The organism is Streptomyces sp. NRRL F-525 (assembly GCF_000716605.1).
Classification (GTDB): Bacteria; Actinomycetota; Actinomycetes; order Streptomycetales; family Streptomycetaceae; genus Streptomyces.
This window is the reverse complement of record NZ_JNXE01000032.1, coordinates 57,672-111,533: the sequence shown is the minus strand read 5'-3', so window position 1 is coordinate 111,533 and position 53,862 is coordinate 57,672. Positions and strand designations below refer to the sequence as shown.

The following is a 53,862-nucleotide window of genomic DNA, read 5'->3' as shown; positions in this document are numbered from 1 at the left end:
GACTCTATCAGACCGTTTCCGGTTCCGATTTCCTCGGTGCTTTCCAGGTTTCCGCTTCCGCGTTTCCCTTTCCGGCGGTTCCGACTTTATCAGAAGTTCTGAGTCGGATTTTCCGGCCCTTCGGGAGTGGCTCCCGTACACGCGAAGTGTCCGGGTTCCCCCTCAGGCGGAGCCGTAAACGTACTGGAGCGGGCCGCCTCGATGCAAATCGAGGCGGCCCGCTCCAGGTTCACGCGTACGAGGGGGTCGTACGACGGTCAGACCTCCACGACGACCGGGAGGATCATCGGCCTGCGCCGATAGTTGTCGGAGACCCACTTGCCCAGCGTGCGGCGGATCAGTTGTTGCAGCTGGTGGGGCTCCACGACGCCGTCCTGGGCCGAGCGTTCCAGGACCTCCGTGATCCTCGGGACGACGTCCACGAAGGCGGAGTCCTCGATGCCGGAGCCGCGGGCCTGGATGTGCGGGCCGCCCGTGATCTTGCCGGTGGACGAGTCCACGACGACGAAGACCGAGATGATGCCCTCGTCGCCCAGGATCCTGCGGTCCTTCAGCGCGGGTTCGCCGACATCGCCGACCGAGAGGCCGTCGACGTAGACATAGCCCGCCTGGACCTTGCCCGAGATCTTGGCCTTGCCCTCGATGAGGTCGACGACCACGCCGTCCTCGGCGATGACGATGCGGTCGTGCGGGACGCCGGTCATGGCGCCCAGCTCGGCGTTGGCCCGTAGGTGGCGCCATTCGCCGTGGACCGGCATCAGGTTCTTCGGGCGGCAGATGTTGTAGAAGTACAGCAGCTCGCCGGCCGAGGCGTGTCCGGAGACGTGGACCTTGGCGTTGCCCTTGTGGACGACGTTGGCGCCCCAGCGGGTGAGGCCGTTGATGACCCGGTAGACCGCGTTCTCGTTGCCCGGGATGAGCGACGAGGCCAGGATCACCGTGTCGCCCGCGACGATGCGGATCTGGTGGTCCCGGTTGGCCATGCGGGACAGGGCGGCCATCGGTTCGCCCTGCGAGCCCGTGCAGACCAGGACGACCTGGCTGTCCGGGAGGTCGTCGAGCGTCTTGACGTCGACCACCAGGCCCGGCGGGACCTTGAGATAGCCGAGGTCACGGGCGATGCCCATGTTGCGGACCATCGAGCGGCCGACGAAGGCGACCCTGCGGCCGTACTCGTGGGCCGTGTCCAGGATCTGCTGGATGCGGTGGACGTGGCTGGCGAAGCTGGCCACGATGATCCGCTTGCGGGCGTTGCCGAAGACCTGGCGCAGGACGTTCGAGATGTCGCGCTCGGGCGGGACGAAGCCCGGGACTTCGGCGTTCGTCGAGTCGGCGAGGAGCAGGTCGATGCCCTCCTCGCTGAGCCGGGCGAACGCGTGTAGATCCGTGAGACGGCCGTCCAGCGGGAGCTGGTCCATCTTGAAGTCGCCCGTGTGGACGACCATGCCCGCGGGGGTGCGGATGGCGACCGCGAGCGCGTCCGGGATCGAGTGGTTGACCGCGACGAACTCGCAGTCGAAGGGACCGATGCGCTCGCGGTGCCCCTCGGCAACCTCGAGCGTGTACGGCCGGATGCGGTGCTCCTGGAGCTTCGCCTCGATGAGGGCGAGGGTCAGCTTGGAGCCGATCAGCGGAATGTCCGCCTTCTCCCGGAGGAGATAAGGGACACCGCCGATGTGGTCCTCGTGGCCGTGCGTGAGGACGATGCCGTCGATGTCGTCGAGGCGGTCCCTGATGGACGTGAAGTCCGGCAGGATCAGGTCGATTCCGGGCTGCTCCTCCTCGGGGAAGAGCACACCGCAGTCGACGATGAGCAGACGGCCGCCGTATTCGAAGACCGTCATGTTCCGGCCGATTTCCCCGAGGCCGCCGAGTGGGGTGACCCTCAGGCCGCCTTCGGGGAGCTTGGGCGGCGGGGCGAGTTCAGGATGCGGATGACTCAAAAGACTCTCCTACCCATGCGCGCCACGTACCTGTGGGCACGTGGCGCGCATGACGTTCGTGCAAATGCAGTTGTCGGATGTGTGGTGCGGGCGCCGAAGCCCCGCGTATTCAGTTGTGAAGTCCGTTGTCAGAGCTGTACCCCGCCGGCGGCAAGATCGATCTTGAGCTGGGCGATCTCCTCGGGCGAGCACTCGACCATCGGTGAGCGCAGCGGTCCGGCGGGCAGTCCCTGGAGGGTGAGCGCGGCCTTGGTGGTCATGACGCCCTGGGTGCGGAACATGCCGGTGTAGACGGGGAGCAGCTTCTGGTGGATCTCGGTGGCCTTCTGGACGTCACCGGAGACATACGCCTCCACCAGGGTGCGCAATTCAGGTGTGACCACATGGCCGACGACCGAGACGAAGCCGACCGCGCCCACGGAGAGCAGCGGCAGGTTCAGCATGTCGTCGCCGGAGTACCAGGCCAGGCCGGTCCGGGCGATGGCCCAGCTGGCGCGGCCGAGGTCGCCCTTGGCGTCCTTGTTGGCGACGATCCTGGGGTGCTCGGCGAGCCGCACCAGGGTCTCGGTGCCGATCGGGACGCCGCTGCGGCCGGGGATGTCGTAGAGCATGACCGGCAGTTCGGCGGCGTCGGCGATCGTCTTGAAGTGACGGTACAGGCCCTCTTGCGGGGGCTTGTTGTAGTACGGCGTGACGACGAGCAGGCCGTGTGCGCCGGTGTGTTCGGCCGTGCGGGCGAGTTCGACGCTGTGGTGGGTGTCGTTCGTGCCGACGCCGGCGATGACGTGGGCGCGGTCTCCGACCGCTTCCAGTACGGCTCGTACGAGATCCGCTTTCTCCGCGTCGCTGGTGGTCGGGGACTCACCGGTGGTGCCGTTGATGATCAGGCCGTCGTTGCCTGCGTCCACCAGGTGGGTCGCGAGCCGCTGAGCGCCGTCGAGGTCGAGTGCGCCGTCCGCCGTGAACGGCGTGACCATGGCGGTGAGGACCCGCCCGAAGGGGGTCTGCGGAGTGGAGGTCGGAGCCATGGGTAACACGCTACTCGCTGCTCAATGCGGGGTCTGCCTTAGGGGCAGGCGACAAGTCGTGACAAATATGGAGCCCGGCACTGCCTGCTCGGGGGTTCAAGCAGTGCCGGGTCCGTTTGATCAGGCTAGATGAACTTCTCTAAATGCCGCAATACGGACACTTCGCGCGGCCCATCCGTACATGTGTGCCCGACCGGCAAACAGAGGTGCGCTACGGGGCGACACGGCCGTTGGCATTGAAGGCGGCGTAGGTGAGCGGCATGAGCTTGGCCCACTGCTCCTCCATCTTCTCGCCGACCATCTCGATCTCCCGCTGCGGGAAGGACGGGACCTTCGCCAACTCGTGCTGCGTGCGCAGGCCGAGGAAGTGCATCAGCGAGCGCGCGTTGCACGTGGCGTACATCGACGAGAACAGGCCTACGGGGAGCACCGCGCGGGCGACCTCGCGGGCGACGCCGGCGGCGAGCATCTCCTGGTACGCCTCGTACGACTGGCGGTACGAGTCCTCCATGGCACGGCCGACCAGCTCCTGCTGAGCCTCGGTGCCCTCCACGAAGACGTACTTGCCCGGGCGGCCCTCCTGGACCAGCTTGCGGGACTCCCCGGGGACGTAGAAGACCGGCTGGAGCTCCCTGTACCGTCCCGATTCCTCGTTGTACGACCAGCCCACGCGGTGCCGCATGAACTCGCGGAAGACGAGGATCGGGGCGCTGATGAAGAACGTCATCGAGTTGTGCTCGAAGGGGCTGCCGTGCCGGTCCCGCATCAGGTAGTTGATCAGGCCCTTGGAGCGCTCGGGGTCCTTGCCCATCTCGTCCAGGGACTGCTCGCCGATCGTCGAGACGCGGGCGGCGAAGAGCACGTCCGCGTCGGACGCGGTGTGCTTGACCAGCTCGACGGTCACGTCACTGCGGAAACTGGGCTTGAGGTCGTCGGCGGGTGTGTCGGTCACGGCTCGGAGGGTCCTTCCATCACGTCTCGAGGGCGGCGCCCACTCTACGGCCCGGCACTGACATCGGGGCGTTCGGTGCCGTGCCGCGACATTCATTGGCGAACTTCTGCGAATTCGGTGAAACAGGGCACCAATTGGGGCGTTCGCTCGTCTGTCTTGGTGAGAGCCACCCGTTCGATCCCGATTCGACCCCAGAGGGGAGAAGCACCACCGATGTTCCGTCGGCGCGAACCTGTTCCGTTCGCCTTCATCGCCGAGACCGACCGCTTCCGCAGCAATGTCACCCCGCCCCCGCGTGAGCGTGCGTCCGCCGGTCAGATAACCGGGCGCTGGCTCCTGGGCCTCACCATCGTCGCCGGAATCGTGGGCTCCCTGGTCCTCGGGATGCCGGCGCTGTCCCAGAACAACCTCTCGACACAGCACCAGCAGTCCCAGGCCGCCGACAATCGCTGACCTGGCCCGCAGCCGTACAGCTGACCATGACTCATCCGGACCCCCAGCGGTGGTGAGCGGGAACACGGCCGGATAGCCTCACCGGGCACAGCCCACGCATGGATTCAGTGAGGACACCAGCCGTGCCCCTGCCCTTCCTTACGGCCGACCGCGCATTCGAGGGTGCGGACGAGCTCGCGCTGCCGTTCGACGACCGCGACCGCTGGCGGCGCCCCTACCGGCCCGGACCGTGGCGGGTGGCGGTGGCGGCGCTCGTCCTGCTGCTCGCGTCGTACGTGCTGTTCGCCGCGGTCATCATCGCGTTGACCGGCTCGCGGTCCGAGGCCGCGGTGATCCTCGGCATCGCGGTGGCCGTCATCCTCTGCGCCCTGCGGCTGCTGCGCATGGGCGTGTGGGTGAGCGCGCGCGGGCTGCGCCGGGTGCGGTTCCTCTTCACCCTGACGGTGCGGTGGGACCGGGTCGTCGCCGTGCGCACGGTGCAGCAGCCGGTGCGCTGGCTCGGACTGCCGCGCACGGTGCAGGGACAGGCACTGACCCTCGTACGCAAGGACCGTGCTCCGGAGGACGTGACCGCGCTGCTGACCACGCACGACCTCGACTTCGTGGCGCGTGCCTCCTCCTTCGACCGGGCCGCGGACTCGGTCGAGGTGTGGTCCGACGAGTACCGGCGGAGCTGACCGACCAGAAGCAGACGTGAAGGGGCCGGTCCGCAGTGAGTGCGGGGCGGCCCCTTCGGCGTACAGAAGCGGCGTACAGAGGTCGTTTCAGGCCTGGACGGGTCTGCCGTCGTGCAGGGCGATCGCGCGCTGCATCGCCTTGCGGGCGCGCGGGGTGTCGCGGGCGTCGTGGTAGGCGACGGCCAGGCGGAACCAGCTGCGCCAGTCGTCGGGGGCGTCCTCGGTCTCGGCCTTGCGCTTGGCGAAGACCTCGTCGGCGGAGTCGCGGTCGATGCGGCCGCCCGCGGTGCGCCTCAACTCGTCGACGGGCAGGCCGCCTTCGGCGTCGAGTTCGGCGGCGAGCTTGTTGGCGTTCCGGACGAACTGGGTGTTCTTCCAGAGGAACCAGATGCCGATCACCGGCAGGATCAGGACCGCGATCCCGAAAGTGACCGTGATGAGCGTGCCCGACTGTATGAGCATGACGCCGCGGCTGCCGACCAGGACGAAGTAGAAGACCAGGACGGCGGCCGTGACGGCGTAGGTGACTTTGGCGCGCATGTCAGCCCAGGTCCAGGAAGTGCTCCAGGCCGAAGGTGAGGCCCGGGGTCGTCACCACGCGGCGGGCGCCGAGCAGGATGCCCGGCATGAAGCTGCTGTGGTGGAGGGAGTCGTGGCGGACGGTCAGCGTCTCGCCCTCGCCGCCCAGCAGGACCTCCTGGTGGGCCAGCAGGCCGCGCAGCCGGACGGAGTGGACGGGGATTCCATCGACGGCCGCACCCCGCGCGCCGTCCAGGGCTGTCTCCGTGGCGTCCGGCGCCGCGGCCGTGCCCGCCTTCGCGCGCGCCTCAGCGATGAGCTGGGCCGTGCGCGTGGCCGTGCCGCTCGGGGCGTCGACCTTCTTCGGGTGGTGCAGCTCGATGACCTCGACCGACTCGAAGTAGGGCGCGGCGATCTGCGCGAACTTCATGGTGAGTACGGCGCCGATGGAGAAGTTGGGCGCGATGAGGACGCCCGTCTCCGGGGAGGCGTCCAGCCAGCCGGTCAGCCGCGCGAGGCGTTCGTCGGTCCAGCCCGTCGTACCGACGACCGCGTGGATGCCGTGCCGTACGCAGAAGTCGAGGTTGTCCATCACCGAGGCGGGGGTGGTCAGTTCGACCGCCACCTGGGCGCCCGAGGCCGTGAGCGCCTCCAGGGTGTCGCCCCGGCCCAGGGCGGCCACCAGTTCCATGTCCTCGGCGGCCTCGACGGCTCGGACCGCCTCGGCGCCGATCCGGCCCTTGGCACCGAGGACCGCCACGCGCAGCTTGCTCATCGTTCTTGCTTCCTTACCGGATACGGGTTCCGAAGGCGGGTGTCAGGCGACGGCGTCGTGCAGTCGGGCCGCCTGTTTGTCCTTGAGCGGGCCGATGACCGACAGCGAGGGCCGCTGCCCCAGGATCTCGCGGGCGACCTCGCGGACCTCGTCCGGGGTGACCGACGCGATCCGGGCCAGCATGTCGTCGACGGACATCTGCTCGCCCCAGCACAGCTCGCTCTTGCCGATGCGGTTCATCAGCGCGCCCGTGTCCTCGAGGCCGAGGACGGTGGAGCCCTGGAGCTGGCCGACGGCGCGGCCGATCTCGTCGTCGGACAGGCCGTTCGCGGCGACCTGGTCGAGTTCGTCGCGGCAGATCTTCAGTACGTCGTGGACCTGCGAGGGCCTGCAGCCGGCGTAGACGCCGAACAGTCCGCAGTCGGCGAAGCCCGACGTGTACGAGTACACGCTGTAGGCCAGGCCGCGCTTCTCCCGGACCTCCTGGAAGAGGCGGGACGACATGCCGCCGCCGAGGGCCGTGTTGAGGACCCCCAGCGCCCAGCGGCGCTCGTCGGTGCGGGCCAGGCCCGGCATGCCGAGGACGACGTGCGCCTGCTCGGTCTTGCGGCCGATCAGCTCGACCTTGCCGGTGGAGCGCAGCACGCGGCGGCCGTCGCGCGGGGCGATGGGTGCCGCCTCGGGGGTGCGGAAGGCGCCCGCCTTCTCGAAGGCCGCGCGGACCTGTCGTACGACCTTGTCGTGGTCGATGTTGCCCGCGGCGGCGACCACGAGGTGGGTCGGGTCGTAGTGCTTCTTGTAGAAGCGGCGGATGCGGTCCGCGGTGAGGGCGTTGACGGTGTCGACCGTGCCGAGGACGGGGCGGCCGAGGGGGTTGTCGCCGAACATCGTGCGCGCGAACAGGTCGTGCACGCAGTCGCCCGGGTCGTCCTCCGTCATGGCGATCTCTTCGAGGATGGCGCCGCGCTCGACGTTGACGTCGTCCTCACGGATGAGGGAGCCGGTCAGCATGTCGCAGACCACGTCGATGGCGAGCGGCAGGTCGGTGTCGAGCACGCGCGCGTAGTAGCACGTGTACTCCTTCGCCGTGAACGCGTTCATCTCGCCGCCGACCGCGTCGATCGCGGAGGAGATGTCCAGCGCGCTGCGCTTGTGAGTGCCCTTGAAGAGGAGGTGCTCCAGGTAGTGCGTGGCGCCGTTCAGCGACGGGGTCTCGTCGCGGGAGCCCACGTGTGCCCAGATGCCGAAGGTCGCGGAGCGGACCGAGGGCAGCGTCTCGGTGACGATGCGCAGGCCGCCCGGGAGGGTGGTCTTGCGGACCGTGCCGATGCCGTTCGTGCCCTGGATAAGGGTTTGGGTACGGGCGACGGCCCGCGCCTCCGAGGAGGTGCGGGCCGTCGTCGTGGTGCTGGTCGACGTCACTTGTCGCCGTCGTCCTTCTTGTCGTCCTCGGCGTTCTCTTCACCCTCGATGACGGGGATCAGGGAGAGCTTGCCGCGGGAGTCGATCTCGGCGATCTCGACCTGGACCTTCTGGCCCACGCCGACGACGTCCTCGACGTTCTCCACGCGCTTGCCGCCGGCGAGCTTGCGGATCTGCGAGATGTGCAGCAGACCGTCCTTGCCCGGGAGCAGCGACACGAACGCGCCGAAGGTGGTGGTCTTGACGACCGTACCCAGGTAGCGCTCGCCGACCTCCGGCATGGTCGGGTTGGCGATGCCGTTGATCGTGGCGCGGGCGGCCTCGGCCTGCGAGCCGACCTGGGCACCGATGTAGATGGTGCCGTCGTCCTCGATCGTGATCTCGGCGCCGGTGTCCTCCTGGATCTGGTTGATCATCTTGCCCTTCGGGCCGATGACCTCGCCGATCTTGTCCACGGGGATCTTGACGGTGATGATCCGCGGGGCGTTCGGGGACATCTCGTCCGGCGTGTCGATCGCTTCCATCATCACGTCGAGGATGTGGAGGCGGGCGTCACGGGCCTGCTTGAGGGCGGCGGCCAGGACGGAGGCGGGGATGCCGTCCAGCTTGGTGTCGAGCTGGAGGGCGGTGACGAACTCCTTGGTGCCGGCGACCTTGAAGTCCATGTCGCCGAAGGCGTCCTCCGCACCGAGGATGTCGGTGAGGGCGACGTAGTGCGTCTCGCCGTTGATCTCCTGGGAGATCAGGCCCATGGCGATACCGGCGACGGGGGCCTTGAGGGGCACACCGGCGTTCAGCAGCGACATGGTGGAGGCGCAGACCGAGCCCATGGACGTCGAGCCGTTCGACCCGAGGGCCTCGGAGACCTGGCGGATCGCGTAGGGGAACTCCTCGCGCGTCGGCAGGACCGGGACCAGGGCGCGCTCGGCGAGCGCTCCGTGGCCGATCTCGCGGCGCTTCGGGGAGCCGACGCGGCCGGTCTCGCCCACCGAGTACGGCGGGAAGTTGTAGTTGTGCATGTAGCGCTTGCGGGTCACCGGGGAGAGGGTGTCCAGCTGCTGCTCCATGCGGAGCATGTTGAGGGTGGTGACGCCCAGGATCTGGGTCTCGCCACGCTCGAACAGCGCGGAACCGTGCACGCGCGGGATGGCCTCGACCTCGGCGGCCAGGGTGCGGATGTCGGTGACACCGCGGCCGTCGATGCGCTTCTTCTCCTTGATGACGCGCTCACGGACCAGGGACTTGGTCAGCGAGCGGTACGCGGCGGAGATCTCCTTCTCGCGGCCCTCGAACTCCGGGAGGAGCTTCTCGGCGGCGAGACCCTTGACGCGGTCGATCTCGGCCTCGCGGTCCTGCTTGCCGGCGATCGTCAGCGCGGAGGCGAGCTCCGGGCGGACGGCGGCGGTGAGGGCCTCCAGGACGTCGTCCTGGTAGTCGAGGAAGATCGGGAACTCGCCGGTCGGCTTGGCGGCCTTGGCGGCGAGGTCGGACTGGGCCTTGCAGAGCACCTTGATGAAGGGCTTCGCGGCGTCCAGACCGGAGGCGACGACCTCCTCGGTGGGCGCCTCGGCGCCGCCCGCGACCAGCTGGATGGTCTTCTCGGTGGCCTCGGCCTCGACCATCATGATCGCGACGTCGCCGTCCTCCAGGACGCGACCGGCGACGACCATGTCGAAGACGGCGTCCTCGAGCTCGGTGTGCGTCGGGAACGCGACCCACTGGCCGTTGATCAGCGCGACGCGGACGCCGCCGACCGGGCCGGAGAAGGGCAGACCGGCCAGCTGCGTGGACGCGGAGGCGGCGTTGATCGCCACGACGTCGTACAGGTGGTCGGGGTTGAGGGCCATGATCGTGGCGACGACCTGGATCTCGTTGCGCAGGCCCTTCTTGAAGGACGGGCGCAGCGGGCGGTCGATCAGCCGGCAGGTGAGGATCGCGTCCTCGGAGGGGCGGCCCTCACGGCGGAAGAAGCTGCCGGGGATCTTGCCTGCGGCGTACATCCGCTCCTCGACGTCCACCGTGAGGGGGAAGAAGTCGAGCTGGTCCTTGGGGTTCTTGGAGGCGGTGGTGGCCGACAGCACCATGGTGTCGTCGTCCAGGTACGCGACGGCGGAGCCGGCGGCCTGCTTGGCCAGGCGGCCCGTCTCGAAGCGGATGGTGCGGGTGCCGAAAGTGCCGTTGTCAATGACGGCCTCGGCGTAGTGGGTCTCGTTCTCCACTAGCGTTTTCTCCGTTACTTGTCGTCTTTCGTCCCTCCCCGCCCGTGTGGCGGGGGGACGGTGGCGGAGAAGCGCTGTCTGGTGCGGGCCGGTCTTCGATCGAAGCACCCGGGGCGTCAATGCCCGGGGGCCACTACCGAGGACCGGCGGCTGCGAGGCGCGCTTCTCCTCTTCGTTGTCGTACTGGGTCGTACGTCCTGCGTCGTGCGTTGCGCTACCACACTACAAAGCGTGAGTGACACTCCGCACGTTTCCGTACGTACGGGCAATCCGCACGTACGGCAAAGGGAGCGGCTCCCGATCGTTTCGGGAACCGCTCCCTTCACGGCGTCCTACTTGGCGCCCGCCGCACCGCGGCGGATGCCCAGCCGGTCAACCAGCGCACGGAAGCGCTGGATGTCCTTCTTGGCCAGGTACTGGAGCAGCCGGCGGCGCTGACCGACCAGGATCAGCAGACCACGACGGGAGTGGTGGTCGTGCTTGTGGGTCTTGAGGTGCTCGGTCAGGTCCGAGATACGGCGCGAGAGCATGGCGACCTGGACCTCGGGGGAGCCGGTGTCGCCCTCCTTCTGACCGAACTCACTGATGAGCTGCTTCTTCGTAGCGGCGTCGAGCGACACGCGTACTCCTCGTAGTCTGAGATGTGCCACCGAGTGCCCCTGGTCCACTTCTCAGGGGAGCTTCCATGACTCGGGAGGCGGGATCCGTAGGGCGCTGCCTCCGGAGCGGTGAGCTCCAGGGGTGCGTACACAAACGGCCGCTACACAGCGTACCAGCCTGGGGGGACGCCTCGGTCCAGCTCCGCGAAGGGCCCTGACCGGGGCGGATACGGCCACTAGGGTGATCTGCATCTATACGTGGATCGCAGATCGCGTCGGTTCGTCCGGAAGGGGTCGCTTCGCCATGGCGGAGACGGAGCAGGAGATCAAGGCACGCAAGGAGCGGGAGCGGGACGAGCTCTACGCCCTCGACATCTCGGGTGTCGAGTGGCGCAGCGCGCCGGGCACGGAGGAGCACGAGGAGCGCGTCGAGATCGCCGACCTGCCCGACGGCGCGGTGGCCATGCGCTCGTCGCTCGACCCGGACACCGTGCTGCGGTACACGGAGGCGGAGTGGACGGCCTTCGTGCTGGGGGCTCGGGACGGCGAGTTCGACCTGGAGCCGGCGCCGCACGACGGGGAGCCGGGCGCGGACGCGTAGCGCCTTCGCGCGACGGGGGGTGGGGGTCGGCCGAAGGTTCGGTCCGATCCCCACCCCCCGTCGCTTGCGTGCGGGGCCGCGGCTATTTCACCGCCATGCTCTCGATGCCCAGGACGAGATAGACCCACTTGGGCTGACCGGCGGCGGGGCCCTCGGCCTTCTTGACGCCGAAGAAGATGCGCCCGTCCTGGACGACGATGTCGTTGTAGTCGGTCATCGTCATCAGGTCGGCCTCCTCCGGCAGGTCGAAGTAGAGGTACGGGGTCTCCTTGCCGGTCCTCGGATCCAGGCTGACGAGCCCCGAGGGCATGATGTGCTGGTCGGTCACGCGCACGGCGAGGAGCTTGTCGCCGCTCATCCGTACCGGATACAGGAGCGAGCCGGGGCCGGAGTCGAACTTCGTGGTGGTTTTCCCTGTCGCCAGGTCGAAGCCGATGAGCCAGTTGGAGTTGACCAGCTCACCCGACTCCTTGCTGCGCAGGAAGACCTGGCCGGCGCCGACGGCGATGGTCGGGCAGTCGTCGATGGTGAGGTAGTCGTCGTACGAGCACTCGCCGACGTAGGTGCCGTTCTGGAGGCGGACCACGGCGCGGATCTTGCCCTTGGCGTCGAGGGAGAGCATCTCGGAGATGCCGATCTCGCCGGCCTGGACGGCCAGGACGGGCGGCTCGGCGGACGGGATGTCGAGGTCCCGGATCCCCTTCGCGGCGGAGTACGTCCACAGGACCTTGCCCGTCTCCGGGTCCACCTTGCGCGCCTTGTAGGTGGTGGCGGCCAGTGAGCCGAGGGGGGCGTCGTCGTGGTAGCACTCCTGGCGTACGAGCAGCGCGGCTCCGCCGGCGGCGCCCATGTCCTGGCAGGAGCCGGTCGACGTCGTCTCCCACAGCCGCTCCCCCGTGGTCATGCTGTACGCGTCGGTGCCGCCTCCCCAGGTCACGACGACCGTGCCGTGGGTCAGGGTCACGCTCGGCGTGTCCTCGTCGTCTCCGCCCGTCGCGAGGCCCGTGTCGTCCCCGAGCTTGGAATAGGGGAAGTCGGTCTCCCAGACCTCGCTGCCGTCGTCGAGGTCGAAGAACGCCACGTGGTTGCAGTAGGCCCCGCCCCGGTCGTTGGCCCGGAACAGGACAGCGGTGCGGTTCTCGCCGTCCACATGGCGTGTGTAGCCGCAGATCGGGCCGACGAGGGGGAGCTTCCACTTCTCGTCGCCCGGGACGGCGTCGGTGCCGATGCCCAGGCCGATGACGGTCTTGTTGATGCCCTTGGCGAGGATCCTGTCCGTGGCCCACATGCCGGGCATCTGGTAGTCCTCGCCCGGACTCAGGTCGTCCACCGAGAAACGGAGGGCCATCTTTCCGGTGGTACTCGCGGGCTGTTTCTCGACGGTCTCGCGGACGTCCAGGCGGCCCTGGCTCGCCGCGGGGGCGTTGTCGGTCGTCGCCTTCGTGTCGTCGTCGCCCCTTGCCGCGAGCAGGCCGGCGGTGCCCACGGCCGCGACGAGAACGACCGCCAGCAGTCCGAGCAGCCTGTTCCGGCGGCGCTTCCTGCGCTGGTCGTCCGGGGCAAGGGTGGGCTGGGTGTAGAAGGTGGGAGGTGGGCCGAAGCTCACGCGGACGAATCCTTTCGTCGCCTGTTCAGCGGTCTCTGTCGTCTTCCGCGCCCGTGGGCGCCGGGTCAGTTGCTCGTCAGCGAGCGGACCGTCGCGTACACGTCGAAGACGGCGAGTGCCAGCGGCACCAGCGTCAGCAGGACGAAGCCTTCGGCGATCTCCAGGAAGCGTCCCCAGAACGGGGTGAGACCGCTGCGCGGGACGATCAGGCCGATCGCGGTCACGAGCGCGGTGGCCGCAGCGATCGCCGCGACGAGCCAGACCGTACGGAGGTCGAGGCCGCCGCGGTCGCCGTGGAGCGCCTCGCGGATCAGGGAGTGCGGCGGGTTGAGCGCGAGGCCCAGGCCGAGCAGCACGAGGGAGCCGAGTCCGGCGGCCAGGACGGGGGCGACCTGGGCGGTGTAGCGGAAGAGGTGGGCGCGCATCAGCAGCGCGGCCCCGGTCGCGAGGGCGAGCAGCTGGGCCCAGACGTCGGCGGAGAAACCGAGGACGGCCGTGGCCCCGACGGCGGTGACCGCGCAGCCGCCGACGAGGCCGACGAGGAGTTCGTGACCGCGGCGGGCCTGGGCGGCGACGCGTTCGGTGTCGACCGCTTCCTGGACGGCGGGCTCGGCGCCGTACGCGCTGCGCGGGGCGGTGTTCGGGGGGTCGAAGCCGATCGGCAGGCGGGCGAAGCGCATCGAGAGGCCCGGCAGGAAGGCCAGCGCGCCGACCGCGACCGGAGCGCACAGCGCGGCGATCTCGGACGGCGTCCAGTGGGCCCGGATCGCGATGAACGCGACGATCAGGCCGACCGCGGACGCGAAGACGAGGGCGACGAACGGCGCGTCCCCGCCGGGCGAGCACAGGGTGAGGACGACGGCGGCCACCAGCACGGCCGCGCACGCGAGGAGGAACTGCAGCTTGCCGATGCCCTGGCCGTCGGTGAGCGGCAGCAGACCCGAGCCGGCCACCCCGATGTTGGGCAGGGCGCCGAGACCCAGCGCGATGGCCGAGGACCGGTCGTCGTAGACCCGGGCGCGGACGCAGGCCAGGACGACCAGCAGGACGCCGACGACCGCGGCGAGGATGCCGGGCAGGCTGTTCATGTCGTGGCGCGGGTCGGCGGTCCAGGCGACGAAGGCGAGCAGGGCGGGCAGGACACCGCCGCCGACGAGGCCGGCGGCGCGGGTCAACTCGCCGCCCCACAGGGTGTGTTCGCGGGTCACCGCGGCCGAGACCGCCTCGGACACGTCGTCGAACACGGCCGGCGGGAGCGACTCGGAGAAGGGGCGCAGGGTGAGGAGTTCGCCGTCGAGAATGCGCTGGCCGGCGAACGTGCGGGAGCTGTCGAGGACGGTGCCGTCCCGGCGCACCAGGTGATAGCCGACCGGGGCGCCCTCGGCGGGGCTCTGCCGGGAGAGCCTGAGGATCTCCGGATAGATGTCGGCGACCGGGATGTCGTCGGGCAGTGCCACGTCGATCCGGCTGTCGGGCGCGACGATCGTGACCCGGCAGAAACCGAGCCCCGGGCCGGTGCCGACAGCGGCTCCGGTACCGGGCCCGCCCGCCGCGGAGGCCGTGATGCTCACCTGTTGATCCCCCTCAATGGTGATGGTGCGTCTGCGTCGTGAAGGTGTCGCGCGGGGCGTTCCACGGACCTTCACATGGCGCGGAATGCCCTGTTTTTCCAGCCTGGTCGGCGTGTGCGCACGCGAACATCCGGCACCCTACCGCTCACCCGTCCCACGCGAAGTCAGTAGGATCGCGCGGCGGCCTGCGTCCGCCTGACACGGGGTGGCGGACGGTAGTCCCGGGGCCGCGCAAGGGAATTGGTGAGCAGTGAGCCACATCGTCGTCAAGCGCCCGCCGCGCGCGCTGCCGTCCGAGGTGCCCACGGACGAGATCGTCCTGCAGCCTCCGCCGGAGTTGCCCCGCGGTCATCAGGAGAGCGTCCTGATGCAGTTGCTGCCGACGCTCGGCATGGGCGGCTCGGTGGTGTTCTTCTTCACGAGCGGACAGCCGTTCATGAAGATCATGGGCATGGTGATGATCGTCTCGACGGTCGCCATGTCCATCGCGATGGTGGTCCGCTTCCGCCGCGGCAACCAGGGTCAGCTGGCGGATCTGCGCACCGACTATCTGCGCTACCTGGCGCAGACCCGGCGGACCGCCCTGGACACCGCACGGGCGCAGCGCGACGCGCAGTACTACCTCCACCCCTCCCCCGAGCAGCTGTGGGCGCTGGTCGCCGAGGGCAGCCGGGTGTGGGAACGGCGGCCTGGCGACGAGGACTTCGGCCAGGTGCGCATCGGCCTCGGCCGGCAGTCGCTCGCCACTCCGCTCATCGCCCCCGAGACCGGCGGGGTCGACCAGCTGGAGCCGCTGACGGCGGGCGCGATGCAGCGCTTCCTGTCCGTCCACGGCAACCTGGACGACCTGCCGATGGCGGTCTCCCTGCGTGCCTTCTCCTACCTCACCATCAGCGGCGAGGAGCGGTCCGTACGGTCCTCCGCCCGGGCCCTGGCCGGTTCGCTGGCCGCGCTGCACTCGCCCGAGGACCTGATGATCGTGGTCGCGGCGGCCAGGGAGACCCTGCCGCACTGGGAGTGGGCCAAGTGGCTGCCGCACGCGCAGGCGCCCGGTGTCACGGACGGCGCGGGCACCCGCCGGCTGATCGACAGCGACGTCCGTGAGCTGGAGAACCTGATCTCCGCCCGGCTGACCGGCCGTCCGCGCTTCCACCCCGACGCGACACCGCTGCCTGACGAGCCGCACATCGTCGTCGTCCTCGACGGGGTCTCGCTGCCCCCCGACTCGGTCCTCGCCAACCCCGAGGGCCTGCAAGGGGTGACCCTCGTCGACGTCGTCCCCGGCGAACCGACCGGAGCCGGCGGCGAGTTGTCCATCGTCGTACAACCGACGTCGCTGCACCTGGAGTCCAGTCACGGAGACGTCTACGAGGGGGCTCCCGACGCTCTCTCCTACGAGTCCGCCGAGGCGCTCGCGCGGCAGTTGGCGCCGCTGCGGATGGCGTCCGGCGGGGACGACGACCAACCGCTGCTCGCCAACCTGGAGTTCACCGATCTGCTGAACCTCGGTGACGCGGCCTCCGTCGACACCAAGCGGACCTGGCGGACGCGTTCGCTGGCCGAGCGGCTGCGGGTGCCGATCGGGCTCGGGGAGGACGGCCGGCCCGTGATGCTCGACCTCAAGGAGGCCGCGCAGGAGGGCATGGGCCCGCACGGCCTGTGCGTGGGCGCGACCGGTTCCGGCAAGTCCGAGCTGCTGCGCACGCTGGTCCTCGGCCTCGCGGTCACCCACTCCTCGGAGACCCTGAACTTCGTCCTCGCGGACTTCAAGGGCGGTGCCACCTTCGCCGGGATGGCGCAGATGCCGCACGTGGCGGCCGTGATCACCAACCTCGCGGACGATCTGACGCTGGTCGACCGCATGGGCGACTCCATCCGCGGCGAGCTCAACCGCCGCCAGCAGCTCCTGCGCGACGCGGGCAACTACGCCAACATCCACGACTACGAGAAGGCACGCGCCGCGGGCGCCCCGCTGCAGCCGATCCCCTCCCTGGTGCTGGTGATCGACGAGTTCAGCGAACTCCTCACCGCCAAGCCGGACTTCATCGAGATGTTCGTGCAGATCGGCCGGATCGGCCGCTCGCTCGGCGTCCATCTGCTGCTGGCCTCGCAGCGCCTGGAGGAGGGCAGGCTGCGCGGTCTGGAGACCTACCTCTCGTACCGCGTCGGTCTGCGCACCTTCTCGGCGGCCGAGTCGCGGGCCGCGCTGGGCGTGCCGGACGCCTACGAACTCCCGAACGTCCCCGGGTCCGGCTTCCTGAAGTACGGCACGGACGAGATGGTGCGGTTCAAGGCCGCCTACGTGTCCGGGACTTACCGCTCGGGCTCCGCGCAGGCGTCGCTCGGCGCCGGTCAACTGCCGGTCGACCGGCGGCCGGTGCTGTTCACGGCGGCCGAAGTACCGGTGCAGTACACGGCGGTTCCGCAGCAGCGCACCGCGTCCCCGGACATCGACGACGCGCTCGCCGACACCGTGCTCGACGTCATCGTGCGCCGCCTCGAGGCGCAGGGTCCGGCGGCCCACCAGGTGTGGCTGCCGCCGCTGGACAGCCCGCCCTCGCTGGACGGCCTCCTGCCCGGCCTCACCGCGGTGCCGGGCCGCGGGCTCACGCAGCCCGGCTACGAGGGCGCGGGCCGGCTGGTGGTCCCGGTCGGCCTTGTCGACAAGCCGTACGAGCAGCGCCGCGACCACCTCTGGGTCGACTTCTCGGGCGCGGCAGGCCACATGCAGATCGTCGGCGGCCCACAGTCCGGAAAATCCACTCTCCTCCGCTCCCTGATCTGCGCCTTCGCCCTGACCCACACCCCGCACGAAGTCCAGTTCTACGGCCTCGACTTCGGCGGCGGCGGTCTCTCTTCGGTGGCCGGCCTGCCCCACGTGGGCGGCATCGGCTCCCGCCTCGACCCCGAGAAGGTCCGGCGCACGGTCTCCGAGGTGTACGGCGTGATGACGCGCCGCGAGGAGTACTTCCGCTCGGCGGGCATCCCGTCGATCGCGGAGTTCCGGTCCCGCCGGGCGCGCGGCCAGATCTCGGTGACGGACCAGCCCTGGGGCGATGTCTTCCTCGTCATCGACGGGTGGGGCAACTTCCGTGCGGACTATGAGGGGTTGGAGGCGGCGGTGCTGGACATCGCCGCGCGCGGCCTGGGCTTCGGCATCCACCTGGTGCTCACCGCGTCCCGGTCGATGGAGGTCCGCGCGAACCTCAAGGACCACCTGATGAACCGCCTCGAACTGCGGCTCGGCGACACCATGGACTCCGAGATCGACCGCAAGGTGGCGGTGAACGTCCCGACGGGCGTCCCCGGACGTGGTGTGTCGCCGGAGCGGCTGCACTTCATGGCGGCGGTGCCGCGCATCGACGGCCTGGTCTCGGACACCGACCTGGCCGATGCGACCCAGGCGCTGGCGACCGAGGTGTCCCGGCACTGGGAGGCGCCGGGAGCGCCCGAAGTACGGCTACTGCCGCGCGAGTTGGCCGCCGCGCAGCTGCCGCCGGGCGACCGTTTCCCGCAGCGCGGGGTCGCCTTCGCCATCGACGAGAACAACCTGGAGCCGGTCTTCGTCGACTTCGAGCAGGACCCGTTCTTCCTCGTCTTCGGCGAGAGCGAGTCGGGCAAGTCGAACCTGCTGCGGCTGCTGGTCAAGCAGTTGACGGAGCGGTACACCGGCGACGAGGCGAAGCTCTTCGTCATCGACAACCGCCGCTCCCTGCTGGACGCGACGCCCGCCTCGCACCTCGCCGAGTACATCCCCATGTCCAACGCCATGGACCACCACATGGTCGCCCTCGCGGACCTGATGCGGCGCCGCACCCCCACGGCCGACGTGACGGCCCGTCAACTCCGCGAGCGGAGCTGGTGGCAGGGCCCGACGGTGTACGTCGTCGTGGACGACTACGACCTCGTCTCCACGTCCAGCGGCAACCCGCTGGGCAACCTCACCGAGATGCTGCCGTTCGCCCGTGACGTCGGCGTCCGCTTCATCATCGCCCGCTCCACGGCGGGCGCCGGCCGCGCCGCGTACGAGCCGTTCATGCAGCGCCTTCAGGAACTGGGCGCCCAGGGCGTCGTCCTGGCGGGCGACCCCGGCGAGGGCGACGTCCTGGGCGGGGTGCGGCCGCGGCCGATGCCCGCGGGGCGGGGGGTGTTCGTGTCACGGAAGCGGGGGAAGCCGTTGGTGCAGACGGGGTTGGTGCCGGAGACGGAGTACTGACGGTCGGCAGTACGAAGGTCGACGGACTGGTCCCGTCCAGCGGGCGGGGCCTACGGGGCACGGGGAAGGGGTCCGCACGTGGCATGGGGCGAGTGGGAACGCCTGAAGGGCCGGGCGACACGGAAGCAGTCCGCGCGCAGGGAGCCGAACCGGCCTCCTGCGGACGGCGACGCGCGGGTTCAGGGACTGGCGGGCGATCAGTGAGCAAGGGTGTGTCAGTGCCTTCGACGCGGCGAGCGGCGGCCTCCACGACCGCCGCCGCGGTGACGCTGCTTGTCCTGGCCACGGCGGGCTGTACGGACTCGGACGCACGCGCCTACACCGTTCCGGACAAGGTCTGCGGGGTGGCCGTCGACACGGATCTGCTGTCGCCCTTCCTGCCGGACGGACAGAAGCTCACCCAGCGCGCCTACAACTCCGGCCAGGAGAGCCCGCGTTGCCGTCTTTCGGTCGACGGCAAGTTGGTCGTCTACCTTTCGAGTGACGTCGTCCCCACGGAGACCGACCCCATCAAGGTCCAGGACCGGGCCCTGGTACGTCTCGGCAACCCGGCCTCCGTCGACATCGGTGACAGCGCCAGGGTGGCGGACAACGGGGCGATGGCGGTGGGCACTTGCACGTACGAGGGCGAGCGGCGCAAGTTCGTGACGTCGGTGCAGCTCCAGGAGAAGGTTCCCGGGAAGACCTCGCGGCGGCGGGATGCGTTGCGCTCGTTCCTGGGGGCGTACTTCCCTGGGGCGATGGCCAAGCAGGGGTGCGGGCAGGGGGGTTGAGCCGTTGCCAGGAGGGGGGCGGGGGCTCGTAATGTTCCCGGATGCCAACGCTTGTGCCAGCGCCTGGCGGCATCTCTCAGCCAGCCCCTGAAGCTCACCGGCCGGTCATAGCCTGAGCACTCCTCGCCAGGTCCAGCCTGTGGAGAGGATGCGGAGGTGGGTCGTTCCCGTTTGGAATCGGTCAAGTGAAGCTGATCCATTGGTAAATTGAGAGATCGGTTCCGCCTTGTCGAAGCACGCGAGGTGGCTCGCCGGCCTTCGTCAGGCCGAGGGCAGAGAAGACCAACGGGGAGGGGCCGCGCATGGCGTGGGACGAGTGGGAGCAGCTGAAGTCCGAGGCCGCTCAGAAACAGTCGGCGCACATGCGGCTCAACCAGCTCGCGCCGTCGGGAGGCGGCGGGGGCGGGGGTAAGAGCGCATGGGGCGACCTCACTGTCAGCCAGAAGGACCTTGCCGCGGTCGGCTCGGCGGCACAGGACTTGTTCGACGGCTTCGGGCAGTACAGCGACTACGCCCGGGTCGCCTCCATGACTGCCGCCGGCGGACTCAAGGACGAAGGCTTCGCACTCGGTGGGGCTCTCGATCATGTCGCGGAGCGCTGGGGCGACCAGGTTCAGTCCCTGCTGGACGCCTGCGCACACATCTCGAACCACCTGCGGTTCACCAAGAACCAGCACGCGGCCGACGAGAGCTACATCGCGGGCACGCTCAGCGGCATCTCCCTGCTGGACAAGGGCTTCGACCACAGGACGGACCGCTGATGGACCTCGACGCTCTCCGCTTCGGCAACTTCTCGAAGCTCGGCGAGGCGATCACCGACTGGGAACAGATGACGACAAAGCTCGCGACCCTCAAGGAGGACGCGGAGCGCAACCTCAAGGGCAGGGCGGACAAAGCCAACTGGTCCGGCGTCAACGCCACTGTCACCCGCCAGTTCGTCGACAAGACGGCCACCGAGTTCGCCGACGCCCATACCCAGGCCGACTCCATCACGAAGATCCTCGCCGACACCCGGGGCGAACTCATCGGTTTCCGTACCCAGTTGAACGACGCGATCTCGCGGGCCTCGCAGCAGAACCTGAGCGTGATCGACACCGGCGACGGCACGTTCACCGTCGCTGGGAACACCCGGCCCGACTGGGCGTCCGACCCCAGCGGAAAAACCGGCGTGACGGATCCGGGAACGGTGAACGGCTTCCGCGACGAGATCCAAGGCATCCTGACCAAAGCGACACAGAGCGACCAGAGCGCCGCGAAGGTTCTGAGGCTTCTTGTCGACGAGGCCAAATACGGCTTCGCCGATGCCTCCTACGCGGACCGGGACGAGGCGGCAAACGCCGTCGCGGCTGCGGAGAAACTGGCGAAGATGGCCAAGGACCCGGCCGACATGAGCCTCGACGACATCGCGGCCTTCAACCGCACGATGGAGAAGTACCACGACGATCCCCTCTTCGCCGAGCAGTTCGCGACCCGGCTGGGAGCCAAGGGGACGCTCCAGTTCTGGACCGAGATGGCCTCCGTCCACGCTGGTGCCAGGGGCTCGGAGCTCACGGCCATGAAGGACCTACAGGCGAACATGAGCCTGACTCTGGCCACGGCATCCTTCTCCGACTCAGACGCCATGCGGGACTGGAAGAAGGACCTCCTCGCCGAGCGCAACACGAACTTCCGCGCCGCCGACTCGTCCAACCCTGTCGGCGCCCTGGGCTCTCAGGTCATCAGCAGCCTCATGCGTAAGGGCGAGTACGACACCGAGTTCCTCGACGACTACCGGGAACAGCTGTTCAAGGTGGACAAGGCAGCAGGGGACGCCGGCACCCACGACCTGTGGGTCAAGGGGTACGACGCCGTAGATCTCGTCTTCGGCGACGGGAACGGAAGAGACCCACTGGAGGGGTTGTTCGACGGCCTCTCCCACAATCCCGAGGCGGCGGAGCACGCCTTCGAGTCCAAGTCGGATCTGGAGCACATGCTCGGCACCACCGGCTACACAGACCGAGGTGAGTCCCTCGGTCGCGCCCTGGAAGCCGCCGTCACGGGAGTCGCCGATGGTGACACCACCACCAAGGCACCGGGGCACAGCGTGGCTCAAGTACAGATCATGGCGAACATCATGAAGGCGGTGGCACAGCCCGGCGGGGGCGCCGATCTCGTGAGCAATGGCTTGGGGGACAGCTTCGGCGATATGGCGGCCTCTTATATGCCGGAGATCAGCCAGACGCTGGCCGGCCATGGCGCGGAATCCATCTTTCTTACCAACAGTGACGATCCTGACGGCCTAGGAAAGGTTCGAGATGTGGTGAGATTTATTTCCGCCGTATCCGCGGACCCGTCGGGAAGAGCAGGTGTCATCCTCGGAGAGAGTATTTACACGAGCGGCCTCATCGAATCACACCTTGCGAACCCTCACTTGTTCGACGGCACCCACAAGCAAGTCCTTCAAGATATCGGCAGGAATGCTGGAATCATCGAAGGTCTTGTCGCTCATTCTGTGGCCGACGGCGAAGTTCAAGCCGCCGTCGACGGCGAGAAGGCGTACAACGACGCCTTGAAGGCAAAGGGTGACATTGCCAAGACCTGGATTTCGGTCGGCATGACCTTCGTTCAGGTCCCCGAAGCATATGGAGGAGCGGCAATGGGGGCAGTGGTCGGAGGAGGTGTCGGAGCCGTTGCCGGAGCGGCCGTTGATCGGTTGCTCCAAGGCCAGGAACTGAACGGCTCGCGCGACGAAGCCCTGTATCGCAGCGCCGGGGATTTGTATGACTCCCGAGATTCAGTCAGCCAACAGACCCAATGGGCGGCTGGAGAAACCATCGATCGGCACCGTCTCCAGCTCCCGAAGGACGGCACCAACAATCTGCTCCGCGACGCGGTGAATGAGGGCTGGGACGCCAGCAGCGAGTTCCTGAGTGGAACGAAGGAGCGTCTGAATGGCTGAGACCAGAGCACCGAAGGAAACTAAGCATGGCGCGAAACGGTTTCTCTTCAGCCTGACAGCCCTCTGCCTTGCAGGTGTTTCCATCTGGTTCGGATACGTGCAGTTCTTCACTAAAGGACTCGAACATCTTCCCTCCAAGTTGTGCGAGGGCGCCGTCGAACGAGACCTGGTCGTCCAAGTACTGCCGTCGACGCGATCGGCGGAGGAGGGAGCCAAGCATCAGAACTCGGGTGACGATCTCACATTTTACTGCCACGTTGACACCAGCGGTGATTCTTCCATCTGGAGCGAGGCGCGGGTCCGCCCCATTTCCGAAGCGGATTGGATTGCAAGTTATCGGGGAAGCGGCGGCGACAACGGAATCATCCGCTCTTCGGCCGATGACATACAGGCTGTGGCGCAGCTCGACACCGAACAGGCTGAGGTATACGTGCCCTGCACACCTCCCGCCGTATCTTCCTCCAACTCCTCTGAGGATTACGCGGTTATCACCAGAGTGGAGGCCGCCGGAGAAGTCAAAGCAACTGGAACAGCGCTCCGACAGACCCTGACGGACATCGCCTACCAACTGGCCAAGCACGCCTACAAACTGGCCGAATGCCAAGGCACCCACGATTTTCCCCAGGAACTGCCACGCTACGGAGACCGTTGATGAATGGCGACGAGATACGGTCCCGCTTCGACGGCCGGGGCCGCGTCGAGTTCCGGCTTGATGCGTCAGCACTGCCTCGGGCCAAGGACATCGCCCACGCACTCGGGTACCGGCTGCTTTCGAGCGGGAGAGTCTCCCGATGGGTTCACGTGCTCGTTTTCCAGCGCGACGACGACCCACGGGCACGCCGCCGAGCCGAGCAGACCATCGAGCGGCTGCGGGCGGGCGGCCCAGTCCTGCCGGACGGGGAACTGCCTGCACCCCCGCCTCCACCTCCGGCACCGGCACCGCCCCTCACGCCCCGACAGCCGGAGCCCCGCCCCCGCCGGTCGCTGGAACCTCAGCCCCCTCCACCTGTAGGCCCGCCTGCTGCAGGCCTGCTTGGCCCCCGGATCCCTTCCCTGCCGCCGTACCCTCCGCTGCCTCCACCACCGCCTTCCGCCACACCGGAATCCTCGGAAGATTCCAGTCCTGAGAGGCGGTCGTGATGGGTGGTCTCGAACTGGGCCTCGCTGCAGGAGTTGTCGATGGAGACCTTCGGCATCGAGGGTGATCGGGTCACCCCGAGATCGATCAGCAGCGTGCGAATGAAGTCGGCGCGCTTGGCGCACAGTTCGTCACAGTCTGCCTACCGTCGCCGGAGGCCGACTTCGCAGCGAACATCACGATCGACGGGGAATCCTGGCCCGACATGGCGACGCTCCCATGGGACTCTTCGACAAACTCACCGGTACGCAGCACCCGCCCGATGGAGTTTCGCCAGTCCCGGGCGAGAAGTTGCGCGCGGCTCTACTCGGCGTCAATCAGTCCGACGTTCCGTACGTCATCCGTAACGGTGGCGGGGAGCAATGCGACCTGGTGGCGGAGTGGCGGCTCACGGAGCCCGCCTGGCAGCAGGCTTTCGTCCAGTCCCACATCACTCACGCCATGCGGATCCGGATGCGACTCGTCAACGAGGACCACGAATCGCGCGCACTTGAGGAACAGTGGGAGGTCAGCCGGGTGGGAAGTCCGACGAGGCTCCAGGTGTCGTCGCAGTACACGCGCGGGCCGAGTCGAACAGTCAGCCGCGAGTGGGCCCTCGGTCGTGGGCGGAACGGTGGCCTCGAAGCGAGCCCTTCTCCGTCACCCCACGGCAGCCGGTGGTTATCGAAGTATGCAGGTCCGGGCGGTGTGACGATCGGCAAGAGGGCACTGCGTACCCGAAGCGGCTCCGGTTGACGGGCCGGCCTCACCGAAACGCCCAGTCCGTCCAGAACTTCGATGTGCCTTCGGCCTGTCACCGTCTGCACCACTGCACCACCGAGCCGCTCACCACCCAGCGCGCCACGCGCCATGGCGATGTGCCCGAGCCTCAACCACGACAACGCCCCTGACAGTAGGCAGGCTGGCAACAGCAACACCGGGGTGGGCACCTCCCGTGCGTGCCCACCCCGGTGTTGCTGTTGCCAGCCTGTCCTACTCGAAGAAGCCGAGCTGTCCTACTCGAAGAAGCTGGCCGCCTTCTTGTCGCCGCCGCGGTAGTCGCCGCCGGCCTGGTGCACCTTCTGCGTGATGGACAGCAATGCCTGGTGGATGGCGGTGGTGTGGCCGTCCCACTCCCTCGACTTCCGGTTGAAGGATTCGTAGGCGTCACCGGCCCAGCCCTCGGCCGCGTCGTGGACGCCCTTCTTCAGCGCCGTGAGGTCGCTCTCCAACTGCTTGGCCAGGTTGCCGAGTTCAGTGGCGAGCGCGTCCAGGGTGCCGTACTTGACGGCGAGATCCTGCATGTGCGGTGTGCCGGTCATGTTTCCTCATCTCCTTGACGATGTGAGAAGGGACCTCGCGGTCCGGGGTGCGACGCTCGGGGCGGTCAGTAGAGGTTGAGCGCCGAGGTCTTCGCACCGGCGTCCACTTCGATGCTGGAGATCGTGGAGTGGAGTTCGTCCTCCAACTTGTCCTTGTCCTGCTTGGTGAGGTGAATTCCGTTCAGGAAGTCGTCGAGCATGCGGCCGATGCCGACCATGTGGTCGTTGATCTCGTGCTGCTTGGTCTTGAAGGCGTTGGCGCCGTGGCCCGTCCAGTTCGCCTCGATCATGTCGATGCAGCCCTGGAGCTTCTGCAGGTGCTTCTTGACGTTGTCGTACCTGTCGATGACGTTCGTCTGGAGCTTTTGTACATGTGCGTCATCAAGCTTGCGGCCGTCAGCCATCTCGGCACTCCCTTTCGCGAGAGAGGTTGGTGTTCCTGGGACGCGACACCGAGTGGTGAAGCGCTGGTTGGTCGGGTGAGCCCGGTGTACGAGCCCTCATGCGCCTCGCCGCGAACGGGCCACCGCGAAGGCTCCACCGCCGAGCACGACTACGGCCGCTGCGGCGCCGAGAGCGACCCACAGGGTGGTGTTGCCGGACGAGTCGGAGGTCGATGCTGCGGCTGAAGTCTGGCCGCCTGAGGTGGGGTTGGGGGCTTTGGACGAGGTCGATGCGGAGGCGGAGGGTGAGGCGGCGGTGCCGGTGGTCAGCCCGGGCGTCTTCTTGTTGCTTACGGGATCGATGTCGGCGGCTCCAGGGTCTCCCTTGCCCTTCAGAAGAACCTGCGCCGGCCGGATCGTGCCGTAACCGAGGTACCGGCTCGGGGTGTTCTTCGGCCAGTCCCGGCCCGCCGTGTCGATCATGACGCGGAGGACCTGGTTGGCGGTCCACTTGGGGTGGGCGGACCAGATGAGGGCGGCGGCGCCGGAGGTGATGGCGGTGGCTTGGCTGGTGCCGTTGCTCTGGGGACAGTAGGCCTTGAATGTCTTGTCGCACCAGGTGGGTACGGCTACGCCCGGTGAGGCCAGATCCACGTACGCGCCATCCTGCGAGAACTTGGCTACCTCGCCGTTTTCATTGATCGCCGAGACCCCTACCACGCCGGGATATCTGGCGGGATAGTCGATGAAGTTCTTTGCGATATCGGCCGCGTTACCCACAGCGGCGATGAGCAGCTTCCCCTTGCTCTCCGCGTACTGCACGGCTTCACGTTCACCATCGCCCTCGGAATACGCACCGACCGACATATTGATGATCTTTGCGTCGGAATCGGCAGCAGCGCGGATGGCACTCGCCGAAGTGTCGCCCTGCTCCTCACCCTTCTTGCCAATTCCAAGGGCTACCGTGCGGATCGGAATGATCTTCGCGCCGGGTGCCACGCCCTTGAGCCCGCCACCCCGGCCGGTCCCTGCGATCAACTCGGCCATGGACGTGCCGTGGCCGACGTAGTCATCCGTTTCGTCACCTGTGGTTCCCGTGACGTCTACTCCAGGTAGCACCTGGCCCTTCAACGAATTCGTGTCCGGGTTCACGCCCGTGTCGACAACTGCCACCGAGATGCCCTTGCCCGTGCTGACTTTCCACAGCCCCTGGGCGTTCATGGCATCCAAGTACCACTGCTGTGACTGGACATCGTCTGCAGTCGCAGCAGGGGCCAGCCCAACGGACATAACAGCCAAAGCAGCAAGCGTCGCGCCCACGGTGGTCACATATCCCCGGGCCGATCCTGCCCACAGCGCGGCCCGCATACGGCGTGCGCCAGTCTCTGACTTCATGCTTCTGTACATCCTCAGTCGTTTCGGTCAGTCGGTCGCCGACGGCGCATCGTCACGCGAGCGCTTCTTGTTCTCAGCGGATTGCTGTTGACGCTGCGTTCTCCGGCCGGCGGCACGGCCAAGACCGCGCTCCTCCGTAGAACCGGGCACCGGGCCGGACCCACCGGACGCGGCTCCGTTGCCTCTGATGCCACCCCGACTCGCGGGCGCGCCGACCACACCGTCCGCATTGCCCGGAGATCGCCGCTGCCCCGTGCTCGGCGCCGGTTTGTTCGCACCGATCACTCCGCGCTGGCCCGGCTTTTCACCGTTCGGACGAGCACCGGAGGTGCCCTCGCCGCCGATGACAGTGCCACGAGGAACCCTGGAACCCGTCGAGTTCGGGCCGCCTTCAGAAGTGGGCCTGCCTCCTACCACGCCACCCGCTCGGGCAGCGCCCGTGGCTCCGGGGCCAGTCCGGGGAGATGGCTGACCGGGCACACCGCCCACACGCCCGCCCGGTACACCGCCTGTGCGTGCACCGGTCGTACCCGTACTCCTGGGCACACCGCCGGTGACACCCCGCCCCATGGACGACCTGCCCGTCGCAGACGCAGGCCCACGGGCACCTTGTTGGCCGACTGCGGATGCACGGCCCACCGGTCCCACAGAGCCACGTCCGGTGCGGCTTCCGGCAGTGGTCCCCTCCGGGGTGGTAACCCGCCCTTGAGCCGATCCAGGAGTCCTGCCGCCCAGCCCGGCAGCGCGCCCGACCGGTCCCCCGAAGGCGGGAGGCACCGTGCCGGTCCCCATGGGAGGCAGCATCCCTCCCGAAGGACCACTGGGCCCCGTCCCAGATGGCGTGGGAGTGACTGGCATCGGCTTTACGGTTTCCGGTGGCAGCGTGCCGACGCTGTTGATCTCGGTACCGACAGTGGGCCGATGCACGTCGAGATTCGTGTTCGCAGGGTGATGCTCAGATGGCAGGTTGTCTCCGGAGACGTCGCTCGACACACCGACGTGGCCGTCTCCACTCTCACGGACAACTGCTCGGTGGGCTGGACTTGAGGTGGAGTTATTAGCGGAACCACTGGGGGCAACCCTGTCGTCCAGCGGAATCACCCCCACTCTGGGCATCGCCCGATACGGCTCCGGCGCCGCCTTCTCCAACTTCGCCAGTTCCGACCCCGACACCGAGTAGAACGACGCCAGCCGGTTCATCTGGTTGATCGCCTCTTGGCGGTCCTTCTCGACCTGGACCGCCTCGGTGTACTGCTTGTTGCCCTCGAACTGCTGGAGCACCGGGAGCTGTCCCGGCCGCTTCTGGTCGAGGACAGGGCGCGTGTCCCGGGGCGGCAGGGAAGTGCGCACGGAAGCGAGCCCCATCGCGGCGGCCGTGACCTGCACGCCGGCGCCGTCGGCGTACGTGGCCAGGCTTTCGGTGTGCGTGGCGAGGCCTTCGCCCCACTTCTGGAACGCCCTACCGGCGTCGCCCTCCCAGTCCTCACCCGCGTGCTTGAGGTGGTCCCTGAGCTCCACGGCGGCTTCGTTGATCGCCTTGCTCGCCGTCGCCAACGCCTCGCCGGCATGTTCCAGGTCGGCGGGGTTCGACTGGTGGACCAGGTCGATCATCGGGTTGAGGCTGTGGTCCTCGAAGTCCGTGACCCTGCCGTTCGTCAGCAGGCGGACGCGCTTCGATCCGAACGCGTCGTGCATCAGCTCCGACGCCCCGGCCAGCGCGTCGACCTGGCCGACCTGGAGGTCGACACGCTGCTGGTCGGTCAGCTCCTTGGGCGCCTTGTCGTCCCCGCTCACTACTGGAGTCCCTTCGTGGACTTCTTGGCGTCACTCAGCTTCCGCTCGCCCTCGCCGGACTTCTTCTCCTGGGCTTCGGTGTACAGGCGGTCCGTCTCGACCTGGATCTCCCAGAAGCGGCGTCGCTGGTCGTCGTCGAGGTTGTCGAAGCCGTTCTGCGCGCCCAGGGTCGCAATGCCCATGGCCTCGATCTGCAGCCCCAGCGTCTTGGAGAGCTGCGTGATGTGCTCGTGGACCGACTGGTACTGGTCGAACAGGGCGTCCGCCTCGTGGAAGGCGAGTCCGTGCCCGCTGAGGGATGCCCGCGAGACACGCTGCGCGCCCAGCTTGGAAGCGCTGCCCGCCGAGTCCTCGAACTCGGACAGCAGTTTGTCGATGCGCTGCTTGAACGTCATCAGCACGTCGGCGCCGACCTTGAGGTCGGCAGCCGTCTTCGGTGATGCTCCGCCTGTCATGTCCGCAGGAAGCATGATGCCTTCCCTCCCCGTTTTCGTCGCCCGCCCCCGGGTGACCGCACCCCGTGAGCGTTCCTCTCCGCAACGCAATCACTCTAGTCGCTTCCTGTGACAGCCCCAACTGCCTTATGCGACAGCTGTGCTACCACTCGACCAAGCTTCACCGCTCCTTCACGGCGGGCCCTCGCGTTCACCTGGGCCGCTGCCGCCCCCTGACGCTATGTGACCCGCAGGTCGGCGGCCTGAGTACGGCTACTCAATTGACGGAGCCGCACACGTGTGAGTGGGCGTTGCTGCGTGGCCATTGCGAACGGCGTCGTCCGGTTCCGTCAACTGCCGCCCCTGGATTGCTCCTTCGCAGGTCGCGGCCTCTTGACAAGCAGGCGGCGCCAGGGCGTCGCCGGACGTCAGTCCAGCCCCGCCACCCGCCGCGCCCGCTTGCGCGCGTCCCGTGTCGCCACCGCCGTGCCGCCGAGTCCCGCCACCAACACGGCCGCGCCCAGGGCGACATACGTCGCGAGGCGGGCGTCGTGTTCGTCGGCGGTCTCGCCGAGTTGGAGCTTCGCGGGGGACGGGGCCTGGGCCTTGGTGAGGCCGTCCTGGGGGTCGGGGGACTCGATCGGGTGGTCGTCCTCCGTGAGGGCGCGGACCGGGTCCACGACGCCCCAGCCGACGAGGCGGTCGTGGCCCGCGATGGTGCGCTCGGCGGTCTGCTCGATCTGGGCGACGACCTCGCGGGCGGTCCAGTCCGGATGCTTCGCCTTGATCAGCGCGGCGACACCAGAGACGTACGGCGCCGAGAAACTCGTACCGTTGTCGGAGCAGTGACCGCCCTTGGGGACGGTGGAGATCATGTCGACGCCGGGTGCCGCGACGCCGACGAAGTCGCCGGACTGGGAGAAGGACGCGCGTTCGTTGTTGCGGTCGGAGGCCGCTACGGCGAGGACGCCCGGGAAGGACGCCGGGTACGTCTTCTTGACGTTGCCGCCCTGGCCGTCGTTGCCCGCCGACGCCACCACCACGATCTTCCTCGACAGTGCCGCGTCGATCGCCGACTCCAGGGAAGAGTCGGGCTTCACCGCGTTCGACGTGTCCTGGGAGATGTTGATGACGTCGGCCTTGGCCTGGATCGCGTAGTTGATCGCGTCCGTGAGCGTTTTCGCCGTGCCGTGGCCGTCCGCGTCGTTCTGCTCGATCGGGATGATGGTCGCCTCGGGGGCGAGGCCCACGAAACCGGTGCCGCTGATCGGACGGGCGGCGATGATGCCGGCGACCTTGGTGCCGTGTCCCACGGTGTCGGTCGTGCCGTTCTCGCTGCCCCGCGCGATCTTGTCGCCGTTGCTGTCCTTGAGGTTCCTCGGCAGGAGGTTACGGCCGCTCTTCACGTCCACCGCGTGGGTGAGCTGGGGGTTCTTCACGTCCACGCCGGTGTCGATCACCGCCACCCGGACGCCCTTGCCCTTGGACTGGTTCCACAGCTCGTCCAGGAGGACGCGTTGCAGGGCCCAAGGGCGGCCCGGGTACTCCTTGTTGGGGAACGTGCACTGGTCCGAGAAGCTGTCGTCCGCCACCGCGGGGGGCGCCAGCACGACGGTGGACACGGCCAGGGTCGCGGCCGCGGCTGCCATCGCCGCCGTGGCACGGAGGAGGCCTGAAGAAGGTGCGTACGACATGCCCGACTCCCCCTACGAACCCTGCGGTTGACGTGCCGCCGCCGTCGACAGGCGGGGGCCCGTGGGCAGGAACTCGGACCAGGAGGCGGGGATCGGCGCCGGGTCTACGTCGGCGTAGCCGAGCCGGATCTGGGCCTGCTCGGCCTCCTGCTGCTCCTGCTGGCGTTCCTTGGCCGTCGTGCCGATGCCCGCGTCGTTCGTGGCGCTGTCGGCGTTGGACTGCAGGACGTACCGCAGGCCCGTGTCGGTGACCAGGAAGACCGGGCCGGCCTTGGTCTCCTCGCCCTGGAACTGGCGGAAGAGCTGACCTGAGCCGGGCGTGACGTAGGCGCTGGTGGAGTCGGTGGGGAGCGGGGCGGGGAAGTCGGTGCCCGCCCAGGTCGTCAGGGTGGTGGTGCCCTTGGCGCCGACCTTCTGCAGGACGTTGCAGATCGTGCTGCGGCTGCCGGACGCGTCCGAGGCCTCGTTGACGGCCTTGGGCTCCTTCGTGGGCCAGCGGTGCTCGGCGCCGAAGGTCCCCTCCGGGGTGATCTCGCCCGCGCTCACCCCGGTGGCGTGACCGGCCTGGCCGAGCGTGGCCAAGTCCTTGCTGGACAGGAGGAGTTGGGCGACGAAGGCGGAGACCTGCGCGACCTTGCCGGGAAGCACTACGTAGTAGTGCTCACCGCTGGCGTCGGACGCCGTGAGCACAATGCCCACCTTGTTGGTCGACGCGTCCAGCTCGCCCGGGGCGCCCGCGGCCGTACCGGGTGTGGCGCCGATGCTCGGGAAGGCGATCGGGTCGCCCTGGTGCAGGGTGGCCAGCCACTCCGGGGAGACGCGCTCGGGCACGCGGTCGGAGCCGACGACGGCGCGCAGCAGCAGTTCGTCGCTCTTGTCCACGGGGTACGCCGTGCCGCTCGCGTCCACCACGTAGCGGTTCTTGTCCGAGTCCACCACGTAGAGGAGCTCTCCGCCCCGCAGCCGCTGCTTGCCCTCGGTCCTCTTCATGTCGCGCTCGGCGAGGACCAGCGCCGCCTTCTGGATGGAACCGCCGCCCGCGCTCGGGCGCTCGCACACCGCCCAGCGCTTCTCCGCGCCCGCCTCGCTCTCCGAGGGAAGACGGTCGGGGGCGTACGGGATGCCGACGGTGACGCCGTGCGGGATCTTGCCGCCGTCGAGGACCGACTCGTCGACGGTGACGACCTCGCCCTGGCCGGGGTTGAGGAGCAGCTTCGCGGACGCCATGTTGAGGACGGGGTGCAGCTGGGTCTTGCCATCGGTCGTCAGGACGACGTAGCGGGTGGTCGACTTGCTGGCGATGATCACCTTCGACTTGGGGGTGGCCCAGCCCTCGGGCGCGGTCGGTTTGAACATGCCCCAGGCGCCGAAGACCGCCATGACGACCACGCCCACGATGACGCCCGGCACCACTCCGCGCAGCGGCCGCGGCGCCCCCTCCTCCGAACCGTCCGGGGACGACTGCACGAAGGACGCCAGCATGCGCCGCTTCGCGAAGGTGTAGGCGTTGAGCTGGTCCCGCCGAGATGCCATCTGTGTCTGTCTCTCCCCGTGTTCCGCCTGGGCAGCACTCGGGGGTTCGCCGTCCCCCGCCCATCGATGTCAGACCGGGCACCTACTATGCCTGGTATCCGCGGTGACGTGGGGAGCGGGTAGGGTACCTGGACCTTCGAGGGCCCTATGTGGTGCTGGAACAGCGGTGAGTTGTGAGTAATACGGGGGGATGGAGTGATGGCTTCCGGAACGCGGACACGGTCTCGTGACCGGTCGCGGACGAGGGACTCCGGGACGCCGGAGCCGGGCTCCGCGCAGCCACCGTCAACGGCGGGCACAACGTCCCAGAGCCCGGGCGGACTTCATCTCAGGACGCGCCGCGGACAGGGCGGGGCATTCCGGTTGCAACGGCTCGTCCTGCTGGAGATCGCGGCGGCCGTCCTCCTCGTCGGCTGGGCGATCGACCCCATGGCGCTGGTGCCGGCGGGCATCGTCGCCGTGGCGCTCGTGCTGCTCGCCTTCGTCCGTCGGCGCGGCCGCTCCCTGCCCGAATGGCTGGGCACCGCGCGGGCGTTGAAGGCACGCCGGAAGAGCGCCGCCACCGCGGAGACACCGCCGGGCACCGAGCCCGGTCTCGCACCGGCCCTGGAGTGCGACCCCACCCTGCGGACGTATTCGTACGGCGGCCGGGACCGGCGTCCCATCGGGCTGGTCGGGGACGGCACCTTCGTGACCGCCGTCGTGCAGGTCGAGGCCGACGTCACCGCGCTGCGGGCCGACCGCGGCCGGCATCCGCTGCCGCTCTCACTGGTGCGGGACGCGCTCGAAGTGGACGGTATCCGGCTGGAGTCGGCGCAGCTCGTGCTGCACACCCAGCCCGCGCCCGCGCTGCACCTGCCCCAGCACTCGGTGGCCGTCACCAACTACGCGCCGCTCCAGGAGCAGACCGGCGCCCCGGCGGTGCGCATCACCTGGATCGCGCTGAAGCTCGACCCCGAGCAGTGCCTGGAGGCCGTGGCCGCGCGGGGCGGCGGGCTCACCGGAGCGCAGAAGTGCGTCGTGCGCGTCGCCGACCATCTCGCGAGCCGCCTCACCGGTGCCGGTTTCCGCACGACGATCCTCAGCGAGGAGGAGCTGACCGCGGCCCTCGCCACCTCCGCCTGCGCGAACCCCCTGGTGACGGCGGAGGCCGGACGGACCGAGACACGGGAGCGCCGGACCGAGGAGTCCAGCCGCAGTTGGCGCTGCGACAACCGCAGACACACGACGTACTGGATCCGCCGCTGGCCCCAACTGGGCGGCCGCGGCCCGTCGTTGCCACAGCTGATCGCCCTGCTCACGGCCACCCCGGCGCTCGCCACGACGTTCAGCCTCACGCTCGCGCGCGGGGAGCGCCAGGAGGTGTCGATGAGCGGGCACCTGCGGGTGACGGGCCGCAGTGACGACGAACTGGTCGCGGCGCGGCGCGCGTTGGAGGGCGCGGCACGGCACACGGGCCTGGCCCTGGCCCGCCTCGACCGCGAGCAGCTCCCGGGTGTGCTCGCCACGCTGCCCCTCGGAGGTGCCCGATGACCGCGCTGACGATGCTGCGCAGCGGCCTCGGCCTGATCGGCCCGCGGCACGGACGGCATGTGCTCTCCCCCGAGCAGGTCGACGCGCTCGCGCTGCCCATCGGGGACGACGGCGTCGTGATCGGCGTCGACGCCGAGGGACAGCCCGCGGTGCTGGGCATCAACCGGCCCACTCCCTACGACGTCGTCCTCATCGGCGGCCTGTGGACTGCCCAGGTCATCGCCCTCAGAGCAGCGGCGACCGGGGCGCGGGTCGCCGTGGAGACCGGCCGCCCGCAGGCCTGGATGCAGATGGTCCACGCCATGGGCGGCGGACAGAACGGCCTGGCGGTGTACGACGTGGGCCGCGTCCAGCCGCAGGGCGCCTCGGCGGGCACACCCGTGCTCGTGGTGCGGGACTGCGGGATGCGTCCGCCGCGCGGGCGGGTCGTGTCCGGGCCCTGGCAGTCGGTGCTGACCCTGCTGCCGTATCTCAGTCCCGTCGCGCCCCGGCTCATACGGCAGGCCCGGCTCGTCGGGGTGCAGCGGATCTCGCCGGACGAGTCGGCGGAGCTGGGCCGCGCCATGGCGCTCCCCCGGGCCGACGTCGACTCCCTGCCCACGCTCCCGGACGGCGTCACGCTCTGGTGCGGCGACCGCGACCGGCAGTACGTGATGACACAGCCCGCGGACGCCGAGATCGGATTGTTGGGTACACCACGCCGGATGGACTGAACTCGCGGACCACTGACCGACATTGAACGATTAAGCACCTTTCGCCCCCTGTCTCGTAGAGGATGCGCATCGCTATCACCCGTTTTGCACGACGGGTCGGTGGGCATGTGTGCCGGTTCCGGGCGCCGTGTGGCGCGTTGGACGGACGCGGAGAGGTGGACGGGCCTGCCGTGAGGTTGCTTGTGGTGATTAGGCTGGGACCGGGCGCCGCGTCAGGGCCCGCGGCCGGGCCGACAAGCGCTTCGAGGGACGGGCCGGGCGGATCCGATCGATTCGGGCCGCCGACCGACCGTTCCCGACGCTTTCGGCGGACCGGGCCCGTACGACACGAGCGGTCGCCCCGGCACGACATGAGGGTGCTCGACCACACCAGGAGGAATTGTGAGCAGCGATCGGGACGGGATCCGCGGGGGCTGGGCCACGCCCGGCGATGACCAGCCCGACGACGAGTCCGCCATCGAGATGACGGGCGAGTTCACGATCGACTACGCGCCGCCGGCCTGGTACACGCAGAACTCGTCCGGCGCGTCGGGCGCGTCCGCGCAGGCCTCACCGCCGCCGACCCCGGCGAGCGGTACGGCGATGCCGCCCCCGCCTCCGGCGCCCCCGGTCGGCCCCGCGTTCCCGGTGCCCGCGCCGCCGGACAACTCCGGCTTCCAGCCCGGCTGGGCACCCGCGGCCGCGGTTCCGCCGCCCGCGGCCCCCGTCCAGGAGGAGCCTGAGAACGGCGACCTCGTGAGCGGGGCGACGATGCGGATCTCTTCCGCCGCGCTGAAGCGGGAGATCACGGAGCGGGGTGCGGAGACGCCGACCGCCCCTGAGCAGACCGCTGCGGAAACCCCGGCGGCTCCGGTTCCGGTTCCGGTTCCGGTTCCGGTTCCGGCCGAGAATCCCGCCGAAGGTGCCGTTGACGCGGAACCGGGTTCCGGGGAACCGGAGTTCGAGGGCGAGGTACCGGAGAACGGTGACACCGAGGGCACCGACACCGCCGAGGTGAACACTCAGGACGAGGACGGCGCGGTCGCCGACACGGACACCGGGGACTCCACGGAATCCGCGAACCCCGTGAACTCCGCGAACGACGCCGACGGCGAGAGCACCGACAACGCTCCCGCCTCTACGGCGGCCCCCGACACGGCCCCCACCGCCGACCCGGCCGACACCCCGGCGGATGACCCGGCCGGTGACACGGCCGACGCCCCGGAGCACGAGCCGGGCAACGCCGACGCAACGCCGTCCACGCCCGAGGCCGACTCCCCCCAGGCCGCCGACCCGGCCACGGACGCCACCGGGGACGTACAGGCCGACGTACAGGAAGCCCCGCCCGCCTGGGCTCCCCCGCCGGCCCCGCAGAGCGGTGTCCCGCCGCTGCCGCCCTCCTACCAGCCCGCCGCCCCGGCCCCGGCCGACCAGTGGCCCGCGCAGCCCCACCCCCAGGCTCAGCCCCCGTCGGTGGACCCCGCCGCGCCCCAACCGCCCGCGCCGCAGCAGCCGGTCGCGGCCCCGGCCCAGCCGCCGTTGCCACCTCAGCAGCAGCCTCCGTTCCAACCGCAGCCACCGCAGCCGGCACCCGCGGCCTGGGACGCACCGCCGACCCCGCAGAGCCCGGCGCCCACGGCGGCCCCCACCGGCTACGGCTTCCCTCCCCCCACGCCGAACCAGCAGAGCGGCTACGGCTTCCCGCCCCCACAGGCACCGGCCCAGCCCACCCCGAACACCCCCAACGCACCGGACCAGCAGGGCAGTTACGGCTTCCCCCCGGCCCCCGCACAGCAGGGCCCGCCCAACCCCCAGAGCGGCTACGGCTTCCCCCCTGCACCCCCCGCTCCCGCGCCGCAGACCCAGCCCGAGGGACCGCAGCCCCCGCACGCACCCCAGCCGCACCCCCAGGCCCAGCCCCCCGCCCAACCCCCGGTGGACCCCCGCACCGGTGCCGCATGGCCGCAGCCCATCCGGCACGACCAGCGGCAGCCGACCAACCCCGGTGCCGCGCCGCTCGGTTACACCGCTGCCGTGGAGCTGTCGTCGGACCGGCTGCTCAGCAACAAGAAGCAGAAGGCGAAGAGCGGCCGGCCCGGTGCCGCGCCCTCGCGGTTCAAGCTCGGCGGAAAGAAGGAAGAGGCCGAGCGGCAGCGGAAGTTGGAGCTGATCCGGACGCCGGTGCTGTCGTGCTACCGGATCGCGGTGATCAGCCTCAAGGGCGGTGTCGGCAAGACCACGACGACCACCGCGCTCGGCTCGACCCTCGCGACCGAGCGCCAGGACAAGATCCTCGCGATCGACGCCAACCCGGACGCCGGCACGCTCGGCCGCCGCGTGCGCCGCGAGACCGGCGCGACCATCCGCGACCTGGTCCAGGCGATCCCGTACCTCAACTCGTACATGGACATCCGCCGGTTCACGTCCCAGGCGCCCTCCGGTCTGGAGATCATCGCCAACGACGTCGACCCGGCCGTCTCGACCACGTTCAACGACGAGGACTACCGCCGAGCGATCGACGTCCTGGGCAACCAGTACCCGATCATCCTCACCGACTCCGGTACCGGTCTGCTGTACAGCGCGATGCGCGGTGTGCTCGACCTCGCCGACCAGCTCATCATCATCTCGACGCCGTCCGTGGACGGTGCGAGCAGCGCGAGTACGACGCTGGACTGGCTGTCGGCGCACGGCTACGCCGACCTGGTCTCACGCTCGCTCACGGTCATCTCCGGTGTCCGCGAGACCGGCAAGACGATCAAGGTGGAGGACATCGTCAGCCACTTCGAGACGCGCTGCCGCGGTGTCGTGGTCGTGCCGTTCGACGAGCATCTCGCCGCCGGTGCGGAAGTCGACCTCGACATGATGCGGCCGAAGGTCAGGGAGTCGTACTTCAACCTCGCGGCCCTGGTCGCCGAGGACTTCGTACGCCACCAGCAGATGCACGGCCTGTGGACGAGCGACGGCAACCCGCCCCCGGTCTTGGCCCCGCCGATGCCGGGCCAGCAGGGATACCCGGGGTACCCGGGACAGCCCGGGCAGCAGGGTTATCCGGCCCAGCAGCAGCACCCCGGCCAGCAGGCTCCCGGGCAACCCGGTCCCTACCCCCAGCAGCAACAGCACCAACCGCAACCGCAGCCGCCGCACCCCGGCCAGCAGTTGTACGGCCAGCAGCCCTACCCCCAGCAGGGTCAGCCCCCGGCGCAGCAGCCTCCGCCGCCGTACCCGCAGCACCCGGGCTACGCACAGCCGGAGGGTGACCAGAACCCGCCCACGCCTCCGCCGCCGCCCGCACCCCCGCAGCAGTAACGCGAAGGGCGGCCGGTTGCCAACAGGCACCGGCCGCCCTTCGGCGTCGTAGAAACGAAAACAGCTACCCGGCGTCGCCCGGGTCCGCCGAGATCAGCTCCCGGCAGCGCTTCACGTCCTGGGCGATCTGCTCCAGCAGGCCCTCCAGCGACTCGAACTTCGCCTGGCCGCGCACGAAGGCGAGGAAGTCGACGGCGACGTGCAGGCCGTACAGGTCGAGGCCGACGCGGTCGATCGCGTACGCCTCCACCGTGCGCTCGGTGCCGTCGAACTGTGGGTTCGTGCCGACCGAGATCGCGGCCGGCATGGCCTCTCCCTCGACGTGGAGGTAACCGGCGTAGACGCCGTCCGCCGGGATCGCCGTGTGGGGCAGGGTCTCGACGTTGGCCGTCGGGAAGCCCATTTCGCGGCCGCGCTGGGCGCCGCGCACCACGACGCCCTCCACCCGGTGCGGGCGGCCGAGAATCTCGCGGGCGCCCTCGACGTCGCCCTCGGCGACCAGGCGCCTGGTCAGTGTGGAAGAGAAGGGCTCGCCGCCGCCCGCCGCACCGCTCACGTAAAGATCCACCACCTCTACCTCGAAGTCGTATGTCTTGCCCTGCTCGATCAGGAAGGCCACATTGCCCGCGGCCTTGTGGCCGAAGCGGAAGTTCGGGCCCTCGACGACCGCCTTCGCGTGCAGTTTGTCCACCAGGACCTTGACCACGAAGTCGGCCGGGGACAGTTTCGAGAACTCTTTGGTGAACGGCAGGATCAGCGCCGCGTCGACCCCCAGCTCGGCCATCAGTTCGGCTCGGCGGTGGTGCGGGGCGAGCAGCGGGGGGTGGCTGCCGGGGCGCACGACCTCGCTGGGGTGCGGGTCGAAGGTGACGACGACGGAGGGAACGCCCAGCTCACGGGCGCGCTCCACGGCATGCCGGATGATCAGCTGGTGCCCGCGGTGGACCCCGTCATAAGAACCGATGGTGACGACACTGCGCCCCCAGTCCTCAGGGATGTCCTCCAAGCCACGCCAGCGCTGCACTGTGACCGCTCCTCATCGAACCCGTGTCCGTATGTAGACCTGTGTCATTGACCTCTTACGCAGGTCTAAGGGTGCCATGCCGGGGGCCTCCGGCCCGCATCGGCCTGGAGGCTGTGACCGGGCGCACGTACCGGGGCCGCTATGCGGGAACCCCCACCCCGGCCAGGTTCTCGATCATGCGCCGCGTGCTGGGTCCGACCACCGCGGCCCAGTCCTCCGGGGTGTCGGCCAGCCAGCGGGCCATCAGGGCGGCGAAGCCGGGCACGTGGCGGCCCAGGTCGACGAGGCCGCGGTCGAAACGGGTCGCGCCCGCGGGGGTACGGACGAGCAGCCGGCCGGTGCGGTGGACGAGGTCGCGGATCTCGTCGTCGTCACGGCGGCCCGCCGTGTGCAGGAGTGCGTCCAGTACGGCGGGGTCGTGCTCGTGCGCGAGCAGGAACTCCAGGAGTTCGCGGCGCAGGGGGCGGGATGCGGGGGTGCCGGGGGCGGCGAGCACGGGCGCGAGAGCGGTCCGCACCGACGCGGGGCCGCCGTCCAGGAGGCCGGTGACCAGGGGGAACAGGATCGCGCGGACGGCGGGGCCGTGGTCGAGGCACCGGTCGACGTAGACACCGAGGTACGCGGCCGTCTCCGGCCACCGTACGGCGGTCTCGCGCACCAGCACGGCGGCCCGGCGCGCGAGGGCCGGGGTCGTGACGTCGGCGAGCGTGCGGACCGCCTCGCCCGCGTGCGGTCCGTGCAGCCGGGCGCGGAAGGCTTCGAGGACCGGTTCGGGGTGCGTGGTCAGCGCGGCGGCCAGCGCGCTCGGCGGGAACTGGGGGTCGCCGGACGCGAAGTGCCGTAGCGCCTGCGGGAGATGGCGGGTGCGGGTGTGCGGATCGCGGACGAGGAGCGCGAGCGCGCCGCCGTGCAGGGTGGAGTCGGCGGGGCGGGCCAGGAGGAACTCGGCCGCGTAGCGCAGGAGTTCACGGTCCGCCTCGGTCCGTACGTGCGGCGCGGCCCGCAGTCCGTACGCCACCGCCGCCACCCTGCGCCCCGGCCGCTCGTCGTGCGCCCACCGGTCCACGGCCCGGCACACGGCCGAGGGCTCCTCCTCGGCGAGCACGGCGAGGAGTTCGTCGGCCCGCCCGTGCGCACACCCGACGAGCACCTCCGTCAGATCGTCCAGCGCCCGCCGCCGATGCGTGTGCAGCAACGCCTGCGCGGCCGTCGCCACGGTCGCCTCCGGCGTCGCGGGCAGGGGCCGCTCGTCGTCGAACCACCGGGTCAGGAGTGGTTGTACGGCGGCGGGGTCGGCGGCGAGCAACTCGGCGGCGGTGTCCAGGAATCGGGGCGGGGCGCTGCCCAGCGGGGATCCGTCGGTGAGCACGAGCCGCCGCAGCAACTCGAACCGCTCGGCCTGCGGCAGGTGCAGCGCGGCCCAGAACTCCGGCGCGAACTCCTTTGGTACGGCCGCCTGTTGCTGCCTCCGTGTCACCAACTGGTCGGCCAGCAGCCGCAATGCGTTGCCGTACGGCGTGGCATCGGGCACCCTTCGCAACACCTCGGCGAGCAGGTGGGCGGCCCACCAGGAGTCCGGGTCGGCGTCCAGGGCTGCCGCCAACTCTTCCAGTCGTACGGCCAGTTGGTGGGTGCCGTGTTGACGGGCGAGGAGGAGCAGGGCCTGTACGACGGGGCCGATGCGGTGGTGCGGTACGGGGAGGGGGTGCCCGGTATGCGGATTCCTGGACCGGTGGACCAGCGCCCGCAGGGCCTCGTCGAGGTCGAGGTGCGTGCCCTGGATCCAGTCGGCCAACTCCTCGTGGGCGAACCGGTATCCGGTCCCGGCCGGCACGAGCAGCCCCTCGGTGAGGACGGCGGACGCCCACCCGGTTCCCCCTCCGAGCCGTGCCGGTGCGGGTCCCCACGGGAACACCGCCTCGAACGACTCCCGGTCCAACTCCCCCTGCCCCGGCCCGAGACTGCGCCGCGCGGCTTCGTGCACCTGCCCGGACACCTTGGCCGCGAGGCGGCGTACGGCGGTGCCGCGCAGCCCGTTCTCCGCGGCGAGGCGGACCGCGATCCGGAGGCACATGAGGTCCAGGTAGGCCGAGAACACGTCGTCGCGGTCGATCTGGGTGTCGGGGGCGGCGGGCAGCGCGGCGAGCACCTCGGAGAGGAGCCGGAGGGCGAGGGGGTGACGGGCGTCGGTTCCGGTGAGGACGCCCTCCGGAACGCCGTACGCTGCGCGGGCTCGGCGGGCTTCGTGCGGGCCGAGGTCCCCAAGGTGCACGCACACCGGCGGAACCGTCCCGGGGGCTGCGCCCCCAGACCCCCCATCGGCCTGAACGGCCTCGTCCTCAAACGCCGGACGGGCTGAGTTATGCGGGCCTGCGCCGATGGGTCCGGGCGCCCCGAGGTGAAGCGGACCGGCGTCGTCAGGCTCGGAAGCCCCGAAATGAACGGGCCCCGCCTCGTCAGCCAGAGACACCCCAAGCCGAACTGAACCGCCGTCGTCGGACGCGGGCACCCCAACCCGAACCGAGTCACCGCCGTCGGACGCAGGCACCCTGATCTGAGCCGAGTCACCGCCGTCGGACGCAGGCACCCCGAACTGAACCGAATCACCGTTGCCGGACGCAGACACCCCAAGCTGAACTGAACCACCGCCGTCGAACGCGGGCACTCCGATCCGAACCGAGTCGCCGCCGTCGGACGCAGGCGCCCCGAACTGAACCGAGTCACCGCCGTCGGACGCGGGCACCCTGACCCGAACCGAGTCGCCATCGTCGAACGCGGGCGCCCCGACCCGAACCGAATCAGCGTCGCCGAATACAGGCACCCCGGACCCAAGCGAACCGCCCTCGTCGGATGCCCGCACCCCGAACTCACCCGCACCGACATCGCCACGCGCAGGCGCCCCACCCCGCCCCGAACCGCCCCCGCCAGCCTCAGCCACTGCCGCTGCCTCAGCCGCCCCAGAATCAAACCCCCCGTACAGCAACTCCCGTGAAAACCCCGCCCCTTCCCAGTACTCCGCCCGACACCCCACCACCAACCGCGCCCCGCACTCCCGCAACCACTCCCCCGTCCCCCGAGTCCACTCGGCCAGCCGATGAGCCAGCACAGGCGGCATCTCCTCAGGACCGTCGAGCAGCAACAGCAAAGGCCGCCCGGCGTCACGGGCAACCCGCGCCAACCGCTCGGGACCTACGTCCCCCAGGTCACCGGAGTCGCCCGCCGACAACACCGACGCGGCGACGATCCGGGCCGCCCGCTCCACCGTCCTGCGCGCCGCGTCCGCCACCGACGCGTCCCCGTCCCTCAGATCCGCGCCGCGCAACCACAGCGTGGGAGCCGGTTCCGCACCCCCGTTGCGCCGCGCGGCGAGCGCCGCGAGTTCAGTCGTACGGCCGCTGCCCGGTGCCCCGACGAGCCCGAGCACGGCGGCCGGGCTCTCGGTGAAGGCAGTGAACTCCCGTACCAGGGACGGTCGTTCGACCGGCTCCACCACACACGCGGCGTCGCCGTCACGCCCTGGACCGACGAAACCCGCGAGTGCCCCCGGCGGCCCGTCCGAGCCGACCGAGGTGGCCGTCAGTTCCAGGACTCCCGCGAGGTTGAGGTCGGCGCCGTACGCGGGCACGGTCGCCGCATTCCGTGCGAGGAGGTCAACCAGGGGCCCGTGGATGGCCCCCAACCCCCGTTCCCCATCCGGCACTTGGCGCAGCGGCACCGCGAACCCCGTGTCCCGTTGGCCGGACTGCAACGCCGTACCGAGAACACCGATCACCGCTCCGGTCACCGCGTCGAGGACCGGCCCCCCGGCCGCTCCCCCTCCCAGCCGCAGCGCGTCCCGCCCCGCCGTGCCGATCGCCAACTCCAGGGCGTCGTCGAGGAGATGGAAGCGGTCGGTGGCGGTGTAGGTCACGGAGGTCGCGCCCAAGAGGCGGGCCTCGCGCCAGCGGTCCGCTGCGACGCGGACGTACGTGCCGGTCTCGACACGCTCCCGGATCGTGACGGGGAGCGGGTCGACGCCCAGGCCCTCGGTACGGACCAGGGCCAGGTCGAGGGCGGGCAGCGGGGTCACCGCGTCGGCCGTCACCAGGCAGGTGCGGTCGCCGGTGGCGTGCAGGACGAGGCGGGGCAGTCCGTCGACCGCCTCGTGACTGGTGATGACCGTGCCGTGGTGGTCGGCTACGAAACCGGTGCCGCGCGGGCGCCCGGCGAGGTCGCGGATGCGTACCAAGGACTCGTCACCGGCAGCGGGCGCGGCACCTGGCGCGGCACCAACACCCGGCACGGCGTCCCGCGTCGACCGCTCCGCCCGTGCGTCTTCCCGCGTCCGACGGCCGCCGCCCGTCCGCGGGCCACGTCCCGCCATGGTCGAACCTCCCCGCCGTACCCATGCCCTGTGTTCGACGGTAGGCGTGGCGTGATCAGCGGGACAGATCGCGTGGTGAACGCGCCCCCTTCCGCTCCCTCGGTTCACTCCGAGCGCCTGCCCGGACGGGTGAATAGAAGCGGAGGGTTGGATACACCCTAGGGGTGGGGGAACCGAGGGGGGACCGTGGAGCGGCGGGAACGTAGACCCCGTGACCGCCGCTCCACGGGCGGGAGTTGAGGCTCCGGCCCGCCCGGGGAGCATTTCTCAGGCGAAGACCGCGAGGCTCTTGGCCTTGCCCTTCTGTTCCTCCACGAGCGCCAGGAAGCGGCCCTCGGGATCGAAGACGCCGACCGCGCCGACGCCCGCGTACTCCTCGGGGATGTCCAGGCGGACGCCGTTGAGCAGCAGCTTCGCCCGCCTGCTGTCCACGGACCAGCGCGGGAACGCGGCCTCGGCGGCCTCGGCGATCGGCATCACCGTCAGCTCCTCCTGGAGCTGGTCCAGGGTCCGCGCCGTGTCCAGCTTGTACGGGCCGACGCGGGTGCGGCGCAGGGCGGTCAGGTGGCCGCCCACGCCGAGGTCCTCGCCCAGGTCGCGGGCCAGGGCCCGGATGTAGGTGCCGGACGAGCAGACCACCGAGACCACCAGGTCCAGGACGGGGGTGCCGTCCTCGGCCACCGCGTCCCGGACGTCGTAGACCGCGAAGGAGGAGATGGTGACGGGGCGGGCGGGGATCTCGAAGTCCTCGCCGTCGCGGGCCCGTTTGTACGAGCGCACGCCCTTGATCTTGATGGCGCTGACCTTGGACGGGACCTGCATGATCTGCCCGCTGAGCTTGGCGATCCCGGCGTCGACGGCGTCCCGGGTGACCTTCGAGGCGTCTGTCGACCCCGTGATCTCGCCCTCGGCGTCGTCGGTCAGGGTGCTCTGGCCCAGGCGGATCGTGCCCAGGTACTCCTTCTCCGTGAGGGCCAAGTGCCCCAGGAGCTTTGTCGCCTTCTCGACTCCCAGGACGAGTACGCCCGTGGCCATGGGGTCGAGCGTGCCCGCGTGCCCGACGCGGCGGGTGCGGGCGATGCCGCGCATCTTGGCGACCACGTCGTGCGAGGTGAAGCCCGACGGCTTGTCCACGATGACAAGGCCGTCGGGCGTCGGGGTTTTCTCGGTCATTCGGAGGCGTCGTCCTCGTCGTCCTCGCCGGGCTTCTTGTACGGGTCCGCGTCTCCGGCGTAGGCGGCGCCCGCCGAGACCTCGCGGACCTTCTCGTCGGACTGCCGCGCCTTGTCGAGGAGGTCCTCGATGGTCTTGGCGGTGTCCGGGAGGGCGTCCGCGACGAAGGTGAGGGTCGGGGTGAACTTCACGCCGGCCGCCGCGCCGACCGCGGAGCGCAGGACGCCCCGGGCGCTCTCGAGGCCCGCCGCCGCTTCGGCTCGCGCCTCGTCGTCGCCGTAGACCGTGTAGAAGACGGTCGCCTCCCGCAGGTCGCCCGTGACGCGGGTGTCCGTGATGGTGACGTGGGTGCCGAGCCGGGGGTCCTTGATGCCGCGCTGCAGCTTCTGGGCCACCACCTCTCGGATGAGGTCCGCCAGCCTCTTGGCACGCGCGTTGTCGGCCACTGGTCCGTCTCCTTAGTAACTACGTCGTGCTGCAACTACGTCTTGCTGCTTGCTTCAGTCGTCGTCCGACTGCGGTCTCGTCCGGCTTCAGTCTTCGTCGCTGTGGAGTCTGCGTCGAACGGAGAGCAGTTCCACCTCGGGCCGCGCGGCGACGAGTCGCTCGCAGCGGTCCAGTACGTCCGTGAGGTGTCCCGTGTCCCCGGAGACCACCGCGAGCCCGATCTCGGCCCTGCGGTGGAGGTCCTGGCTGCCCGTCTCGGCCGCGCTCACCGCGTACTTGCGCTGGAGTTCGGCCACGATCGGACGGACGAGAGAGCGTTTCTCCTTCAGCGAGTGGACGTCGCCGAGGAGCAGGTCGAAGGACAGAGTCCCCACATACATGTGTGTCCGGATGTCCCGCCGGTTCGGGGTACGGGCGCCGCGCTCGGACGCCGATACAGGAACCGTACACGCAACGGCCGGGGCCGATCGACGGAAATTCTCTCCGCCGACCGGCCCCGATCGCGTGCTGTGTCGATCAGCCGCGAGGCTTCTCGCGCATCTCGTACGTCGCGATGACGTCGTCGACCTTGATGTCGTTGAAGTTGCCGAGGTTGATACCGCCCTCGAACCCTTCGCGGATCTCGGTGACGTCGTCCTTGAAGCGACGCAGACCGGAGATGGTGAGGCTCTCGGCGATGACCTTGCCGTCGCGGACGAGGCGCGCCTTGGTGTTGCGCTTGACCTCTCCGGAGCGGACCAGGACACCGGCGATGTTGCCCAGCTTGGACGACTTGAAGACCTCGCGGATCTCCGCCGTGCCGAGCTCGACCTCCTCGTACTCCGGCTTGAGCATGCCCTTGAGCGCTGCTTCGATCTCCTCGATGGCCTGGTAGATCACCGAGTAGTACCGGACGTCGACGCCCTCGCGCTCCGCCATCTGCGCCGCGCGGCCCGCAGCGCGGACGTTGAAGCCGATGACGATCGCGTCGGAGCCGGTCGCCAGGTCGATGTCCGACTCGGTGACCGCACCCACGCCGCGGTGCAGGACGCGGATGTCGACCTCGTCGCCGACGTCGAGCTGGAGCAGCGAGGACTCGAGAGCCTCCACCGAACCGGACGCGTCGCCCTTGATGATGAGGTTGAGTTCCTGCACCAGACCGGCCTTGAGGGCCTCGTCCAGGTTCTCCAGGGAGAACCGGACTCCGCGCCGGGCGAAGTTGGCGTTGCGCTCGCGCGCCGCGCGCTTCTCGGCGATCTGACGTGCCGTGCGGTCCTCGTCGACGACGAGGAAGTTGTCGCCGGCGCCCGGGACGTTGGTGAGACCGAGGACGAGGACCGGGGTCGAGGGACCCGCCTCTTCCACGTTGTCGCCCTTGTCGTCGAGCATCGCGCGGACACGGCCGTAGGCGTCGCCGACCACCATGGTGTCGCCGACCCGCAGGGTGCCGCGCTGGACCAGGACGGTCGCGACGGCGCCGCGGCCCTTGTCCAGGTGGGACTCGATCGCGATGCCCTGCGCGTCCTGCTCCGGGTTGGCCCGCAGGTCGAGCGAGGCGTCCGCGGTCAGGATCACGGCCTCCAGCAGGCTCTCGATGTTGAGGCCCTGCTTCGCGGAGATGTCGACGAACATGGTGTCGCCGCCGTACTCCTCGGCCACCAGACCGAACTCGGTGAGCTGACCGCGCACCTTGGTCGGGTCGGCACCTTCGACGTCGATCTTGTTGACCGCGACCACGATCGGCACGTCGGCCGCCTTGGCGTGGTTCAACGCCTCGATCGTCTGGGGCATCACACCGTCGTTGGCCGCCACCACGAGGATCGCGATGTCGGTCGACTTGGCACCACGGGCTCGCATGGCGGTGAACGCCTCGTGACCCGGGGTGTCGATGAAGGTGATGCGACGCTCTTCGCCGTTGACCTCGGTCGCGACCTGGTACGCACCGATGTGCTGCGTGATACCGCCGGCCTCGCCCGCGACGACGTTCGTCTTGCGGATGGTGTCCAGCAGTCGGGTCTTACCGTGGTCGACGTGACCCATGACGGTCACGACCGGCGGACGCGCGACGAGGAACTCCTCGCCACCCTCGTCCTCGCCGAACTCGATGTCGAAGGACTCGAGCAGCTCGCGGTCCTCCTCCTCGGGGCTGACGATCTCGAGGACGAAGTTCATCTCGTCCGCGAGGAGCTTCAGCGTCTCGTCGGAGACGGACTGCGTGGCAGTGACCATCTCGCCGAGGTTCATCATCACGCCGACGAGCGACGCCGGGTTGGCGTTGATCTTCTCGGCGAAGTCGGTGAGCGAGGCACCGCGCGACAGACGGACGGACTGTCCGTTGCCACGAGGCAGCATCACACCGCCGACCGACGGGGCCTGCATGGCCTCGTACTCCTGGCGCCTCTGCCGCTTCGACTTGCGACCACGACGCGCGGGACCACCGGGACGACCGAAGGCGCCCTGTGTGCCACCGCGGCCACCCGGGCCACCGGGACGGCCACCGAAGCCGGGACGGCCACCGCCGCCACCGGCGGGAGCACCCGGACGGCCGGCGAAACCGCCGCCACCGCCACCGGGACCCGCGGGACGACCGGCGAAACCGCCACCGCCGCCACCCGGACGACCGGCGAAGCCGCCGCCGCCACCGGGACGACCGCCGCCGCCACCCGGACCACCGGGACGACCGCCGCCGGCACCGGGACCGCGGCCACCGGGGCCGCCACCGGGACGGGGGCTACCCGCAGCGGGACGCTGCGGCATCATGCCGGGGTTCGGACGGTTGCCACCGGGGCCGCCGCCGGGACGCGGAGCGCCGCCCTGCGGGCGGGGCATGCCGCCCGGGGACGGACGCGCGCCGCCGGGAGCACCCGGACGGGCACCGCCCGAAGCGCCCTGGGGACGGGGACCGCCCTGACCGGCACCCTGCGGACGCGGAGCGCCGCCGGGAGCACCACCGGGACGGTCCTGACCGCCCGGACGCGGAGCACCGGGACGAGGAGCCCCGGGGCGCGCCATGCCGGTGGAACCACCGGAGGTGAACGGGTTGTTGCCCGGACGGGGACCGGCCGGACGAGCACCGGGACGTGCGCCGCCCTGACCACCCGGACGCGGAGCGCCGGGACGGTCGCCGCGGTCACTGCGCTCGGGACGGTCGCCACGACCCTGGCCACCCTGGCCGGGACCGGCCGGACGGGCACCGCCCGGACGGGGAGCCTGGCTCGCCGGACGCGGGGCGCCCGGACGGGGGGCAGAGCTGGAACCGCCGGTAGAAGCAGGGGCGGCAGGCGCGGCCGGAGCCGCGGGAGCCGCCGGCGGGGCGGTGAACTCGGGCGTGGTCGGCGCCGGCGAGGCCGGAGCCGGACGCGGCGCGGGCCGCGGACCCGGACGGGGACCACCGGCGGAGGCCGGTGCGGCGGGCGCGGCCGGGGCTGCGGGAGCCGCGGGGGCGCTCTCGGCGACGGCCGGCTTCGGGGCCGGCGGGCGCGGGGCGGCAGGACCCGGACGGGCACCCTGCGCCGGAGAGGGGGCACCCGGACGAGCCGGGGCAGCCTTGCGTGCGGGGGCGGGCTTGCCGCCTCCGCTGCCCTGCTGGAGGGCGTCTGTCAGCTTGCGTACAACGGGCGCCTCGATCGTCGAGGACGCCGAACGGACGAATTCACCGAGTTCTTGGAGCTTGGCCATGACGACCTTGCTCTCCACCCCGAACTCCTTGGCGAGTTCGTATACCCGGACCTTAGCCACTTCGCTCCTTTTAGGTCCGGGTGCGTCCGGACCGTCGCTACTTCATGGGCGTACTCATCGCGTGCTCATCGAGTGCTCATCGCAATCTCGACCTACTTCCAACTCGCGGAATACCGGGCCGCACGGAGGTTCCGTACGACTCGCTCTTACTGTGTCGCCTGCTCGACGTAGAGGCGCAACGCCTTTGTGTCGAGCGCTCCCTGGGCACGCAGCGCCCGTGGGAACGCCCGGCGGCGTACCGCCAGGTCGAGACAGACCAGGGCGGGGTGCAGATACGCGCCCCGGCCGGGCAGCGTACCGCGATGATCGGGAGCGCATTCGCCCTCGACCGCCACGATCCGCAGCAGTTCCTTCTTGGCCGCTCGCTCCCGGCACCCCACACAGGTGCGTTCAGGGCATGCGCGGGCTCGCGTCCGGCCAGACACTGCTAAGTCTACCTCCCCGCACCGACCTCACCCCTTCGGGGGAAGAATCGAACGGTTGTTGTCGTGATCTAAGCCACTCGCGGCCGAGATCTATTCCCCTGCCTGGTCGGACGGCTGTTCGGTGTCCGGACGGATGTCGATGCGCCACCCCGTCAGGCGGGCCGCGAGCCGGGCATTCTGCCCTTCCTTGCCGATCGCCAGGGACAGCTGGTAGTCCGGCACCGTCACGCGCGCGGAGCGGGCCGCGAGGTCCACCACCTCGACCTTGGAGACCCGCGCCGGGGAGAGCGCGTTGGCGACCATCTCGGCCGGGTCGTCCGACCAGTCGACGATGTCGATCTTCTCGCCGCTCAGCTCGCCCATCACCGCGCGCACCCGACCGCCCATGGGGCCGATGCAGGCGCCCTTGGCGTTCAGACCGCTGCGGGTGGAGCGGACGGCGATCTTCGTACGGTGGCCGGCCTCGCGCGCGATGGCGGCGATCTCCACCGAACCGTCGGCGATCTCCGGCACCTCCATGGCGAACAGCTTCTTCACCAGATTGGGATGCGTACGGGACAGCGTCACGGACGGACCGCGCACACCCTTCGCCACCCGGACGACATACGACCGAAGGCGCATCCCGTGCGGGTACGTCTCGCCGGGGACCTGCTCCTGCACCGGCAGGATGGCCTCCAGCTTGCCGATGTCGACGAGCACGTTCTTCGGGTCGCGGCCCTGCTGGACGACTCCGGTGACGATGTCGCCCTCGCGGCCCGCGTACTCGCCGAGCGTCGCGTCGTCCTGCGCGTCCCGCAGGCGCTGCAGGATGACCTGCTTGGCGGTGGTGGCGGCGATCCGCCCGAAGTCGGACGGGGTGTCGTCGAACTCGCGCGCCTCCTGCCCCTCCTCCAGGTCCTCGGGGTCCTCCTTCGCCCACACGGTCACATGACCGGTCTCCCGGTCGAGCTTCACGCGCGCGTGGCGGCGGCTTCCCTCGGTGCGGTGGTAGGCGATGAGGAGCGCCGACTCGATCGCCTCGACCAGCAGGTCGAAGGAGATCTCCTTCTCCCGCACCAAGCCCCGCAGGGCACTCATGTCGATGTCCACGGCTACGCCTCCTCTGCGTTCTCTTCGTTGTCTTCGATGTCGTCGTTCTTGCTCTTGCGGTTGAACTCGACCTGGACGCGGGCCTTGACGACGTCCGCGAAGGCGAGCCGCTTGGCGGTGGGCTTGCGCCCCTTCACGCCGGGCACCTCGACGTCGATGCCGTCGTCGTCCACCTTGAGGATCCGGGCGACCAGCTCACCGCTCTCGGCCAGCTGGAACTTCACCAGCCGGTCGGTGGCGCGGACGTAGTGACGGTGTTCGGTGAGCTCGCGCTCGGCACCGGGGGTCCCGACCTCCAGGGTGTACTCGCCCGCACCCATCGCGTCGGTCTCGTCGAGCTTCGCCGAGAGCGCGCGGCTCACATCGGCGATCTGGTCCAGATCAGCGCCGGAGTCGGAATCGACGACCACGCGCAGCACCCGCTTGCGTCCTACGGAGTCCACCGCGACCTCTTCGAGATCGAGTCCCTGGGAGCCGACGAGCGGTTCCAGCAGTTCTCGCAGCCTCTCGCTCTGGGTCGTGCTCATCCGGGTGACTCCTCGGCCGCGTGTGCTGTTGTGGGTAGGGCGCGTGTCTGGTCAAAGGGTATCCGGTCCCGGGGTGTGTTGCCGTCCACGGGTGCCTCCGGCGGTGGGGTGGGGCGCCTTTGGGCTCGGGTGGTTGCGGTGGTCTGGCGGGTGCGGGTCGGTGGGGGGCCGATCGCGCCGTTCCCCGCGCCCCTGGGGGTGGCCCACGAGCCGGTGACATGAGTCGGGGGCTTCCGCGGGTACCGTGATCACGGGCCGCGTCGCCCTTCTCGCCTTTTCGTTCGTACGAGCCCCCGAGGACGATCTGCCGTGCCGTTCCCCCCGCCTCCGCGCACCCTTCTGGGACCGCGTAGAAGGAGCCTGCTCGTCTCGGCCGCCGGTGCCGCTCTCCTGGTGGGCTGTTCCACCGGCGACGACTCCGGGACCACGGGCGGCAGCGAGTCCGCCGCCGAACGCGCACGCGCGCGTGCGGCCGCCGACAGCGAAACCCTCCTCCTGCACTACGACGCCGTCCTCGCCGCGCACCCGACGCTGGCGGAGCGCCTGGACCCGCTGCGGGCGGAGGTCGTACGGCACGCGACGGCCTTCGGCGGCAGCAGCTCGACACCGTCCGCTACGGCGACTGCCTCGCCGTCGGCGTCCGCTACGGCCGTACCCGCGACCCCGAGCGATGCCCTCGCCGACCTGGCCGCCGCCGAGCGGGGTCTCGCCGACCGGCGGGCCAAGGCGCTGCTCGATCTGCCCGGTGAACTGGCCCGGCTGCTGGCCTCGGTGGCGGCCGCGGGGGCCGCGCACGCGTATCTGCTGACGGAGGGTGCCAAGTGAGCGAGGAGAAGGCCGCGGAACTGACCGCGCTGCAGGCCGCGTTGGCCGCCGAGCACGCGGCGGTGTACGGCTACGGCGTCGTCGGCGGGCGTATCCGCGAGGGCCGACGGATCGAGGCCAAGGCGGCCTACGACGCCCATCGCGCCCGGCGTGACGCGCTGGTCCGCGAGGTGCGGGACCTGGGCGGCACGCCCGTGGCCGCGTCCGCCGCGTACGCGCTGCCGTTCGCGGTGCCGGACTCGGCGGCGGCCGTACAGCTGGCCGCGGAGCTGGAGGACCGGGTCGCCGGGGTCTACTCCGACCTCGTGCGGGCGTCCACGGGCGGGGTGCGCGGTACGGCCGCGGAGGCGCTGCGGGAAGCGGCGGTCCGCGCGGTGCGCTGGCGCGGCGGGAGCGTACCCTTCCCTGGTCTCGCCGAGCGGGCCGCGACCCCCACGGCCCCGGCGACACCCACGGCGTGATCCGCACCGGGACGCAAGACCGCAGGACCGTAGGAAGGGAACAACTCGCGCATGGCTTTCGAACCGCCGCGGCGTCTGGTGAGGGCGCTCGGGGAGACGGCACCGAGCGGTGACGACTGGTTGGAGAAGCTGCCCGAGGTGGCTCAACAGGCCGTTGATCTACGCGAGTTGACTGTGGAGCGGGTGCAGGTTCCCGGCGGGCGCAGCAGTCTCGTTGTGCTGGTGCGGCGGGCTGATGGAACCCCGGCCGTGCTGAAGTTGGCCCCGCGTCGGGCCCGCCCGGAGAGTGAGCGGGCCGCGCTGGCGCGGTGGGGTGGGCTGGGTGCCGTGCAGCTTGTCGAGCCGTTCGCCGCCGAGGGTGTGCTCGTGCTGGAGCGGTTGCATCCTGATGTGTCGGTGCGGTCGTTGCCCGAGGCGAAGGCGTTGCTGGAGGCGGCGGGGACGTTGCGGCGGTTGTGGGTGGAGCCGCCTGGTGATCATGCGTTTGAGACTGTGGCCGAGCGGACGGGGCGGCAGGCGCGGGTGATGCGGGACAGCGGTGGGGCGGAGGTTGCTTCGTTGGTCTCGGCCGCGTTGGAGGCTCGGGAGGCGTTGGTGGCTGCGCCGCCTGAGGTTCGGTTGCTGCACGGGACGTTTCGGCAAAGCAAGGTGTTGGCTGCTGAGCGGGTGTCGTGGCTGGCCGTGGGGCCGGATCCGGTTGTGGGTGAGTGTGCGTTTGATCTGGCTCGGTTGGTTCGGGATCGGGTTGAGGATTTGATTGCTACGCCTTCGGGGGCGTCCACAACTCGGCGTCGGATCAAGCGACTTGCTGAGTCTTTGGATGTGGATCAGGAGCGGTTGCGGGGGTGGACGTTGTTCCGGGCCGTTGAGTCGGGGGTGCGGGCACTGCGCGTGGGGCGGCCTCGGGATGCTGAGTTGTTGCTGGAATTTGCTGGGTGGCTATAGGTCTCGTTTTTGGCTGCGGGTGGGTGGGGGCTGGGCGCGCCCACGCGGCGGAGCCGCAAATCGACACAGCCCCGCGCCCCTAAAAGACCTCAGTCCCCCGTGTTTTGTCGTACCGCCCTTACTCCGTCCTTCCATACCTCTGTCACGTTGGAAGGCAGCGCCGTGAGGTCCAAAGCGTCGCCCTCGACGAGCACCAGGTCTGCTCTGTTGCCTGGTTCTACGGTGCCCAGGTCGTCGTAGCCCAGAAGGCGGGCCGCCGATGATGTGGTCGCTGCCAGGACCTCGGCCGGGGTCATGCCGCAGGCCTGCATGAGCGGCAGTTCGTCCAGGTTGGTGCCGTGCGGGCCGATTCCGCTGTCCGTTCCCATGGCTATGCGGACGCCTGCCTCGGCTGCTCGGCGTACTGAGGTGGCGTGGGCCTCGGTTACCTCCTTCGCCTTGCGGAGCATCGCTTCGGGGATCTCGATGCCGGACTCGGCCGCTCGGATCACCGATACCGGGGCGATCAGGGTGGGGACCAGCCAGGTACCTCGGGTCAGCATGAGGTCTATTGCCTCGTCGTCCAGGTGGATGCCGTGTTCTATGGAGCGGATTCCGGCTCGGACGGCGTTCTTGATGCCCTCGGCGCCCTGGGCGTGGGCCATGACGTAGCGGCCCTGGGCGGTTGCCTCGGTCACCAGGATGTCCAGTTCCTCCGGGGTGAACTGGCTGTGGCGGGGGTCGTCGCGTGGGGAGAGGACGCCGCCGGTGGTGCATACCTTGAGGACGTCCGCACCGGCGCGGAGCAGGGTGCGGGCGGTGCGGCGCATTTCGTCGGGGCCGTCGGCGAGCGCGGGTGGGCGGCCCGGGTGCGGTACGGCGAGGCCGGCGCACTGGCCCGAGGGCATCCAGGGGTCGCCGTGGCCGCCGGTCTGGGTGATCAGGCCGATGGAGATCTGGACGCGGGGGCCGGTCAACAGGCCGTCCTCCACTGCCTGTTTGATGCCCAGGTCGGCTCCGGCCGCGTCGCGGACCGTGGTGATGCCCGCTTCGAGGGTGCGGCGCAGGTTCACCGCCGCCTCGTAGAACTGGTACGAGAACGGCTTCTGCAACGCCCCCAGCAAACCTATGCCGTTGAGCGTGAGGTGGACGTGGCAGTCGAACAGGCCCGGGAGCAACGTGCGGCCTGTGCAGTCGACTTGGGTGTCGCCGTCCAGGCCTGTTCCTACGTCGACTATGCGGCCTTCGGCCACGACCACGTCGGCGGGGGCGGGATCCGTGCCGGTGCCGTCGAAGAGCAGGCCGCCTGTGAAGACCGTACTGGGTGGGGAGTTGTTCATGCGGTCACCGCAACTTGGTTGTCGGGGTCAGGAGTTGTCCTGCGGGCCAGGA

At 69.8% G+C, this 53,862-nt stretch carries 42 protein-coding genes (1 of these 42 cut by a window edge); 14 read left to right on the top strand and 28 right to left on the bottom strand.

The window, feature by feature from the left end; genetic code table 11:
• Positions 1–257: 257 nt before the first annotated feature.
• The 3 genes from OO69_RS35325 to thyX all read right to left on the bottom strand — a co-directional run bounded on the left by OO69_RS35325 (position 258) and on the right by thyX (position 3,923).
• Complete coding sequence (locus OO69_RS35325) at positions 258–1,943, bottom strand: ribonuclease J (RefSeq protein WP_033284980.1); 1,686 nt, start codon at positions 1,941–1,943, stop codon at positions 258–260.
• 128 nt (positions 1,944–2,071) lie between these two features.
• Complete coding sequence (dapA, locus tag OO69_RS35320; RefSeq protein ID WP_033284979.1) at positions 2,072–2,971, bottom strand: 4-hydroxy-tetrahydrodipicolinate synthase; 900 nt, start codon at positions 2,969–2,971, stop codon at positions 2,072–2,074.
• A gap of 211 nt (positions 2,972–3,182) precedes the next feature.
• On the bottom strand, positions 3,183–3,923 hold the full coding sequence (thyX, locus tag OO69_RS35315) for an FAD-dependent thymidylate synthase (protein ID WP_033284978.1): 741 nt from the start codon (positions 3,921–3,923) through the stop codon (positions 3,183–3,185).
• A gap of 213 nt (positions 3,924–4,136) precedes the next feature.
• Here thyX and OO69_RS35310 point away from each other — a divergent pair, with 213 nt between their 5' ends.
• Both OO69_RS35310 and OO69_RS35305 read left to right on the top strand, forming a co-directional pair.
• The gene (locus OO69_RS35310; RefSeq protein ID WP_033284977.1) at positions 4,137–4,376 is read left to right on the top strand and encodes a hypothetical protein; all 240 of its coding nucleotides are present in this window, start codon (positions 4,137–4,139) and stop codon (positions 4,374–4,376) included.
• Between the two features lie 122 nt (positions 4,377–4,498).
• Complete coding sequence (locus OO69_RS35305) at positions 4,499–5,053, top strand: hypothetical protein (protein WP_033284976.1); 555 nt, start codon at positions 4,499–4,501, stop codon at positions 5,051–5,053.
• Between the two features lie 87 nt (positions 5,054–5,140).
• Here the strand turns inward: OO69_RS35305 and OO69_RS35300 are convergent, their stop codons facing one another.
• The 5 genes from OO69_RS35300 to rpsO all read right to left on the bottom strand — a co-directional run bounded on the left by OO69_RS35300 (position 5,141) and on the right by rpsO (position 10,608).
• Complete coding sequence (locus OO69_RS35300) at positions 5,141–5,593, bottom strand: membrane protein (protein ID WP_033284975.1); 453 nt, start codon at positions 5,591–5,593, stop codon at positions 5,141–5,143.
• Between the two features lies 1 nt (position 5,594).
• Positions 5,595–6,347: a 4-hydroxy-tetrahydrodipicolinate reductase gene (gene dapB, locus OO69_RS35295; RefSeq protein WP_033284974.1), complete on the bottom strand. Its 753-nt coding sequence runs from the start codon at positions 6,345–6,347 to the stop codon at positions 5,595–5,597.
• A 42-nt stretch (positions 6,348–6,389) separates the two neighbouring features.
• Positions 6,390–7,769 (bottom strand): M16 family metallopeptidase, encoded by a 1,380-nt coding sequence (locus OO69_RS35290; protein ID WP_033284973.1) that lies wholly within the window; start codon positions 7,767–7,769, stop codon positions 6,390–6,392.
• Positions 7,766–9,988, bottom strand: coding sequence for a polyribonucleotide nucleotidyltransferase (locus OO69_RS35285; protein ID WP_033284972.1), 2,223 nt, complete (start codon positions 9,986–9,988; stop codon positions 7,766–7,768). Before OO69_RS35285 ends, OO69_RS35290 begins: the two co-directional genes overlap by 4 nt.
• 332 nt (positions 9,989–10,320) lie before the next feature.
• Positions 10,321–10,608: a 30S ribosomal protein S15 gene (gene rpsO, locus OO69_RS35280; protein WP_019064787.1), complete on the bottom strand. Its 288-nt coding sequence runs from the start codon at positions 10,606–10,608 to the stop codon at positions 10,321–10,323.
• A gap of 283 nt (positions 10,609–10,891) precedes the next feature.
• Between rpsO and OO69_RS35275 the strand changes: the two genes are divergently transcribed.
• A complete protein-coding gene (locus tag OO69_RS35275) occupies positions 10,892–11,188 on the top strand; it encodes a DUF397 domain-containing protein (protein WP_019064786.1) in 297 nt (98 codons plus the stop codon).
• Positions 11,189–11,270: 82 nt separating this feature from the next.
• On the opposite strand, the gene OO69_RS35270 is transcribed toward OO69_RS35275, so the two are convergent.
• Complete coding sequence (locus OO69_RS35270) at positions 11,271–12,794, bottom strand: PQQ-binding-like beta-propeller repeat protein (RefSeq protein ID WP_033284971.1); 1,524 nt, start codon at positions 12,792–12,794, stop codon at positions 11,271–11,273.
• 65 nt (positions 12,795–12,859) lie between these two features.
• Entirely contained in the window at positions 12,860–14,365 is a 1,506-nt protein-coding gene (gene eccD / locus OO69_RS35265) for a type VII secretion integral membrane protein EccD (protein ID WP_033284970.1), read from the bottom strand.
• A 250-nt stretch (positions 14,366–14,615) separates the two neighbouring features.
• On the opposite strand from eccD, the gene eccCa reads away from it, so the two are divergent.
• From eccCa to OO69_RS52145, 5 genes are all read left to right on the top strand, one after another.
• Positions 14,616–18,581: a type VII secretion protein EccCa gene (eccCa, locus tag OO69_RS35260; protein ID WP_078652711.1), complete on the top strand. Its 3,966-nt coding sequence runs from the start codon at positions 14,616–14,618 to the stop codon at positions 18,579–18,581.
• A gap of 218 nt (positions 18,582–18,799) precedes the next feature.
• Positions 18,800–19,354 (top strand): hypothetical protein, encoded by a 555-nt coding sequence (locus tag OO69_RS35255; RefSeq protein WP_078652710.1) that lies wholly within the window; start codon positions 18,800–18,802, stop codon positions 19,352–19,354.
• Between the two features lie 302 nt (positions 19,355–19,656).
• Positions 19,657–20,115 carry a hypothetical protein gene (locus OO69_RS35250; RefSeq protein ID WP_033284968.1) on the top strand — a complete coding sequence of 153 codons (459 nt, stop codon included), beginning with the start codon at positions 19,657–19,659 and terminating at the stop codon, positions 20,113–20,115.
• Positions 20,115–22,292: a hypothetical protein gene (locus OO69_RS35245; protein ID WP_033284967.1), complete on the top strand. Its 2,178-nt coding sequence runs from the start codon at positions 20,115–20,117 to the stop codon at positions 22,290–22,292. Before OO69_RS35250 ends, OO69_RS35245 begins: the two co-directional genes overlap by 1 nt.
• The gene (locus tag OO69_RS52145; protein ID WP_158713463.1) at positions 22,285–22,944 is read left to right on the top strand and encodes a hypothetical protein; all 660 of its coding nucleotides are present in this window, start codon (positions 22,285–22,287) and stop codon (positions 22,942–22,944) included. The genes OO69_RS35245 and OO69_RS52145 overlap by 8 nt, the downstream gene beginning before the upstream one ends.
• A 1,481-nt stretch (positions 22,945–24,425) precedes the next feature.
• Here OO69_RS52145 and OO69_RS35235 read toward each other — a convergent pair.
• The 7 genes from OO69_RS35235 to eccB form a co-directional block, all read right to left on the bottom strand.
• Positions 24,426–24,731, bottom strand: coding sequence for a WXG100 family type VII secretion target (locus tag OO69_RS35235; RefSeq protein WP_019064779.1), 306 nt, complete (start codon positions 24,729–24,731; stop codon positions 24,426–24,428).
• A gap of 65 nt (positions 24,732–24,796) precedes the next feature.
• Positions 24,797–25,135 carry a WXG100 family type VII secretion target gene (locus tag OO69_RS35230; RefSeq protein WP_019064778.1) on the bottom strand — a complete coding sequence of 113 codons (339 nt, stop codon included), beginning with the start codon at positions 25,133–25,135 and terminating at the stop codon, positions 24,797–24,799.
• A gap of 96 nt (positions 25,136–25,231) precedes the next feature.
• A complete protein-coding gene (locus OO69_RS35225) occupies positions 25,232–26,509 on the bottom strand; it encodes a S8 family serine peptidase (protein ID WP_234444611.1) in 1,278 nt (425 codons plus the stop codon).
• Between the two features lie 27 nt (positions 26,510–26,536).
• Positions 26,537–28,204, bottom strand: a complete 1,668-nt coding sequence (locus tag OO69_RS52140) for a WXG100 family type VII secretion target (RefSeq protein ID WP_158713462.1) — start codon at positions 28,202–28,204, stop codon at positions 26,537–26,539.
• Positions 28,205–28,302: 98 nt separating this feature from the next.
• Positions 28,303–28,773 (bottom strand): hypothetical protein, encoded by a 471-nt coding sequence (locus OO69_RS35220; protein ID WP_051801415.1) that lies wholly within the window; start codon positions 28,771–28,773, stop codon positions 28,303–28,305.
• 392 nt (positions 28,774–29,165) lie between these two features.
• The gene (gene mycP, locus OO69_RS35215; protein WP_033284965.1) at positions 29,166–30,431 is read right to left on the bottom strand and encodes a type VII secretion-associated serine protease mycosin; all 1,266 of its coding nucleotides are present in this window, start codon (positions 30,429–30,431) and stop codon (positions 29,166–29,168) included.
• A gap of 12 nt (positions 30,432–30,443) precedes the next feature.
• A complete protein-coding gene (gene eccB, locus OO69_RS35210) occupies positions 30,444–31,964 on the bottom strand; it encodes a type VII secretion protein EccB (protein ID WP_033284964.1) in 1,521 nt (506 codons plus the stop codon).
• Between the two features lie 198 nt (positions 31,965–32,162).
• Here eccB and eccE point away from each other — a divergent pair, with 198 nt between their 5' ends.
• From eccE to OO69_RS35195, 3 genes are all read left to right on the top strand, one after another.
• Complete coding sequence (gene eccE, locus OO69_RS35205) at positions 32,163–33,497, top strand: type VII secretion protein EccE (protein WP_234444610.1); 1,335 nt, start codon at positions 32,163–32,165, stop codon at positions 33,495–33,497.
• Positions 33,494–34,210: a hypothetical protein gene (locus tag OO69_RS35200; RefSeq protein ID WP_033284962.1), complete on the top strand. Its 717-nt coding sequence runs from the start codon at positions 33,494–33,496 to the stop codon at positions 34,208–34,210. The genes eccE and OO69_RS35200 overlap by 4 nt, the downstream gene beginning before the upstream one ends.
• 381 nt (positions 34,211–34,591) lie before the next feature.
• Positions 34,592–37,495, top strand: a complete 2,904-nt coding sequence (locus tag OO69_RS35195) for an SCO5717 family growth-regulating ATPase (protein ID WP_033284961.1) — start codon at positions 34,592–34,594, stop codon at positions 37,493–37,495.
• 64 nt (positions 37,496–37,559) lie between these two features.
• Here OO69_RS35195 and OO69_RS35190 read toward each other — a convergent pair whose 3' ends face one another.
• From OO69_RS35190 to rimP, 9 genes are all read right to left on the bottom strand, one after another.
• A complete protein-coding gene (locus OO69_RS35190; RefSeq protein WP_033284960.1) occupies positions 37,560–38,519 on the bottom strand; it encodes a bifunctional riboflavin kinase/FAD synthetase in 960 nt (319 codons plus the stop codon).
• A 139-nt stretch (positions 38,520–38,658) separates the two neighbouring features.
• Complete coding sequence (locus OO69_RS49595; protein WP_078652708.1) at positions 38,659–42,882, bottom strand: hypothetical protein; 4,224 nt, start codon at positions 42,880–42,882, stop codon at positions 38,659–38,661.
• 267 nt (positions 42,883–43,149) lie between these two features.
• A complete protein-coding gene (truB, locus tag OO69_RS35180; RefSeq protein ID WP_033284959.1) occupies positions 43,150–44,055 on the bottom strand; it encodes a tRNA pseudouridine(55) synthase TruB in 906 nt (301 codons plus the stop codon).
• Positions 44,052–44,501 (bottom strand): 30S ribosome-binding factor RbfA, encoded by a 450-nt coding sequence (rbfA, locus tag OO69_RS35175; RefSeq protein ID WP_033284958.1) that lies wholly within the window; start codon positions 44,499–44,501, stop codon positions 44,052–44,054. Before rbfA ends, truB begins: the two co-directional genes overlap by 4 nt.
• Positions 44,502–44,588: 87 nt before the next feature.
• On the bottom strand, positions 44,589–44,882 hold the full coding sequence (locus OO69_RS35170; RefSeq protein ID WP_019064765.1) for a DUF503 domain-containing protein: 294 nt from the start codon (positions 44,880–44,882) through the stop codon (positions 44,589–44,591).
• Positions 44,883–45,018: 136 nt separating this feature from the next.
• Positions 45,019–48,219 carry a translation initiation factor IF-2 gene (gene infB / locus OO69_RS50680; RefSeq protein ID WP_078652707.1) on the bottom strand — a complete coding sequence of 1,067 codons (3,201 nt, stop codon included), beginning with the start codon at positions 48,217–48,219 and terminating at the stop codon, positions 45,019–45,021.
• A gap of 146 nt (positions 48,220–48,365) precedes the next feature.
• The gene (locus OO69_RS35155; RefSeq protein WP_078652706.1) at positions 48,366–48,644 is read right to left on the bottom strand and encodes a YlxR family protein; all 279 of its coding nucleotides are present in this window, start codon (positions 48,642–48,644) and stop codon (positions 48,366–48,368) included.
• A gap of 90 nt (positions 48,645–48,734) precedes the next feature.
• On the bottom strand, positions 48,735–49,733 hold the full coding sequence (gene nusA / locus OO69_RS35150; protein ID WP_033284955.1) for a transcription termination factor NusA: 999 nt from the start codon (positions 49,731–49,733) through the stop codon (positions 48,735–48,737).
• 2 nt (positions 49,734–49,735) lie between these two features.
• Complete coding sequence (rimP, locus tag OO69_RS35145) at positions 49,736–50,260, bottom strand: ribosome maturation factor RimP (RefSeq protein ID WP_033284954.1); 525 nt, start codon at positions 50,258–50,260, stop codon at positions 49,736–49,738.
• Positions 50,261–50,569: 309 nt separating this feature from the next.
• Here rimP and OO69_RS35140 point away from each other — a divergent pair, with 309 nt between their 5' ends.
• From OO69_RS35140 to OO69_RS35130, 3 genes are read left to right on the top strand one after another with little or no spacing between them, the layout of a single operon-like run.
• On the top strand, positions 50,570–51,085 hold the full coding sequence (locus OO69_RS35140; RefSeq protein WP_033284953.1) for a hypothetical protein: 516 nt from the start codon (positions 50,570–50,572) through the stop codon (positions 51,083–51,085).
• Positions 51,082–51,546 carry a ferritin-like domain-containing protein gene (locus OO69_RS35135; protein WP_033284952.1) on the top strand — a complete coding sequence of 155 codons (465 nt, stop codon included), beginning with the start codon at positions 51,082–51,084 and terminating at the stop codon, positions 51,544–51,546. Before OO69_RS35140 ends, OO69_RS35135 begins: the two co-directional genes overlap by 4 nt.
• Before the next feature lie 51 nt (positions 51,547–51,597).
• Positions 51,598–52,491 carry an aminoglycoside phosphotransferase family protein gene (locus OO69_RS35130; RefSeq protein ID WP_033284951.1) on the top strand — a complete coding sequence of 298 codons (894 nt, stop codon included), beginning with the start codon at positions 51,598–51,600 and terminating at the stop codon, positions 52,489–52,491.
• A gap of 89 nt (positions 52,492–52,580) precedes the next feature.
• On the opposite strand, the gene OO69_RS35125 is transcribed toward OO69_RS35130, so the two are convergent.
• Both OO69_RS35125 and OO69_RS35120 read right to left on the bottom strand, forming a co-directional pair.
• Positions 52,581–53,810, bottom strand: coding sequence for a metal-dependent hydrolase family protein (locus OO69_RS35125; protein WP_033284950.1), 1,230 nt, complete (start codon positions 53,808–53,810; stop codon positions 52,581–52,583).
• A protein-coding gene (locus OO69_RS35120) for a sodium:solute symporter family protein (protein ID WP_033284949.1) crosses the window boundary here: on the bottom strand, positions 53,807–53,862 show its end. 1,393 nt of this gene lie beyond the right edge of the window; only the last 56 of its 1,449 coding nucleotides appear in the window; its start codon lies beyond the right edge, outside the window; its stop codon occupies positions 53,807–53,809. The genes OO69_RS35125 and OO69_RS35120 overlap by 4 nt, the downstream gene beginning before the upstream one ends.

What these genes read in the sequence shown, in the direction of transcription:
- OO69_RS35235 (WP_019064779.1), bottom strand. Translation starts at nt 24,731, where the DNA reads ATGACCGGCACACCGCACATGCAGGATCTCGCCGTCAAGTACGGCACC.
- mycP (WP_033284965.1), bottom strand. Translation starts at nt 30,431, where the DNA reads ATGTCGTACGCACCTTCTTCAGGCCTCCTCCGTGCCACGGCGGCGATG.
- dapA (WP_033284979.1), bottom strand. Translation starts at nt 2,971, where the DNA reads ATGGCTCCGACCTCCACTCCGCAGACCCCCTTCGGGCGGGTCCTCACC.
- truB (WP_033284959.1), bottom strand. Translation starts at nt 44,055, where the DNA reads ATGACCGAGAAAACCCCGACGCCCGACGGCCTTGTCATCGTGGACAAG.
- OO69_RS49595 (WP_078652708.1), bottom strand. Translation starts at nt 42,882, where the DNA reads ATGGCGGGACGTGGCCCGCGGACGGGCGGCGGCCGTCGGACGCGGGAA.
- OO69_RS35230 (WP_019064778.1), bottom strand. Translation starts at nt 25,135, where the DNA reads ATGGCTGACGGCCGCAAGCTTGATGACGCACATGTACAAAAGCTCCAG.
- OO69_RS35130 (WP_033284951.1), top strand. Translation starts at nt 51,598, where the DNA reads ATGGCTTTCGAACCGCCGCGGCGTCTGGTGAGGGCGCTCGGGGAGACG.
- eccE (WP_234444610.1), top strand. Translation starts at nt 32,163, where the DNA reads ATGGCTTCCGGAACGCGGACACGGTCTCGTGACCGGTCGCGGACGAGG.
- OO69_RS35300 (WP_033284975.1), bottom strand. Translation starts at nt 5,593, where the DNA reads ATGCGCGCCAAAGTCACCTACGCCGTCACGGCCGCCGTCCTGGTCTTC.
- OO69_RS35125 (WP_033284950.1), bottom strand. Translation starts at nt 53,810, where the DNA reads ATGAACAACTCCCCACCCAGTACGGTCTTCACAGGCGGCCTGCTCTTC.
- OO69_RS35225 (WP_234444611.1), bottom strand. Translation starts at nt 26,509, where the DNA reads ATGAAGTCAGAGACTGGCGCACGCCGTATGCGGGCCGCGCTGTGGGCA.
- OO69_RS35310 (WP_033284977.1), top strand. Translation starts at nt 4,137, where the DNA reads ATGTTCCGTCGGCGCGAACCTGTTCCGTTCGCCTTCATCGCCGAGACC.
- OO69_RS35245 (WP_033284967.1), top strand. Translation starts at nt 20,115, where the DNA reads ATGGACCTCGACGCTCTCCGCTTCGGCAACTTCTCGAAGCTCGGCGAG.
- OO69_RS52140 (WP_158713462.1), bottom strand. Translation starts at nt 28,204, where the DNA reads ATGCACGACGCGTTCGGATCGAAGCGCGTCCGCCTGCTGACGAACGGC.
- eccB (WP_033284964.1), bottom strand. Translation starts at nt 31,964, where the DNA reads ATGGCATCTCGGCGGGACCAGCTCAACGCCTACACCTTCGCGAAGCGG.
- OO69_RS35200 (WP_033284962.1), top strand. Translation starts at nt 33,494, where the DNA reads ATGACCGCGCTGACGATGCTGCGCAGCGGCCTCGGCCTGATCGGCCCG.
- OO69_RS35250 (WP_033284968.1), top strand. Translation starts at nt 19,657, where the DNA reads ATGGCGTGGGACGAGTGGGAGCAGCTGAAGTCCGAGGCCGCTCAGAAA.
- dapB (WP_033284974.1), bottom strand. Translation starts at nt 6,347, where the DNA reads ATGAGCAAGCTGCGCGTGGCGGTCCTCGGTGCCAAGGGCCGGATCGGC.
- OO69_RS52145 (WP_158713463.1), top strand. Translation starts at nt 22,285, where the DNA reads ATGGCTGAGACCAGAGCACCGAAGGAAACTAAGCATGGCGCGAAACGG.
- OO69_RS35275 (WP_019064786.1), top strand. Translation starts at nt 10,892, where the DNA reads ATGGCGGAGACGGAGCAGGAGATCAAGGCACGCAAGGAGCGGGAGCGG.
- rimP (WP_033284954.1), bottom strand. Translation starts at nt 50,260, where the DNA reads ATGAGCACGACCCAGAGCGAGAGGCTGCGAGAACTGCTGGAACCGCTC.
- OO69_RS35220 (WP_051801415.1), bottom strand. Translation starts at nt 28,773, where the DNA reads ATGCTTCCTGCGGACATGACAGGCGGAGCATCACCGAAGACGGCTGCC.
- OO69_RS35170 (WP_019064765.1), bottom strand. Translation starts at nt 44,882, where the DNA reads ATGTATGTGGGGACTCTGTCCTTCGACCTGCTCCTCGGCGACGTCCAC.